Below are 57671 nucleotides of genomic sequence, written 5' to 3'. Positions count from 1 at the left end.
TTCAGCGTCGTCCCTTTCGAATCGAATCACGACAGTGATGTAGACGGAACAGTGATGTAGACGGAGATCGGTTTGCCTGCTTGCAGCACTGGCCGACAGCGCCAGTGACGGACCGCTCGACGCGTGAGCGCGGCAAGCTCAATCGGACCCGCCCGGCAATCGAAACCTGACCCACCGGGGGCGGGGTGGCGCGATCGGGGCTTTTCGTCGGCTTCTTCCTCCGGCGGGCCTCCCCCGGCCGGTAGCTTTGGCCGTTCATTTCCAGGATCTGGACCCGAGGGGTCAGACGATCGAGCAGGGTCAAGTCCCAATTCTGCTGTAAATTTTTTCCGCGGGACCGGTCGCCGGGTTGAGGATCGGCGCCTCTCCACCGGACTTGGCGTGGGCCGTACCCGAGCCGTGGCACAGCTCGCAGCGGGCCGTACCGATGGCGCCCAGGTTGGCCCGCCCGTGGACGGTCTGCGCGAAGCTGTCCTCGTGGTCGCCGTGACACGCAAAGCAGGTGGTCTCTCCGGGGCCTCCCGCGGCGGCGCGCGTGTCCATCACCACGCCCGCCCCGATCCACCCGATCGCACCGAGCGTTGCGAGCAGGCCGAAACGCAGGGGGCTCCTCCTCTTTCCTTCCTCATCCCAGACAACGCCATGTCTTTGGCGCTGACCTGGCCGCTTACGCCCAGCGCTCCCCGGTGGCCTCTCTTCCAGCACCTGCGCGCGCCGGCCGGCGCGCTTTTACTTACCTGATAACCCAATGGGTGTAAACCCTCCCCTTTTCGGGGTTTTCTTGCGTGTTTTTGGCGAACGAATGCCGATGCTTCAGCGGAGCAAGTGGTTCCAATAAGTCCGAAAGGGTCCGCAAACGCCTGGAAGGCAGCAGAGGCGATGCGGACAGGAACGCAAGCTCAGGGGCAGGTGGCGGCCGCCGCCGCGATCCCGGCATCGCGATCCGGCGTGCGAGCGCCGTCATCGGGAGCGTAGGAGCCCGCGCTGGCCCCCACCGACGCCCGCGCCAGGTAGAAGGCGGGCAGCGCCCGATCGCCGACAGCCAACTCCGTGGCAGCCAGGTCGTTGGCCTCGCAGGTGTCGGTGGCGGCGGCGAAGCCCTCGCCCCGGGCCAGAGCCCCCAGGTCGCCGCTGACCACGTCGTAGACCGCGGCCTCCACCGTCTCCCAGGCGAGGGTGGTCTCGTCGACGAAGCGCAGGCGGCGCACCAGGGAGGGTACGCCGGCGGCAGCGCAGTCCAGGGCGCCCGCCCGAACGGCCCAGGCACTCGGCTCCTGCCGACTCCAGGCCAGGCGCACCCGCTGCCCGTCCCAGGAGGCGGCGAGGGAGTCCACGTCCCGGTCATCGCCCACGGGCACGTCGGGCCCCAGGCGCTGGCCGCTGGCCGACAGGCGCACCCGGAAGGGTCGACTGCGGCCTCCATCGCGGAAATCGCGGAACAGCAGCAGGGCCTCGTCGCCGGTCCAGACCAGCGCGGGCTGGTCCGACCGACCACCGGCTTCGGTGACGGCAGCCGGACCGGAGACCACCTGCCCTTCCCCGTCCAGGTGAGCCAGGATGATCTCCCGCCGGCCACCGGGGCCTTCGGGGCCGGACCAGGTCACCAGGTAGCCCGAGGAGGTGGCGACCACGGCAGGGTCGCGGCGACCGGGGGCCGGCGCGGCGACGGGGGTCCGGGGATCGACGGCAGGGTCGCCGCCGGGATGACGGGCCGCGCCGAAGCGGTCCCGCCGCTCGAAGCTCACCCCGAGGCCACCGGCTGCGGGCTCGAGCAGCGCCAGGGCCACGCCACCGTCACCTTCCGGGGCGAGGGCCAGTTCGGGCACTTCGCTGCCCACGCCGGAAGCCAGGATCAGCCCGTCGAGCAGCCGGTTGCCGCTGTCGAGCAGGCGCGTGAAGGCCAGGGAGGCGTCCGCACCTTCCCGCCAGCCGAGGGCCAGGCCCAGGCCGTCCCACGCCAGAACGGGCGCCTCGGTGCCAAACGCGGCCGGGGCCACCGGCTCGTCATAGACCGGCGCGGCGCCCAACCCGTCGCGCAGGGTCACCCGCAGGCGCGGGTCGGCCTCGCGCGCGTCGCGGAAGACCGCGGCGATGCGCGTGCCGGTCCAGGTGGCGGCGGGCTGGGTGCTGATGGCCTCGTCTTCTTCCACGCGCTCGGTACTCCAGGGCGCGTCGCCCCGCTCGACGACGAGCTGCACGCCGGGGGCAGCCGGGTCGGCATGCACCAAGAAGACTTCGTCGCCGCCGGTGGCCAGGGCCACGCCGGAATCCTGCTGGGTGCCGAAGTCTTCCATCGCCGCCACCGGCGCCGCCTCGCAGGAGCGCTCGCAGCCCTCGTCGAGGGAGCCGTCGAGGTCGTTGTCGCGGCCGTCGCAGGCCTCGGTGGCATCGGGAAAGACCGTCGCGTCGCCATCGTCGGCGTCGCCGTCACACCAGCTCACGCCGTCGCCATCGCCATCGGCGCAGCAGCGCAGGCCGCCGATGCGCACGAAGCTCTGCAGCGGGCCGATGTCGCCCACCTGGAAGCGCCAGACGACGCCCAGGTACGAGCCCGTCCAGACGGTGGAGACGCGGGCGAAGTCGTAGATCACGTCTTCCTGGTGCAGGGAGACGGCGCCCTGGGCCACCCCCTGATCGTCCGCCTGCCGCGCGGCGAGCTGCCACTGGTCGCCGAAACCACCGCCGGGCCAGTAGGCCACCCACGTGACCAGGTACTCCTCGCCGGTCCAGACCACCGCCGGATCGATGGCATAGGTCGTCACCCCGTCGTCGAGGCGGCTGGCCGTGTCGAGGGGAGTTCCCGCGGCATTCAGACGCTGAAAACGGATCTCGGTGGAACCCAGGATGCCAGGCCTCTCCGACCAGGCCACGGCCCAGCCGGCAGCAGTGGCCACCAGGCTCGGATCGTCTCCTCCGTTGCCCGACGACAGGTCGACCACCGAACCGAGCAGGCTGCCGTCGAGTGCCGAGCGCGCAAAGCGGATCGTGCCCGTCCCATCGCCCGCGGCCCAGGCATAGCCGATCTCCTCACCGCGCAACGCCAGGCTCACCTCGGCGGCCCCCGCGCTGACCGAGCAAGAAACGCAGGTCTCCGGTACCAGCACACTGCCATCCGGCGCCACCCGGGCCATGTAGACGTGATCGCGTCCCCGAACCCAGGCCACGACGAAGGCGCTGCCGTCCCAGGCGATGGCCGGATCGTCGTCCCGGAAGCCGGCACCGCTGACCACGACGGGGCCCGCGTCGAGGTTCCCCGCCCCATCGACGAAGGCGAAGTGCACCTGCTCGTTGCCCGGCGTGCCCGCGTCCCAGGCCACGCCATAGCCGCCTGGGGACGAGGTCACTGTGGGGCCACTCAGGCCGGAGGCATCCACCAGCGGTGCGACCTCGATCGGCGCTTCCAGCGGCTGGGCCGCGCTGTCGTAGCGCCGCAGGTAAACCGCCGGATCCTGGGCACCGCCGTCGGTGTCGTGTTCCATCCAGACCACCGCCAGACGCGCCCCATCCCAGGCCACCGCGCGGTCACGCCCGAAGCCGGTCAGCGCATTGCTGTTCTGGGTCGCCACCGCGGCCAGCACGGTCATCCGCCGATCCCCGCAGGTGCGCAGGCACCCCTCGTCCAGCGAGCCGTCGGCGTCGTTGTCGCGACCGTCGCAAAGCTCCGGCGGCGAGGCCGCCCAGGCCGACATCCAGAACGGCCCGAGCAGCAGGCCGGCAGCCACGAACGCTGAGAGTCTTCTGAGAGTCGTCGCCTTCATCGGGGGCCTCCCCTGGAATCTACGCCGAAACCCTACGGGCAGTACGTCGCCGCCTGTCGCTCGGAGCCGTCACTCGCCACGCCCAGCGGCCCCCACCCCGCGGCATTGACGCCGCCGACCAGGTAGAACCACGCCTGCGCCGGAGCGGGCTGCTCCTCATCCGTGGCCGCCGGCGCTGTCAGGCCCGTGGCCAGACATACTCCTGCGCCCCCCAGCCCCAGGTCGGCCACGTCACCGCGGTACAGGTCGAATGAATCCGAAGCACTCGGCGCCGCCGCCTCCCACTCCAGGTGGGTCGCATCGGTGAACAGCAGAGGTGTCAGAGATTCCGCCGGCGAAACCTCTGTCGGAGGAAACAGCGTCGCACCGGTGCAGATCTCATCCCGAGACGTTTCCACCTGCACAGCTTGCATTCCGATCATCGTGACGGTCAGGTCCAGCAGTTCCCCTTCTACTCCTGCGTAGGACTCGACGGTCACAGGTTGTTGCTCCGCTATGGCATTGGGAACTCCACCGATCGTGCAGGCGGGGGAAACGCTTGCGTTGTCGTCGGTACGAAGAATAAGGGTGTCGTTCAGGCTGTAAAGCTGGCCACGGCTGTAGGAGCGCGTCAATCCAGCAAAGAGGCAACCTCGGTCCGCCAGGCACACGGATCCATACAAACGCTCAAGCTCGAAATCCCCGTATGACCGCTGCCAGAACACCGACCCGTCGGAGGGATCGAAGGCGAGTAGCCATCCCTCCGAAGCCTGCTCTCCGTAGGGAGTGTAGTCTCCAGAAGCCAAAGCCGTTCCTTCGGGAGTCAGGATCAGATCGTAGAAACTCCCTCCCTCGAGGCTGTCGAACGGCAACTCCTGGTGCCATACGATCTCGCCGTGTGAATCCAGGCGAAGCAGCCAGCCCCGCGGTAGGATGCTGTGAATCGTGTGAGCCTGTCCGGCAATGAGGCAGCCTCCGTCGTCCAGAACCACGACGGCACGAAAAACGTCCGCACCTTGCATGCGAAAAGTCCGCTGCCAAACAATGGCCCCCGACGCGTCAACTCGGACAGCCAACCCGTGATCGCGAGAATCCTCGCCAAAGCTGGTGGAACCCACCAGCAGAAAGCCTCCGTCCGGCATGACGGCCAAGTCCTCGAGGGACTCGAATTCCTCGGCAATACCGTAAGTTCGATGCCAGAGAAGTCTTCCCAGTCGATCTATCTTGAGGACGAGAAAATCGGTTCGGGAAAAGTCGTTCGAGTTTCCGCCAACCACGATCGCGTCCTTGCCGGCCATCCCCATGGCCACCAACGCCTCCTCTTGATCCATGCCGTAGGCCCGTGCCCAGACGACTTTCCCCCGCGCATTTACAACCATGATCAGAGCGTCCGCGTATCCCATGCCGAAAGATCTCGTCGACCCAATCGCCATCACTTGTCCACCATCCAACGCGATCAGATCCCGCAGGACTTCTCGTGAAGAACCACCATAGGCAGCAGACCAGATCACGTCGCCCTGAGCATCGACCGCCACTAGAAGGGCATCGTCCCGATTGCCGTCCTGATTGGCAGCTCCAGCGAGAATCCACCGGCCACCACTGGTGGCCATGACCGCGTCAGCGCTATCGTCCTGCGCCGAGGAACTCAGCGCCGATGCCCACGTTTGGGCCAGGACACAAGGTGTTGCGTCAATGACCAGGTAGAGCGACAGCCATGCGAGTAGCAGCACCTGTCTCCAGAGGAGCCCCACCTCTCGTCCATGAAGAGAACCCCGGCAACCTCTGACAGAACGCAACCAGAGCATCATGGAATATTGTGACGGTTCAACGCAGCATTGATGAGCGCTGAATACTGGCCTGAAAAGAAGCTACTGTCTACTTCTACCAGATCAGATCGAATGGAATCCCAACACGCTGTGTTGTTTTGCAGTGCCAAGAGAAACAGAGCCTTCGTATCTCGCGCTCCATTCGTCGGATTTGCAGCAATGATGTCCTCTCGAAGATGCCAGAAAGCGGCTGCGATAGGCTTGCCCTTCGCGTGAGAATCGGTCCCGTTGACAGGGTACTGAGTTTCGTTATCCAGGTCTCGGAGACATCCCGCAGACAGGAAACCCTCACCAATGCAGCTTGTGCCCAGGGAGAGGGCAGCGAAAGCGTCAGACACCCCCTCATCGAAGCCATAGTAGTCATTCTCATTGCAGGCAGCGGGATTCGTCAAGATCGAGTGGGTTCGCACGAAAAGATGCCCGAACTCGTGGCGCAGGATTGTCGAACTGGCTGTATTCGTCGCGGTCTGACCGTTGCCGCAGTCGCCACCGGCGCCGGTGAGAATTCGGTTGGTGCCGGGACTGTACTTGGCGTTGCAGTTGAGATAGACGCAACCGCCGATGGGGGGCGGGTAGCAGTGCTTCGGCACATTGGTGATCGCGGTCAGATTCGGCTGGTTGCCGTTGGGTATCTCCGGATTCCAGGACGGCAAGACGCTCCGTACCCAATCGATGGCACCATTGACATGCAGGTAAGCGTTTCCAGAAGCAGTCTTGGCGTCCATGCCGTTACCAGCGAGCGTGAAGTCGTACTCCAGGGAAACGTCGGTATCCCATGTCTGAGTGACCCGGTACAAGGAGCCATCTGCCACTCCATCGCCGTCGCAATCCGCATTGAGGGTTCCCGAATCGAGTGCGGCGGAGAAGACTGAAAAGTCGGGGGAAACAAGATCTGCAACGAGAGTCCCTGTCTTGGTCGGTACGTTGACCGAGTATTGCCCAAGAGGGTTCGTGGTCTTGTCAATCGGAGGATCGCTGTCCGACCGGTAGGCGGAAACCAGCACGTTCTGGCCAAGAGCGAGAATCGCCGTGGAGGCCGAGGGCGGTGCGTCGTCGGGAGCAGCCCAGATCCAGACGTTCCCGGTGAGCGGTGCCACCTCGGTAAGCAGCGTCCCATCATTGCCGCTGATCGCCGGCCAGGTCGGCGTCAGGTAGTCGTCATCCACCTCGACACAGGGATCTGGGCCTGTGATCGCCATGACCGGAGGACTAAGAACCGAGACAAGAAGAGCTACGAGAGAGAGAGAGACCTTCGCTTCGCCTTCGTCTGCATCGAACGCCTCCCCACGGGCCGGAGCCGGCCCGTCACACATGGCCCGTCACACATGGAATGTACAGCGAGGGCCAACAGGTACCACAGAATCTCCTTGCCATTCAAGTCCTTCGATTCAGATTCCAGCCAGACCTTGCGGCGAGAAAACCGCTCCCGATTTAAAAAATGGCGCCGCAAAGCCCCTCGGCGTACCCCTCTGGCAAGGTTCGGTCACGCAGCAGCCAGGAGGAGGGGCGATGCGGGTCGGTGTGCTCGATATTCTCGCTTTGCCTGCGCAAACGCGGGGGCAGCGCGCCTACTGTGAAGTGATGACCCGGCAGTACGCCTCCGTCACGCCCCAGGCGATCTCCGTCTGGTGCCGTCAGGCGGGACATACGGCTTTCTATGCCACCTACTACGGCGTGGGTGATCCTTCCTGCAGGTTGCCCGAAGACCTCGATTTTCTCTTCATGGGTTGCCACACCCACGCCAGCCCCCTGGCCTATGCCATCTCACGCTGCTATCAGCGGCGAGGCACGGTGACGGTGATCGGCGGTCCTCACGCGCGCTCGTTCCCCGCCGACTGCTTGCGCGGGTTCGACCTGGCGGTGTGGGATTGCGACCGCCACCTGGTGGCACGGATCCGATCGCCCCGGAGATCGTCAGCGCGCCTGCGGCTTGAGCCCCTTCAGCCCGCCACCTCGGCAGCGGCGCCGGGAATGCGCTCGATCTCGAGCCCGCCCTCCGGGCCCAGGTCGACGCGAATCCGATCGCCGGACAACACCTCGCCGGCGATCAGCTTCTCGGACAAGGGCTCGAGCACCTGCTCGCGGAGCACGCGCCCCAGGGGACGGGCGCCGTAGGCCGGGTCGTAGCCCTGGTCGGCGAGGAAGTCGACGGCCTTCTCGCTCAGCTCCAGCTCCAGCTCCCGCTGGGCCAGCAGCGGGCGCATCCGCTCGAGCTGCACGCTGACGATCTGGCGAATCGCCTCCCGGTCCAGGCGGTCGAAGATCAGCACCGCGTCGATGCGATTGAGGAACTCGGGGCGGAAGGTGGCCTTGAGTTCCTGCTGGCACAGGCGCTCGATCTCGGCCTTGTCCTCCATGTCGAGGATGTACTGGCTGCCCACGTTGGAGGTCATGATCAGGATCGTGTTGCGGAAGTCCACCGTGCGGCCGTGGCCATCGGTCAGGCGCCCGTCGTCGAGCACCTGGAGCAACACGTTGAAGACCTCCGGGTGCGCCTTTTCCACCTCGTCGAGGAGCACCACGCTGTAGGGCCGGCGGCGTACCGCCTCGGTGAGCTGGCCGCCCTCGTCGTAGCCCACGTAGCCCGGAGGGGCGCCGATCAGGCGGCTGACCGCGTGACGCTCCATGTACTCGCTCATGTCGATGCGCACCATCGAGCGCTCGTCGTCGAAGAGGAACTCCGCCAGCGCCTTGGCCAGCTCCGTCTTGCCCACACCGGTGGGCCCGAGGAAGAGGAACGAGCCCAGGGGTCGGTCGGGGTTCTGCAGGCCGGCGCGGGAGAGGCGAATCGCCCTGGCTACCCGCTCGATGGCGTGGTCCTGGCCCACCACCCTCCGGTGCAGGCGCTCTTCCATCTTCAGCAGCCGCTCGCTCTCGCCTTCGAGCATCCGCGAGACGGGAATGCCGGTCCAGCGCGCCACCACCGCGGCGATGTCCTCGGCGGTGACCTCCTCGCGCAGGAAGGAGCCCGCGGCCTGGGCCCGGGCGAGTTCTTCCTGGAGCTGCGCGATGCGCCGGTCGATCTCGGGGATCTTGCCGTAGGACAGCTCCGCCGCCCGCTGCAGGTCGCCGTCCCGCTGGGCACGTTCCACCTCGCCCCGCAGGTCGTCGGCCTGCTGCTTGAGTTCCTTGATCTGCCGCACCAGGTCCCGCTGGATCTGCCAGCGGCTGCGCAGGGCGCGTACATGCTCTTCCTTGGCGGCGACTTCTCCTTCGAGCTGTCCGACCCGCGCCCGCGCCTCGGGGGAATCCTCCATCTTCATCGCCTGCAGCTCCACCTGCAGGCGGGTCAGCTCGCGCTCCACGTCGTCGATCGCGGCGGGCACCGACTCGATTTCCATTTTCAAGCGGCTGGCCGCCTCGTCCACCAGGTCGATGGCCTTGTCGGGCAGGAAGCGGTCGGCGATATAGCGGTGCGACAGGCGGGCGGCGGCCACCAGGGCCGCATCGGAAATGCGAATGCCGTGGTGGACCTCGTACTTCTCCTTCAGGCCGCGGAGAATCGCCAGGGCGTCCTCGACGCTGGGCTCACCGATGAACACGGGCTGGAAGCGCCGCTCGAGGGCCTTGTCCTTCTCCACGTGCTTGCGGTATTCGTCGAGGGTCGTCGCGCCGATGCAGCGAAGCTGGCCGCGGGCCAGGGCCGGCTTGAGCATGTTGGCCGCATCCTGGCCCCCCTCGGCGGCGCCGGCGCCGACCAGGGTGTGCATCTCGTCGATGAAAAGGATGATCCGCCCCTCGGCGGCGGTGACCTCTTCGAGGACGGCCTTGAGCCGATCCTCGAACTCGCCGCGGTACTTGGCTCCGGCCACCAGGGCCCCCAGGTCGAGGGCCAGCACGCTCTTGTGGCGCAGGGAATCGGGCACGTCGCCCGCGGCGATGCGCTGGGCGATGCCCTCGACGATGGCCGTCTTGCCCACGCCGGGAGGACCGATCAGCACCGGGTTGTTCTTCGTGCGGCGGGAGAGCACCTGCATGGTGCGGCGGATCTCCTCGTCGCGACCGATGACAGGGTCGAGCTTGCCCTCCCGGGCCAGGGCGGTCATGTCCGAGCAGTACTTCTCGAGGGCCCGATACTTGTTTTCCGGGTCAGGGCCGGTGACCCGCTGGGTGCCGCGCACCGCTTCCACCGCGGCGGCCAGGCGCCCAGTCTCGGCGCCGTGACGTCCGAGCAGTTCCCCCGCCGCGCCGCCGGCGGCCACCAGGCCCAGCAGCAGGTGCTCGGTGGAGACGTATGCGTCCCCCCTGGCCGCCGAGTCCTTCTCCGCCAGGCGCAGGGCCTGGCTCAGCTCGCGTCCCATGTAGGGCTCGCCACCCTCCACCCGGGGCCGGCCCTGGAGTTCCCGCTCCAGGTCTCCCAGCAAAGCGTCGAGGGGCACGCCCGCTCGTTCGAGGATCGGACGCACCAGGCCGTCGTCCTGGCCGAGCAGAGCCGCGAGCAGGTGCAGACCGGTGATCTCCTGGTGTGTATGCTCCGCCGCGATCTGCTGGGCGGAGACCAGAGCATCCCGCGACTTGGTGGTCAGCTTGTCCGCGTTCATTCGAGTCTCCCTCCCGGCGGGCCTGGTTTCGCCGCGAGGGCGGCCTGCCGGGGTCGCGATCTTTTAAGACCGCGCGACGCCGCTGGCAACCGGGAGACTCGCCACGGTAATCAGGTGAGCTGCAGCAGGGAGATCGTAGTGGAGAAGAAGCGATCCTTGTGGTGCTCGATGGGGATCTGCTCCAATTCGAACTGCACGGAGACCATGCTGATCCCGCGGGTGTAGTAGACGTCGTAGCTGGCTCCGAGCACCAGGGAAGGTACCGAGATGTTTTCGATCTGGTAGTCAGTCCCGGCCAGGGCCGCCTTGATGCCGCCGGCGATGATATTGCCGATTTCCATCACCCCGTCGAAAACCATCTCGTCGGGGGCATCGGGCACTTCCCCGAGCAGCCCTCCCGCCAGGTAAAGCATGCCCCGCTCGGAGAGGTTGATGGTGACACTGCCGTTGGCCTTGCCCACCAGTCCCACGATCACGGCGATCGGTCGTGTGGCAGAGAAAAAACGCGTGGCCCCGACGGGGGTGGGAGTGATCCCCGTCATCTCCAGCCCCCCGAGGGTGCCGGTAATGGCGGCGTTGAGCAGGACCTCGTCGAGTTCCAGTCGTGGCATCACGCTCTCCTTTAACCAAGTCTCTCCCTAGACTTATGGCCCGATCCGGGGACCGTCAACCCCGTACCGCCGAAAAGCTGAAACACGCCGCCCCCGTGGCCGCCCACCCCGCGAAGGGGCCGGGAGCGGCAACAGTCCTGGCAGGCCGCCTGGCTGCGCCGAGAGGTGAACGGTTCTCCTGCCGGCAGGGAGTCCGGCCCCGGGGCAGTTGGCGGGAGCATGGTTCAATCGATCGACCCGGTGGCAGCCTACAGGTGGAAGAACTCCGCGTGGGAAATCGTCCCCTTTCAGATCGACGAGCGTCAATAGCCATTCGACATCACCTCCGATTCCCTCACTCCGGCCAACGGGTGTGCGATTCCACCGGGCACCGCGACGTGGAACGGCTGGACCCGCGTGTCTCGCGACAGCGAGGCGCTTCTCTTCTGGCTCCCGGCAGCCGCAGGGATTCGGTCATCACGCCGTGCAGTACACGACTCTCCTCGACTACCAGGACGGGAACCGCTGGACGGCAAGCTGTTCGGGCGAATGACGCGGCGAATGCTGGTCTTCGATTCTACCGACGTGTGTGCTGTCGATCCGGATGACGAAGCAGCGGACTTTGGGGCACCCGGCGGCTGCAGCCTCCGCGACAGACCTTCCTTGCCGCACGCCCTCGGTGTCCTGGTCGGGTGTCCTCTTCGCGGCGCTGTGGGTCGAGGCGCGAGGCGGGCAGTGGAACGTCTATCACGCGGAAGTCGATGAAGCGGGGACACCGACACGCCTGCCGCGGCTGGTGCAGAGCGCGACGGAACCGGTCTCGGACGTGGATCCGGCCTGGATCGAAGATCGCCAGGGGGCCACGTGGAACCAGTAGAGCGACGGCGTGGCGGAGGTCGTCCTCGTCGAGCTGTCGGCCGGCGGTACGCCGGTCGGTACGCCACAGGTCGTCTCGCTCCGGGACCGGCAGGCTTCCACCGAGCCGTCGCCGAGTTGGGCCGGGGGCGGCGCGAGTCAATCCGCCTCCCGGGACGCCTCCATCGCCGTATCCCCCCGCCTGCCCGTAGCCGCACGATCCAGCGAGCTGTTCAGCCGAGGTGCCGCCCCGCCGGCGTGGCGCCCCGGCCTCAGTCGCATCGGCTCCACGACGCTCGCAGGGGGCCGGTCTCGGCCACCACGGCAGTGAGCACCTCGCCCCGGCGGGTCAGCTCGGCCATGGCGTTGTGGTCCTTGTAGAGGGGGCGGTCCACGTCGAGAAAGTCCACTGCCCGGCGCACGGCCTGACGGGCGGCCTGGGTGCCGCGCCCGGGGTTGAAGTCCCGCAGGTCCAGGGCCTGGGCGGCGGCCATCAACTCGATGCCCAGCACGCCCTGGGCGTTGTGCAGAATCTGCCGGGTCTTGAGAGCGCCGTTCATGCCCATCGAGACGAAGTCTTCCTGGTCGGCGGCGGCGGGAATCGACTGCACGTGGGAAGGCGCGCTGAGAATCCGCTGCTCGACGATCAGCGTATCGGCAGTGTACTGGCTGAGCATCATCCCCGAGAAGATGCCGGCGCCCCGGGTCAGAAAAGCCGGCAGGCCCACCGAGAGGGCCGGGTTGAGCAGGCGGTTGAGGCGCCGCTCGGAGAGCACGGCCACCATGGTCAGACCCGAGCCGATGGTGTCGAGGGGCATACTGACGGGTGTGCCCTGGAAGTTGGCCCCGGTGAGCACCAGGTCGTCCTCGGTGACGAAGAGGGGATTGTCGGCACAGCCGTTGAGTTCGATCTCCACCTGGCGGCGGGCGTAGGCCATCATGTCCCGCAGGGCGCCGATCACCTGGGGGGTCGAACGCATGGAGTAGGCATCCTGCACCTTGACATCGATCTTGCCACTGAGCAGGTCCGAGCCTTCGATCACCTGTCGCAGGTTGGCCGCGGAGGTCACCGCGCCGGGAAAGCCCCGCAGCTCGTGCAGACGGGAATGATAGGGCTTCATGTTGGCCATCAGGGCCTCGAGGCTCATCGCCGCGGCGATCTCCGCCTGGGCGATCCACTGCTCGGCATCGAGCAGCAACAGGCAGGCGATGCCCGTGATCAGGTTCGAGCCGTTGATGGCCGACAGGCCGTCGCGGGCCTGGAGCCCCGGCACGGGAATCCCCGCCTGCTCCATCGCCTTGCCTGTAGGCATCCGCCGACCCTGGTAGAAGCACTCCCCCTCGCCCATCAGGCTCAGGGCGATCTGGCTCATGGGCGCCAGGTCGCCGCAGGCCCCGACGCTGCCCTTCTCGCAGACCACCGGGGTGATCCCCGCGTTGAGCAGGGCCACGTAGGTCAGGGGGATCTCCCGACGACAGCCGGAGTAGCCCTTGGCGTGCACGTTGATCCGGCTGAGCATCGCCGCCCGCACGTGCTCGATGGGCGCCGGCTCGCCGATCCCCGCAGCGTGGTTGTAGATCAGGTACTTCTGGAACTCCCGCACCTGGCCGTCGTCGAGCCGCACCTCGGCCAGTTCGCCGATGCCGGTGTTGATGCCATACATCGTCTCGCCGGCCTCGATCTTGCGCTCGATCATCCGCCGGCAGGCGTCGATGCGGGCCAGGGCGTCGTCGCTCAGGCTCACCTTTTCGCCCCCGCGGGCGACGCGATCCACATCCTCGAGGGTCAGTCCACTTCCACTCATGACGAGAGACATCGTCCGGTAGCTCCTGAGGCTCGGCTTGGAACAAGCCGCGGGGAGAGAGAAGCTGGCATTCTACCCCCGGATCAGCCGGTCGGCCGGACCGGCCCGACCACCAGCGCCGCCGCCGCCAGCGGGTCACCGGGCAATTCGGCGGCGATGGCCCGCACGGTGGCGGCCCAGCCGGGCCGGGAGGTCCAGGCCTCGGGGTCGACGCGATGGACCCGCAGGGGACGGGCGGCCAGCCGCTGCTCCCACTTCGTCCGCCGACGCCCCCTGTGGTCCACCGCCCGCACCACCAGCCGGCCCTCCTCCCGGTAGAAGCCCACCACCGCCAGGCCCGAGTCGTCACCGATCTCGCAGGCCAGCAGGGCCGTCCGGCCCCGGGAGGAGTCCTGCACCTCGGCCAGGATCGCCTCCACCAGGGGGTGGCCGGAGGCGAAGAAGTCGATCATCTCGTCGTCCACCGCCGTCTCCCGGTCGAAGGTGCCGACGAAGCTGAACTCGTCTCCCAGCCCGGGCAGGCTCTCGACCAGGGCCCGTTGGCCCAGGGCCACGGAGTAGACCCCCTCCTGGCGCTGGCTCTCCACCTCGAGACCCAGGCCATCCGCGGCCCCCAGCACCACGTCTTCGGTCAGCGCCTCCAGGTCGTCAGGCAGGCGGGCGAGGATCTCCTCGGCGCAGGCCGGGTCGTACAGACCGGTGAGCAAGTGGCGATAGGCGGCCTGCTGGACCCGGGACCAGGCTCCCTCGACCTCCTGCACCAGCGCCTCGAGGTGCTCGTCTTCCGCCAGGCGACCGGCAGCGGCGGCCTCGTCGAGGAGCTGCTCGACCCGGCGCAGTTCCCGCTGGAGCCCCTCGAGAGGCCGCTCCATCAGCCCGATGCGCTCGTAGAGCCGCACGACGGCGGCGCCGATGCCCGCCGGGGGCCGGAAGTAGACGATGCCCACGTTCATCCGGCGGCCGATACGGTCGAGGCGGCCGATGCGCTGCTCGACCCTTCCGGGAGACCAGGGCAGGTCGTACATCACCAGCCGGTGGCAGAACTCGAAGTTGCGACCCTCGCCGCCGCACTCGGTGGAGATCATCAGCGAGGGCCCTGAGCGGGTACGGAAGCCCGCCACCTCGATGTCGCGACGGGAGGGAGACAGATCCTCGTGGAACACCGCGGTGGCGAGCTGGCAGCGGCGACTGAGTTCGGCGCGCAACATCTCGAGGGTCTCCCGGCAGGAGACGAAGACCAGGGTCTTCTCCCGGCGCCGCTCCCACTCCGGTGCGGCCTGGGCCAGGAAGTCCAGCCGAGGGTCGCTCTCCACCGCCCGGCGGGCGGCGGCCTCGAGGCCGGGGCGGCGGCTTTCGGGCAAGGCCAGCACGGCGGCCCCCGACGAAAGGGCCCGGCGCAGCAGGTCCGCCTTGCGGGCCCGGGCCGGCGGCGTCTCGGCGGGCAGGGCCGCGACCTGTTGCTCGAGGTGGGCGATGGGCGCCCAGGCCTGCTCGTCGATGTCCACGGGCAGGGGTCGTCGGGGAGGCAAGCCGCCGAGATCCTGGCGGCGGGTGACGGAGGTGCAGGCCGGCAGCGCCGCGCCGGAGTCCAGCACCTCGAGCAGCGGACGATCGTCGGGGAAGCGCTCGGGGTGGAGGAGCTGCAGCAGGCGCAGGAAGCCCTCGGCATCGTCTTCCAGGGGCGTGGCGGTCAGCAGCAGGGCGTGGGGCACCTGGCGGATCAGCGGCGCCAGGGTGCGGTAGGCGGGATTGCCCGGATGCCCCTCCCGCCGCCGCAGGTGATGGGCCTCGTCGACGATCACCATCTCCACGCCGGCGGCCTGGGCCTGCTCCACCAGCCGCGGCCGCTCGACCAGCATTTCCAGGCTCGCCACAACCCGGCGATGGACGTCGAAGGGGTTGAAGGACTCGCCGTAGTCCCTGGCCACGTCGCCGAGGCGCTTGTCGTCGAGCAGCACGTAGACCTCGTGGTACTTGCGCCACAGCTCGCCGAGCCACTGCACGGTGAGGGTCGCGGGAGCCACCACCAGCACCCGCTCCACCCTTCCGGTGCGCAGCAGGTGGCTCTGGATCAGGCAGGCCTCGACGGTCTTGCCCAGCCCCACCTCGTCGGCCAGCAGCCAGCGTACCGGGTCGGTCCGGGTCGCCCGCTCGGCCACGTAGAGCTGGTGGGGAAAGAGCTGGATGCGGCCGCCGAGGAAGGACGCCAGCCGGTCCCCTTCCCTCAGGCTCGCCAGGTGGAGGGCATCGAGGCGGTTGGCGAAATCCTCCAGGCGGTCGATCTCACCGGCGGCCAGGCGGTCGAAGAGGGAGGCGGCGTGGGGCAGAGGCCACAGCTCGGCCTCGTCGACCTCCCGCCCGTCGCCCAGGCGGCAGCGGGAGCCGGGGCCCACCTCGACCACCTGTACCTCCTCGCCGCTGCTCTCGAGCATGGCCCGGCAGCCGGCCCTCAGCACCAGGGGCTCGAGGCTGCCGGTGTCGGCGGCGATGGTGAGTTGCTCGCCGACCAGGGGAAACTGGACGCGCAGGTAGCGCCCCTCCACCGCCGTGATGCGGCCGGGCCCCAGGTCGGGATTGAAGCGATGGGCCACCCGGTCCCCCGGGGCCCAGGGTCCCTGCGGCGCGCTGCGCTTGTCGGCAGTGTTCAACTCACCCTCGGCGGCGGGCCATCCCCGCCCGGCGGCAGCATACAACACGGAGACGGCGGCCGATCTCGAGGCCGAGGCTGCAGAGCCGAGTCGTGCGGGGCGGGGCGGGAGGAGAGTCCGGCTGTACCGGAGGAGCTGCGTAGTTTCATGAAATCCGGCGAGAGAAGTGCGAGATTCGCGGCAGTGGCCCCGCCGGAGGGGCATGCTAAACTGTAAGCCAGCCTGAATAATCGACAGCCGCCGCCGGGTCACCCGGCGGGTTTTTACCTTTTCCCACCCGTTTTCGAGCCTGGAGCAGGGGGGTCGGCACCCCCGCCGAGGAGACAGCAAGGTGAGCGGCGAGAGCAAAATCGTGCAGGGCGACTCCATCACCTGGAGCCGGGGGGCAGAAGAACTGGGCCTGAGCGACTCGGGCCCGGTGAACATCGCGGAGATCTGCACCGACCGCAATCTCCGCCTCGGCCGGGGCGGGCGGCCCGCGCTGATCCACCAGGGGCACGCCGGCGAGCCCCGCACCTACACCTTCGAGGACCTCAAGGAGCTGTCCTGCGGCTGGGCGGCCTTCCTGGCGGAGGCGGGCATCCGGCCGCTGGATCGGGTCTGCCTGTTCCTCGACCGGGTCCCGGAACTCTACATCGGTTTCCTCGGCATCCTGCGCCTGGGAGCCGTGGTCCAGCCCCTGTTCTCGGCCTTCGGCGAGGAGGCCCTCTTCCAGCGCATCGACGACAGCCAGGCGTCCTGCGTGATCACCCAGCGGCGGCACCTGGGCAAGCTGCGGCGGATCCGCGAGCGGGTGCCTTCCCTGCACACGGTGGTGGTGATCGACCACGACCCCGCCGGCAAGCCCCTGCGATCGGGCGAGGTGGCCTTCTCGATGGAGCGCGGCCGCCGCAAGGACTTCCCCGTCGCCCGCACCTTCGGCGAGTCCCCCTCGGTGCTGCACTACACCTCGGGCACCACGGGCAAGCCGAAAGGGGCACTCCACGTCCACGGCTCGGTGGTCGCCCAGTACTTGACCTCCAAGGTGGTGCTGGACCTGCGGGAAGACGACGTCTACTGGTGTACCGCCGACCCGGGCTGGGTCACCGGCACCAGCTACGGGATCATCGGCCCCTGGTCGCTGGGAGTGACCCAGTTCGTCCTCGACGCGGGCTTCTCCAGCGAGCGCTGGTACGCCGCCATGGCCCGCCACCGGGTCAGCGTGTGGTACACCGCCCCCACGGCGATCCGGATGCTGATGAAGGACGGCGCGGAGGCCGCGCGGGACCACGACCTGTCGGCCCTGCGGCACATGTGCTCGGTGGGCGAGCCCCTCAACGCCGAGGGGGTGCTCTGGGGCCGTCAGGCCTTCGGCCTGGACTTCCACGACACCTTCTGGCAGACCGAGACCGGTGCGATGATGATCACCAACCGCCCGGGGCTGCCGGTCAAGCCCGGCTCCATGGGCCGACCCTTCCCCGCCGTCACCGCCGCGGTGGTCGACCCCGAGACCGGCGAGGAAGTGCGCGAGCCGGGCCAGGTGGGGATGATCGCCATCAAGCCCCCCTGGCCGAGCATGATGCGCACATACTGGAACAACACCGCCACGTACTACAGCAAGTTCCTGGGGGGATGGTACATTTGCGGCGACCGGGCGAGCGTCGACGAGGACGGCTACTTCTGGTTCTGCGGGCGGGACGACGACGTGATCAACACGGGGGGCCACCTGGTGGGGCCCTTCGAGATCGAAAGCGCCCTGCTCGAGCACGAGGCCGTCGCCGAATCGGCGGCCATCGGTAAGCCGGACCCGGTGAACATGGAGGTGGTCAAGGCCTTCGTGGCCCTCAGGCCCGGCTGGGAGCCGAGCGACGACGTGGAGCTTTCGATCATGAACTTCATCCGCAAGAAGCTCTCGCCCCTGGCCATGCCCCAGGAGATCGAGTTCGTCGACAAGTTGCCCAAGACCCGCAGCGGAAAGATCATGCGCCGCCTGCTCAAGGCCCGGGAAACGGGCGAGCAGATCGGCGACACCAGCACCCTCGAGGATGATTGAACCATCGGTAGCCAACATAAAGGAAGGAGCCCGAGCGATGGCCGAGGACATGAAAGACCTGATCATCGACTACATCCGCAACGAGTACCTCGACGAAGACGACGACGACATGGAACTCGACGAGTCGACGCCCCTGATCACCAGCGGCATCGTCGATAGCTTCTCCATGGTCAGCCTCAAGCGATTCCTGGAGAAGAAGTACGCCATCTCGATTCCCGACGAGGAGGCCACCCCCGACGCGTTCAATTCAGTGGCCAGCATCATGGCGCTGGTGCAGCGCCACCTGGGCTGAGGAGGGCATCATGGCCTACTCGGAAAAGGTGCGCGAGGCCTACCAGGCCGAGCTGAGCGAAATCCGCGACAAGGGGCTGTACAAGGAAGAGCGCCTGATCCACTCGCCCCAGGCGGCGGACATCCGGGTGGAGTACCCGGAAGGCGCCGCCGTGCGAGAGGTGATCAACCTCTGCTCGAACAACTACCTGGGGCTGTCCTCCCACCCGGAGGTGGTCAAGGCCGCCCACGAGGGCCTCGACGCCCGGGGCTACGGCATGTCGAGCGTGCGCTTCATCTGCGGCACCCAGGACATCCACCGCAAGCTCGAGCACGCGCTGAGCGATTTCCTGGGCACCGAAGACACGATCCTCTTCCCGAGCTGCATGGATGCCAACGCAGGGGTCTTCGAAGCGATCCTGGGCCCCGAGGACGTGATGATCTCCGACCGCCTGGTCCACGCCTCGATCATCGACGGCATCCGGCTGTGCAAGGCGATGCACGACACCTACAAGCACGCCAACATGAAGCACCTCGAGCAGAAGCTGGAAGAGCACCAGGACAAGCGCCTGCGGGTGATCATCACCGACGGCGTGTTCAGCATGGACGGCGACCTGGCTCCCCTCGACGAGATCGTCGCCCTGGCGGAGAAGTACGACGCGATGGTCTTCGTCGACGACTCCCACGCCTCGGGCTTCATCGGCAAGACCGGGCGGGGCACGCCGGAGTACTTCGGCGTGATGGGCAAGATCGACATCATCACCACCACCCTGGGCAAGGGCCTGGGTGGCGCCAGCGGCGGCTGCGTCTCAGGGCGCCAGGAAATCGTCGACCTCTGCCGCCAGCGGGCCCGACCCTACCTGTTCAGCAACTCGGTGGCCCCGCCGATCATCTCCGCCTCGCTCAAGGTGCTGGAGATTCTCTCCGCCACCACCGAGCGACGCGATCGACTTGAAGAAAACGCCCGCTTCTGGCGCCAGGCGCTGCGCGAGGCCGGCTTCGTGATCAAGGCGGGCGACAGCCCGATCGTGCCGATCATGCTCTTCAACGCCAAGCTGGCCCAGGACTTCGCCCGGGACCTCTACGAGCAGGGGATCTACGTCACCGGTTTCTTCTTCCCCGTGGTGCCCGCCGGCCAGGCGCGGATTCGCACCCAGCTCTCGGCCGACCACGACATTCCGATGCTCGAGTCGGCCCTGGTCAAGTTCAAGGCGATCGGCGAGAAACACGGGGTCCTCGGCCTGGACAAGAAGGCCATCATCGCCAAGTTCGGGCTGTAGCCCGGCGGCACCACGGAGCGCAGCCCTGATGAAAACCATCATCGAGCCGTTCAAGATCAAGGTCGTCGAGCCGATCCGCATGACCTCCCGCGCCGAGCGGGAGCGCATCATCGCCGAGGCGGGCTACAACCTCTTCCAGGTCAACGCCGACGACGTGCTGATCGACCTGCTCACCGACTCGGGCACCGCGGCGATGAGCGCCGAACAGTGGGCAGGGATCATGCGGGGCGACGAAGCCTACGCCTGCTCGAAGAGCTTCTACCGCTTCCAGGACGCGGTGCGGGGCATCTTCGGCTTCCGCCACGTGATCCCCACCCACCAGGGACGGGCGGCGGAACGGATCCTCTTCTCGGTGATGTGCAAGCAGGGCGACGTGGTGCCCAACAACACTCACTTCGATACCACCCGGGCCAACTGCGAGTACACCGGCGCCGAGGCGGTCGACCTGCCCATCGCCGAAGCCCGGCGACCCGCGGCCCTCCACCCCTTCAAGGGCAACATGGACACCCGGGCCCTGGCGGCGCTGATCGAAAAGGTGGGACCCGAGCGGATCCCCCTGTGCATGATCACCGTGACCAACAACTCGGGCGGCGGCCAGCCGGTCTCGCTGGCCAATATCCGAGAGGTCAAGGCGATCCTCGAGCCCCACGGCATCCCGCTCTACATCGACGCCTGCCGCTTCGCCGAAAACGCCTGGTTCATCAAGCAGCGGGAGGAGGGCCAGGCCGAGCGCTCGATCCGCGAGATCTGCCGCGAGATGTTCGCTTACGCCGACGGCTGCACCATGTCGGCCAAGAAGGACGCCCTGGTCAACATCGGCGGCTTCCTGTGCACCAACGACGACCGCCTGGCCGAGCGGGAGCGGGACCTGCTGATCCTCACCGAGGGCTTTCCCACCTACGGCGGGCTGGCGGGCCGCGACCTCGAAGCGATCGCCATCGGCCTCGAGGAGGTACTGCGGGAGGACTACCTGCAATATCGTATCGCCTCCACCAGCTACCTGGGCCAGGCGATTTCCGACGCGGGCGTGCCGATCATCGAACCCCCGGGAGGGCATGCGATCTACATCGACGCGGCGGCGATGCTGCCCCACATCCCGCCGCTCGAGTTCCCCGCCCAGGCCCTGGCCGTCGAGCTGTACAACGAGGCCGGTATTCGCTCGGTGGAGATCGGTACGCTGATGTTCGGTCGGAAGGACCCACACACCGGCGAGGCGCTGCCCGGTCCGCTGGAACTGGTGCGCCTGGCGATCCCCCGGCGGGTCTACACCCAGAGCCACATCGACTACGTGGCCGAGGCGATCATCGAGGTCTACCAGCGCCGGGAAGCGATCCGCGGCCTGCGCCTGGTCTACGAGGCTCCCTTCCTGCGCCACTTCACCGCGCGCCTCGAGCCGCTGGAATAGCGTGCGCGCGGGCCCGACGGACGGCTAGCCGGCTGAGCGCAACCACGCGACCTGGTAGGGATCGAGGTGGATCCGGCCGTCTGCGGGGCGAGAGGTGAGCATGTCGTCCAGGGGCCGCCCCAGGCCCTGCTCCGCGAGGGGCAGGTCGAGTTCCAGCGGCTCGGGAGTGACGTTGACCAGGCACCATACCCAGCGGGAGCCGTCCCGGCTGATGCGCAGCAGGGAGAAGACGCGATCGTCGATGGGCACCACCCGCTGGGGCGCCGCCGGGTGGAAACAAGGTTCGGCCACTCGTCTTTCGATCATGTCCAGGTACCGGCGGGCGATACGGTATCCGGTACTCTCCGGATTGCTGAGGAAGGCGGCGAAGAGGCGGTCTTCATGAATCCGGGTGCGGTTGATGCTGCGCTTGGAGCCGGTCTCCATCACCGCGTCCAGGTCGTTCTTCGAACCGATCAGGCTCGGCAGGTAGATGCCAGGCACTCCGCGCAGGGCCAGGGCCACCGCCCGGGAGGCGATGAAGCGGTCGATTTGCAGATCCCGGGGCTCGCCGGCATCCTCCGGATTGAGCGCGCTGAACCAGGTGATGTTCAGCTCGTAGGGTGAACTCGAACCGTCGGAGTCGGTGCGCATGGAAACGAAGCCGCCCCGCCCGCGGGTGATCGCGCAGATCGCGTCGATCTCTTCGCTGCTGAGAATCCCTCGTGCGCCCAACAAACCGATGCCGTCGTGGGAGTCGAGGAAGTTGAAGAAGGCCGTCGTCTCGGAAGGCGGTTCGAGTCCCGCCGCCCATCGGCTGAGCACCTCGGCGTTACCGGTCAGAAAGGTGTGCAGCACCAGCGGCGGCAAGGCGAAGTTGTAGACCATCTGGGCCTCGTCGTCGCCCGTCCCGAAATAGGTGATGTTCTCCTTGTGGGGGACGTTGGTCTCGGTGACCAGGGCCACGTCTCTCGCCGCCGCATCGAGCACGTCGCGGAACAGGCGCACCACTTCGTGGGTCTGCTCGAGGTGGGCGCAGCTCGTTCCCAGCTCGGCCCAGATGTAGGTGATCGCATCGAGGCGCACCAGGTCGGCTCCGTGGCGAACGTAGTAGAGCAAGATATCCAGGATGCGCAGCAACACCTTGGGGTTGTGGAAGTTCAGGTCGATCTGGTCGGGTGAAAATGTCGTCCAGACGAAACGCGGGCCGCGCAGGGTTTCGAACCGGGTCAGCAAGCTGGAGGTGCGGGGCCGGAGCACCAGCTTGAGGCGGTCGTCGTCGATGGCCAGCCCGCGGGAGAAGGCGATGAAAGTGTCCCGCTCTTCGGGATTGCCCGCGAGGAATTCCTCGAACCAGCGACTCTGGGACGAGACGTGGTTGAACACCCCGTCGAACATCAGCTTGAACGACTTCTTCAGCGTCGCCACGTCGTCCCAGCTTCCCAGCCGGGGGTCCACCGCCCGGTAGTCGATCACCGAAAAGCCACGGTCGGAGGAGTAGGGATAAAACGGCAACACGTGCAGGGTGGTGATCAGTCCGCGGAAGAAGACCTCGGCGAAATCGGCCAGGGTACGCAGGGGCGGACGCGACTCGGAGAGGATCAGGTCGCCGTAGGTGATCAGGATCACGTCCTTCTCGCTGAACCTCTCCCGCGGGTCGAAGTCCTGCTCCCAGGCCTCCAGCTCGGCACTCTTGTGGGCGTTGTGCACCCGCACCAGGCGGTCGATCTCGTTGGTGATCGCGTCGGCCTCGATCTCGCCGTAGAGGCGGATCACCCGCTCCTGGATCCGCTGCTCGAGCCGTGGCGGCAGGCCGGGCAACAGCTTGGTGTAGTCGGGAGTCAGCAGGTAGAGAGGCGGCGGCGTCCCGGCGCGGCCAGCAGAAGAACCACCCATCATGCCTCCAGGGAAGTCGGCTCGGGACGAGGATGGAGCAGCGAGCGCAACACCGGTATGGCCCCTTCCCCGCCGGCCTCGCCGACAACCGCCTTCCCGTCCCGCAGCATCAGCCAGTGGGCGAAGTCAGGAGCCCGGGGCGGCTGCCCGGCAGGATCGAAGCGACCCGTCCAGCTCACACGGGTATCGAACAGCCCCACCAGGTCGTTGATCAACGCGGTAGCCACGGGAAGCACCCCCGAGCCCTTGCCGATGTGCACCATCTCGCCCAGTTCATCGCCTACCAGCACCACGGCGTTGCCCTCACCCCGCACCGAGCCCAGGTGGCCGTCGGTCGTCACCGCCATGGGACGCACACAGGCCACCGGCCGCCCGCCGCCCCAGTGGCAGAGGCCCACCGCCTTGATGCGGAAGCCCGCGGCGGGAGCGGCACGCACCAGTTGCGGATCGAGGTCTTCGATGCCCATCGTCGGCAGATCGTCGGCCCCGTAACGCCGGCCCAGGGCCCGGGTGATCAACAGGGCCATCTTCTGGGCCGTGTCCCAGCCGCTGAGATCGAGGTGGGGATCTTCCTCGGGCAGTCCCAGGCGCTGGGCCTCGACCAGCGCGCCCTCCAGGTCGTCGCCCTCCTCGATCCGCCCGAGCACCAGGTTGCAGGTGCTCGAGACGATGGCCTTGAGGGTGTGCACGTCCGCCTGGCGGAGCGGCCGTTCCACCGCGTAGAGCAGCGGCCAGCCGGCGGCGATGGAGCTGTGGTAGGCCAGCGGCACCCCGTGCTCGACGGCCAGGGCCTCGAGTCGAGCACCATGATCGTGAATCAACATCTTGTTGGGGGTCACCACCGGGCGGCCGGCGGCCAGGGCCTCGGCCACCACCTGGGCCACGTCGCCGCCCCGGGTCAGCTCCACCAGCACGTCGAAATCCGCGCGCCGCACCAGCGCCTCGGGATCGTGGCTCAGGCGATGGCGCCGTACCGCCGGAGCGAAATCCTTGTCGGCATCCAGGTCGCAGATCTCGACGATCTCGAAATGCAAACCGTGCTCGTCGGCCAGCCACCGGGCCCGCTCTTCGAGCACCCCCAGCAGGCTCTGGGCCACCCGGCCGCCACCGAGCAGGGCCAGCCGCACGTGGCGCACCTCCCGGCCCGGAGTCGCGGGCACGACCACCGGCTGGGGGGGGCGGGCACCGGCCAGGATCCCCTCGAGTTGGGCCGTTTCCAGCAGGAAGGCGTCGTGCCCGTGGGGCGAGCGAATCTCGGCGTACTCCACCCTCTTGCCCAGGTGCCGGAGGATGTCGGCCCCCAGGCGCACCTCGGCGGCCGAGTAGAGGTTGTCGCTGCTGATCCCCACCACCAGGCAGCGGGCCGCCACCCTGTCGAGAGCGCCGAGCAGGCCTTCACGGCCCTCCGCCACGTCATGCAGGTCCATCGCCCGGGAATAGAGCAGCCAGGTGTAGGGGTCGAAGCGCCGGGTGATCTTCTTGCCGTGATGCCGCAGCCACGACTCGACGTTGAACATGCCGCGCTCGGCCAGGGTGCGGCCCGGCTTCTTGAACCAGTCCCGGCCGAACTTCTCCTCCATGCCCACCGGGGAGCGGTAGCTGAGCATGCCGATGCCCCGGGCGACCATCTGCCCCCAGCGGGCGATCACCTCGTCGCCGGAGATGTCCAGCTCGATGCCCCGACGCTGGAGCCAGTTCAGCCCGATCTGGTAGGGGGTGGTGCGCAGGGGGGCGGCGACCACCACCACCTGCCCCACCTCCTCACCCGCCTCGACGGCCCACTCCCAGGCCACCATGCCGCCCATGCTCGGGCCGATGACCATCTCCAGGCGCCGGACGCCGATGGCCTCGAGAAACAGTCGGCTCGAGCGCACCATGTCGAGAGGGGTCAGCAGGGGGAAGTGATCGAGCCAGGGACGGCCCTCGGGATCGTCGGGCCGGGGGAAGCGGGGACCGGTAGTGCCGTAACAGCCGCCGAGCAGGTTGGGACAGACCACGAAATAGCGGTCGGTGTCGAGCACCCGCCCCGGACCGATCAGGGGCTCCCACCAGCCGGGCATCTGTCCCTCGCCGGCGCTGCGCGCATGGCAGTCGGCGGTCATCGGATGGACGATCAACACGGCGTTGTCGCCGGCAGCGCTGAGCCTGCCCCAGCTCTCGAAGCTGAACTGCAATTCAGCGAGGCAGCCGCCGTGGCGGGCCACGAAGGGCAGGTGGCTTTCGATGGCGACCACCTCGGCCAACTCGGTCGTCGGCGAAGGCCACCAGATCTCCCGCCGTTCGTCCATCGGCGTCGATCAGTGGGCGTAATGCCGGCGCTGGCGCAGCAGGTGGACGGTACCCGCGGTCAGCAGGGCGAGCCAGACCAGGAGGAAGACTCCGAGACCGACCCAGGCCGCGGGGGGGACCTCCTGCACGATCAGGTCATAGAAAGTGGCGTCGGGAGCGGCGCGTCCCATGCGCCGGGCCATCTTGAGCCCGAGTTCCATCTCCCGGCGCAGCTGGTCGCCGGGCCAGAGGGCCGCCACGCTGAACAGCAGGCCGCCCCAGCCACAAACCAGAAAAGCCGGTACGGCCCAGCGACGGCGCCGGAGGATCAGCAAGCCCACACCTACCAGCAGCAGGGCCACCACCAGGTGGGTGACCAGCAGGCCGAAATCGTCGAAGCGACGCTTGTGATCGAAGAAAGGGATGAAGGCGAAGGTGCGGACCAGGCGCGTGGAAAAGCGCATCCCGATCCAGAGCAAGGCAAGCAGGCTGCCGCTGACCAGGGAGGCGATGCCCACCACGCGACCCACGAACAGACCCGGGGCGGGCGCGGCGCCCCGGCTCATGCGAACTTTTCCTCCCAGACCCGGTCTTCGAGCCGCTGCAACACCTCGTCGGCGATGGCCTCGGCGTCACGGTCGAGCTGCTCGACCAGCACGTCGGCCTTTTCGTACTCTTCCCGCCGCAGCTCGAACTGGCTGGTGAAACGCTCGTTGGCCTCGTCGTCGGCGCGCAGGACTCCGTTTTCGATGGCCCCCGCCAGGCACTCCTCGAGGCTGGCGTCGATGAACACCGAGACGCCCGCCTGGTGGATCGTCTTGCGGTTGCCCCGGTCGAGGAAGGTGCCGGCGCCGAGGAGGATCACTCCCGGAGGTCCCGTGGCGACCGAAACCAGGGCGCGGCGCTCCCGCTGGCGGAAACCGTTCTCCCCTTCCTTGCGGTAGACCTCCGCCACGGGCATGCGGGCCGACGCTTCGATGACCTTCTCGGTGCTGAACACCGGCCGCTCGAGGCGCTCGGCGAGCACCCGCGCCACCTGGTCGGCCCTGGAGCCCACGTAGCCGAAAACGAAAACGCGATCCGGAATCATCGACTCTCTCCTCCGTGCAGCCCGTACCCCTTTTCTCCGGCTCTGACCGCGATGGGCAAGCGATTTTCGGCGGGCGTGGCCGGGCAGCGATAGATCGTCCGACCGTAGGCACACAAGGGGTTGTAGCTCAGATTGAAGTCGAGAACATACCAGTCATCCCGGACCTTGGCGAGTTCCACGTAGCGCCCGGCGGGGTAGGTCTCCCGTCCCGTGGTGGCGTCCATGAAGGGCAGGAAGAGGGAATTCCAGGCCTCGGCCGGCAAGTCGCGGAGGGTGTAGACGTTGAGGGTATAGGTCTCGCCGTCTCGCTCGAAGCGGATGCGACCGACCTTCACCGCGGGCCGCTCCACCCCGCCCGTAGTGGTGATGACAAAGGGGATCGGGTCGAGGTAGCGGTCGAGGTGGACCAGCATCCGCCACTGGGGATCGTAGGGGTAGTACGAAAGTCCGGCAAAACTTTCCCGCAACTCGGGAGGGATCGGCGACTCCTCGTCCTCCTTGTACGAGCGGTCTTTCTCGGCGCGCATGGCGGCCACTTCTTCAGGACCGGGCGCGGGCGGCAGGGGGGGCGCGCCGGCAGGCAGGGCACCGCCGCCGCCTCCCGAACAGCCCAGCGCCGTGACCAGGGCCGCCACCAGCACCCAGCCGCTCCCCTTCACGAGAGCTTCCCCAGCGCCTCGCCCAGGTCACGGATGATGTCCTGGGCGTCCTCGATGCCGATGGACAGGCGAATGCCGCCCGGATCGATGCCGCCGCCGCACTGCACCTCGGACGGAAGCACCGAATGGGTCATCGCCGAGGGCATTTCGATCAGGGTGCGGAGCTGACCGAGGCTCACCGCCAAGGTCAGGGTGTAGGCGTTGGCCGCGATGTCGTCGACCAGGGCCCGGCCCCGCTCGAAACGCTGGTCGGGATCACCGGCCAGCTCGAAGTAGATCATGATGCCGGGAGCGAACTCGCCGTCGAAGTTGCGCATCTGGCGCTCGGCCACCTCGCGCCAGGGAAAGTCTTCCCGTCCCGGGTAGTGCACCTTGTCCACCAGGGGATGATCGGCGAGGAAAGCAGCCACCTTGCGCGCCGTCTTGGCCTGGCGGCCGAGGCGCAGGTCGAGGGTCGGCAGGCCGTAGACCAGGATCGGCCAGGCGGTCTTGGGAGCCAGGGCGCCGCCGAAGTCCTTGCGGTAGAGAATCAGGTCGGTCTCGTACTTGAGCGAGCCGATCACCACCCCGCCCATGTCGGTGCCGAAGCCGCCGATGTTCTTGGTCAGCGAGGCGACCACCAGGTCGGCACCATATTCGAGGGGGCGCTGCTGGGCCGGGGAGGCGAAGGTGTTGTCCACCACCACGTGGATCTTGTCCGCCTCCTCCCGCCGGGCGTTGTGCTTCTTGACCACCGCGCACACCGCCTGGATGTCGATGATCTCCAGGGTCGGGTTGGTGGGGGTCTCGAAGTAGACGATGCGGGTCCCGGGACGGATCGAGCGGTCCAGGGCCTCGAGGTCGGTCAGGTCGACGTAGCTGCCCTCGATGCCGAAGCGGGGTAGCCAGGAGGTCAGCAGGCTGTAGGTGCAACCGTAGAGGGTCTGGTGGGCGACGAAGTGCTGACCCGCACGGGTGAGCACGCCGAAGGCCGCGGCGATGGCGGCCATGCCGGTGGAAAAGCAGATGGCGATCTCGCCTCCCTCGGCCATGGCCAGGTGGTCTTCGAGCATCGCCCGGGTGGGCTCGTCGAGGCGGTCGTAGATGTAGACCGGTTGCTGACCCGGCTCCCGGTGCTCGTGGGCGGCGAAGCCCTCGAAGCCCATGGCGCCCCGCTCGGCGCTGTCGAGGCGGTAGGTCACCGAGGAACTCAGGGGGGGAATCACGTGGTGGCTGTAGTCCCACTGGCCGGTCTGATGACGACCGTGGACGAGAAACGAGCGCACGTTGTAGAGCCCTTCCCGTACCCGGCGGCGAAAGGCGGGCTGGGGGTCTTTCTGGTCCGTCATGAGATCGACTCCGAATGGCACCGGGTGAGGTGGGGGCGCTCAGAATACCCGATTCTCATCGGAAGCGGTCATAATGCGAGCCGCACCTGCCGCCGGAGAAAGGCCGTGTTCCTTCCCATCGGGGACAGCCCCAACCCCAAATCCACCCCCTGGGTGACCTGGACCCTGATCGCGGTCAACGTGGCGGTGTTCGTCTCGGTCTATCCCCTCTCTTTCATGGGGGCCGACCCGCTGGATCCCTACACCCAGGCCTACGCCCGGGTGCTGGCCGTCGAGCGGGGCGTCGACGCCCGGGCGGCGCTGAGCGCCTACGACATCTTCCTCTTCAAGCACGGCTTCAAGCCCGCCGCGCCCCGGACCCTGGACCTCTTCGTGGCCATGTTCCTCCACGGCGGTTTCCTGCACATCGCCGGGAACATGCTCTTTCTCTGGATCTACGGCGACAACGTGGAGGACCGCCTCGGGCGGCTGGGCTACCTGGTGGCCTACCTGGGCACGGGCCTGGCGGCGGGGCTGGGCGATGGCCTGCTGCGGCCGGGGTCGGGGATCCCCTCGGTGGGGGCCTCCGGGGCGATCTCCGGGGTGCTGGGGATGTACTTCCTCTGGTTTCCCCGCAATCGGGTGCGGGTGTGGGTCTTTCTCTTCCCGCTGATCGCCACGGTGATGGAGTTCCCCGCCCGGCTGGTGCTGGGCATCTTCATCGTGCTCGACAACGTGCTGCCGATGCTCTTTTCCGGCGGCGGCGGCACCGGGGTGGCCTACGGAGCCCACCTGGGCGGCTTCGCCGCGGGGCTGGCGGTGGCCTGGGGCTGGGATCGGCTGCGCCTGGCCCGGCCGGAACCCGCGCTGCGGGCGGCGCCCCGCCCGGCGGCCTCCGCCCCCGCCGCGGCCCTGCTCGACGCCCTCGACCACGACCGGCTCCCCGAGGCCTACGGCCTGCTCGCCGCCCTGCCCCGGGCCCGGGCGCGAAGCGAGGTGGCCCTGGGCGACAAGCTGCGCCTGGCCCGGGCCCTCGAGACCGCCGGCCACCCCCGGGCCGCCCTGGCGGTCTACCAGCGCATTCTCGGCGAGCACTCCGCAGCAGCGGCGCAGGCCACCGCCCACATCGGCGCCGCCAGGGTTCTGGCCGGCGATCTGGAGCTGCCCACCGCCGCCTACCAGCACCTGCTCGCGGCGCTGGAGAGCAGGCCCAGCGCCGCCGACCGACTGGAGGCGCGGCGCATCCTCGAGCTGCTGCGCCGCCGGGCGGCCACCGTGCCGCGCCAGGCGGACACGCTACTGGAGTGAAGGGGGCTCGAGGGGAGCCGGTCGAACTCCTCCAGGCACTCTCCCCTGGCGGGTTTTGGTGTGTTGGCGTCACCGTCGAAACGGCGGCTTGGACGCCGTGGCGTCGGTTGGGCACGAAACGCGCCACCTGAAACAACACCCCACCGCGCGATACGCGTGTAGGGGTCGGTGGTGAGCGCAGCGAACCCCGCCCAGCGCGAACCGACGTTGGAACGCGCGGGTGGGAGCCGTTGGCAGCTACTGGGAACCGTGAGCTATGCGAACCGGTGGGAGGGGTTCGCAAGCTCACCGCCTCTTGTATGTTGGCTTCGATGGAACTCAGGACTCCAGGAGGGAAGAAGAGCAGCGGCAGGCCTGCACGTTTTGGGCATCCATTGGTGGTTTTTGGGGTGCGTCGGCGTGGTCGTGGTGCGCCGGCGTCAGCATCGTAGTGGCGGCTTGGGCACCTGCCACGGGCTGATCCATGCGGGCCTGCTCGAGGTACGCGGACGCTACGGCGAGGTCGAGTGGCGGCGTCCGGCCGACCGGCTCGATCGCGCCCTTCGCCGCAGCTCTCGCCCGGCCGCCGATGCTCTGCCGATGTTCCGTGTCGAGTCCACGGCGGTGGACTCGGCGAGGAGCCGGGCCACCGTCTCCGAAAGCCGGTTGTCCACGGGGCCGAGACTCGAGCCGATGATCTGACAGTCTCCTGCAATGGTCACGACCCAGGGGTAGCCTCTGACGCCGAAGGCCCTCGCCACGGACTGGTTCGTGTCGAGCAGCACGGGAAAGGTGACACGAGTCGTCTGCACCAAACGCGCTACCAACTCCGGATCGCTGCCGACTTCCACGGCAAGCACACTCACCCCCTGGTCCCGATAGCGCTTGTAGAGGGCCTCCACCATCGGCAATTCGTGGATGCACGGCCCACACCAGGTCGTCCAGAACGACAGCACCACCACCGAAGAATCCCGGCAGGCATCTTCCAGCGAAACCCTCTCTCCCTCGATCGTCTGCAAGACGAAGGGCTGCGCAGGCAGGCCGTACTCGACCGGAACCCTCCCCGGCTCGGCCGGTCCGCCACAAGCCAGCAGGCAGACAGCCAGAGGGAGCCACAGGCCACCTCCCCAGCATCTACTGCTCACCGGCGACGATCTCCCACCGGCCATCGAGCACGTCCCACTCTTCCTCCTCGCCGCCAGCCTCCAGAACCCTTCCCGCCAACCGACCCGCCCCGGTGGCCTGACCCTCGAGGAGTATCTCCTTGTTGTACTCCCGTCCCGACAAGCGCACGCGGCCCCCGGACAGCTTGCCGCGCAACACCGTGGTGTCGCAGACGATCTTGGCTTCGCTCCCGCGGTACTCCGCCACACACGGAATGACCAGTTGCGTGTCCTCGCCACCGCGGAAATCGATCACCGCACGAACGGTGCAGGGCCCAGAGATCAGCTCCCCCAGGTAAGGCTCTCCCGCCGGCAAGTCGATGACGACCTCACCGTCACCACGGATCGCCCCCAGGCGCTCCTCCAAAGCCGCCACGCCAGCCACCACGTTCTCGTCCGGCACCAGCGGAGCGGGGACGGAATTTCCCGCCCCCGCAGACGAGCCCGAGCAACCAAGCGGCATGCACAGAATCACGAAGCCGAAACTGGACCAAAGACGACCGACCACGCACACACCCTCAGGAAGCTCACACACATAAACGAAAACGCGTCAATAGACTTCGGAACGCGTGTTGTTGATGAAGTCTGCATCGACAGTGCCGACATCAGGAGTGATAGTAGTGCCGACATCAGGAGTGACATCAGGAGTGATAGTCGCTTTCACAGAATCGCCCACCTGCAAGTCTGCAGAGCCTACGATGGACACCATTCCCATGCAATAGCGGAAGTAGCGGCAATCATTCGGTCCGCCTGGGTAACAACATCCGGATGCTTCGCAGGATCCATGATAGCCACCCCATATCGACGATCCGATCATGCAAGTCCCCGCGCATATCGTCTGGCCCTCTGGACATGATTCAATCCCACCGCAACCGGAGGCGGAGTCAGTGTACTGACCTTCTTTGATGGTTCCAATCTTTTGCCCGTCTCGATAATGTTCCACAGTCAGGTGAAAGCCGTAGGTTCCGAGCTGTTTGATGGTGATGTCGACCTGTACCGCCACCGTTCCGTCGCCCTGAGGAAGAAACACGAGATCGGTAACACCAATGTCGCGATTGTCATCGGCATGAGCGGGCAAACATGAAAAGACCATGGCCGCACACAGAGCGATGGACACGAACAGAGAACTGATCGTCTTTTTCATGACGACTCCCCTTTCTCAAGATCGTCCCGGGGACCATTCACCGGGCACGGCAAGAACTCTAGAGCAGGGGGGGGCTGTCAACAGGAGAAGGTCCTATTCAGGGCCTCCGCCTCGGCCGGGGCAACTCCTGGGCGATGCGGCGCAGGGCTCGGCATGCTTCGGAAACATCGGTTCGAGTGTTCATCGAGAACGACTCCATCACAATAACCATGCCAGCTTTCAGCCCAAGAGGAACTTGGGGAATGTGCGCACCCCTCTCCCGGAAAATGGTCGGTCAGTTACAAGGGGCCAGGAGTCTGAGGCGGAGCCCCCGGGTCCTCTTACCACCCCACCGGCACCCGGCCCAGGTGACCGTCGCGGCTGCGGCAGAGGAGATAGCCGTGGTGGCGGCCGTAGGCCCAGAGGGCGGCGGTGAGGGCCACGTCGGCGCGGCAGTATTTTTCGATCAGGTCGTAGCGGCCTTGCTTGACCCATTCGAGAGATTGCAGGCCGTCGGCGGTCTTGCTCGCACCGAGGGTCTGTTCGGCCAGGTGGGCCAGGCTGAAGCGACGACCGACCCGCTGCTTGATCTCCGCCAGCAGGTCGAGGCTGCGCACCCCGCGCACCCGGGAGCCCTCGTAACCCTCGAGCACCGTCAGGTCGAAACGCTCGCTGTTGAAGCCCACCACCCGGTCGGCGGCGAGCAGCTCGTCCACCAGGCGCGATACGTCGCTCTCGAAGTAGCTCCGCAGCTCGCCACTGCGGGCGTCGAGGCACACCGCCAGGGCGCAGCCCATGCGGTCGATCTTGCCCCAGCCCCCCACGTCCTTCGCCGAGCGTAGGGTCTCGATGTCGAAGAACAGCCAGCGACCCTCGCTGGGGTCGAGCAGTTCGCCGAGGGCCGGCACCCCGTCCGGCCAGGGATAGTCCTCGAGGCGGCCCCCACCGTCGGGCGCAGCCTCCGCGGGGGGCACGGGCGGCTCGCCGGCCTCTGCCGCGCAACTCTCCACCTCCAGCGCTCCGCCACCCCGCACCCCCCCATGCACCACCCGCCGGTGGGCGGCCAGCGCGGCAGTGGGATCGGCCACCCGCGAAGGGTCGATCACCGAGCGCCCCAGCATCACGTCGAGCACCTCCACCGCCCCCTGCTTGTCCAGCGGGTGATTGCCCGAGCCGCACTTGGGGGAGTACACGCAGGCCGGGCAACCTCCCTCGCACTCGCACTCGGCGACCAGCGTGCGGGTCCGCTCGAACAATTCCTGGGCGCAGCGGAAACCCGCCCGGGCCAGTCCCACCCCCCCCGGCCAGGCGTCGTAGACGAACACCGCCGGGGCGCCCACCTGGGGATGCCGGGCGTAGGAGATGCCGCCGAGATCCCAGCGATCACACAAGGTCAGCAAGGGGAACAGTCCGATGGCGGCGTGCTCGACGGCGTGCAGGGCGCCGACGGGGTGGAAGTCCCGCCCGACCAGGTGGCCGGCCAGGTTTTCCGGCGCCTCGAACCAGAAACCCACCGTCTCCATCACCTGGGGCGGCGCCTCCAGGGCGTGGCGGGAGATCTCCTCCTGGCCGAAGATCCGCCGCCGGGAATAGCCCTCCACCTGGGTCGTCACCTTCAGCCGGCCCCAGGCCAGCTTGCCCGGCCCCAGGGGACGCTCCTCGCCCCGCTCGAGGATCTCGGTTTCCTTGCGGGCAAAGACCTGGGTGAAGTAGTCCACGCTGGCAGACTCCAGGTGGATCTCCCGTTTCTCTTCGTCGAAGTCGATCACCCGCCAGGCCTGCCCGCCGTGGAGGTAGATCGCCCCGGGGTGCCCCTCGTGCCAGGCCCGCCCCGGCTCCAGCGTGCCCAGCAGGCGCCCGTCGCCGGCCCGCAGCAGGCGGTAGGTCTGCCCCGCCGAGCGCAGGTGAATCTCCCGCTGGGGCCGGCGGCGCAGGGAGAACCAGCGCTCCTCCTCGTGGGCCCGGATCAGCTTGCCCTCCCGCTCGAGACGCAGCACCCGCCCCGGCCCGGCCTCGCCGCCCAGGGTGCGCGCCGCCGCCAGGTCCAGGCTGCGCTCGGAGGCCGCCGCCTGGAAGTGGGCATCGGCGATCGTGTCGTTCCGGGGATCGAGCACCACCCGCTCGAACTCTCCCGAGAAGAAATGCTCCGGGTGACGCACCACGAACTGGTCGAGGGCATCGGGCAAGGCCACCAACACCGCCAGCGAGCGGCGCGCTCCCCGGCCGGCCCGGCCGATGCGCTGCCAGGCGGTGGCCAGCGAACCCGGGTAGCCCACCAGTACGCAGACGTCGAGGCCCCCCACGTCGATCCCCGCCTCGAGGGCCGAGGTGGAGATCACGCCGCCGAGCTGACCCGAAAACAACCGCTGCTCGATGCGCCGCCGCTCTTCGGGCAGGTAGCCCGAGCGGTAGCTGGCCACCCGCCGGGCCACCCGGGGAAAGCCCTCCGCCAGCCAGCGCTGCATCAGCTCGGTGATCCGCCGCGCCTTGGTGAAGGCGATGGTGCGATGCCCGGCCTCCACCGCCCGGGCCACCACCCGGGTGGCCACGGTGTAGGGCGAGACCGCGTCGGGCCGCAGGAACAACACGTGCCGTGCCGCCGCGGCGGCGCCCGACTCGCGCACCACCCGGCAGGGCTCACCGGTCAGGGTCTCGATGAACGCCTCCGGCTCGCCGATGGTGGCCGACCCCGCCACGATCCGCGGATCGGCGCCGTAATCCCGCGCCAGCCGCAGCAGGCGCCGCAGCACGTGGTGCACGTGGGCGCCGAACACCCCGCGGTAGACGTGGGCCTCGTCCACGGCGATCCAGGCCAGCCTGGCGAGGAAACCCGCCCAGGCGTCGTGGGAGGGGATGATCCCCAGGTGCAGCATGTCGGGGTTGGTCACCAGCACCGCCGGGGGTGTCCGGCGGATGCGCCGGCGCTGACTCTGGGGGGTGTCACCGTCGTAGACCTCCGCCGCCGGCTCGGCCGCCAGCCCCTCGGCCGCCTCGAAAAAACGCCGGATGGTGGCGAGCTGGTCCCGCGCCAGCGCCTTGAGAGGATAGAGAAACAGCCCCCGGGCCTCGGGGTCCGCCCGGCGGGCGCAGTCGAGGGCGAGCAGAAACGCCAGGGTCTTGCCCGAGGCGGTGGGGGTGGCGAGCAGCAAGTTCTCACCGGCGGCAGCCAGTTCCACGGCCTTGGCCTGGTGGGAGTAGAGCCGTTCGACCCCCAACGCCGTCATGCCCGCCTGGGCGCTGGAGGACAAGCCTGCGCCGGGCATGGCGTAGACCGCCTGCCGGGCCGGTTCGAGGCCCTGGTAGACGGCGTGCTCACCGATGCGCGGATCGGCCAGGAGAGATTCGAGCAGGCGCTTCACGTGGGCCATGGTAGCGCCGAAGGCCATCCCCGCGAGCGGCGGCGCGGCGGCGTGATGCGGAAGCGCAACGCTTCTGTTAGCGTTCGCCGCATGCAGCTCCCTTACCTGGAAGGAGAACCCCGGCGGCGCTTCGACGACTGGCAGGCCGAGACCCTGGCCCGCTTCCGCGAGGAACTGACCTTCGCCGAGATCCGCAAGGGGGCCCAGGCCGTCGCGCGCCTGGTGGCCGAACCCGGTCCGGAAGGCGTCGACCTGGCGCGCCTGAGCCAGGGGCGGGGCAAGCGTGCCGCCCTGGCCACCTATCGCGCCGCGCTCCGCTTTCTCACCACTTACCACGCCGCCCAGATGCTCTTCGACACGGCGACGCCGGTGGCGCGGATCACCGAGGTCGGTTGCCTGACCGGAGCGGCCTCGGCGGGGCTGGCCCTGGCCCTCGACCACCCGCCCCGGTTGATCGGCCTCGAGCCCTCGCCCTGGTGCGTCGCTGAAACCCGCCTGGCCTGGCGCGCCCTGGGCCTCGACGGCCAGGTGCGCCGGGAGTCCATCACCGGACGCCTGCCCGCCGGCGGCGCCGGCGACCTCTACTGCCTGGCCTGGCTCGCCGGCCTGGTGGGCGACGCCACCCGCCGCACCCTGCTGGGAAGCCTGCTGGCCCGCCGCCGCCGGGGTGCCGGGCTGCTGATCCTCGAACCCCGCACGTCCCAGCCCGAGGGCTGGTGGCGCCAGTGGAGCGCCGAACTGGGAGCCTGGGACGTGCGGGAAGAAACCGTGCGGGTGGCCATCGACCGCCCGCACCTGGTGCGGGACATGGACAAGGCCGCCCGGGAAGATCACCAGGTGATCGGCGCCCGGGTGTTGAGTGCCCCGCCGGGAGGCCCCCGGTGAGGCGGGTGGCGCTGGCCGTCAGCCTGCTGACCCTGCTGCTGGCCGCCGCCGGCGTGGTCCACGCCCTGCTCGCCTCCCCCTTTCGCATTCCCGGACTGGTCGCCGCCGTGCTGCTCTGCCTGGCCTTCGGCGCCCTGGCCTGGCTCGCCGGACGCCAGCGGGAGCGGATCCACGACATCGAACGGGCTCTCGACCGTTCCCGGCTGCGGGCCCAGGCGGTGATCGACGCCAGTCCCGACGGCGTGGTGCTGGTGCGGGAGGGCCGCATCCACCAGGCCAACCCGGCCTTCCGCACCCTGCTCGCCCTACCCCCCGACGAGGAGATCGTCGGACGCTCTTTCCTCTCGCTGGTGGCCGACGAGGACCGCCCCGCCGTCGAGCAGTGGCTCCGGCGGCGCAGCGAGGGCGCCGTGGAGCCGGGTCAGCTCACCTTCTCGGCCCTGCGGCGCAGCGGCGCGCGGGTCGAACTGGAGGCCTCCTGCGCCCTGGTGCCCTCCCGTCACGGCAAGCAGCTCGCCCTCTTCCTGCGGGACCTGGGCGAGCGCCGCACCCTGGAACTCAGGCTGCGCAACGTCGCCCGCCTCGAGGCCCTGGCCGATGTGGCCGAGTCCCTCGCCCGGGCCTTCGAGAAGGTCTTCCGGGAGATCCGCTCGATTGCCCGGGAGGACCGGGAGGACATCCCCGAAACCCAGCGCCTCGAACGCATCGATCGCCTGGCCACCCGGGGCAGCGCCCTGGCCCGGCGGGTGCTCCAGCTCGCCCCCGCCGGCCTCGAGGGCCCGCCGCCGCCGCCCCTCGACGCGGGCCGGCTGGTGCGGGAGGTCTGCGCCGACTTCGTGCGTACCCTGCCGCCGGAGCTGACCCTCGAGCTGGAGGTGCAGATCGACGAGCCGGTGGTGGTGCGGGGCGATGCCAGTCACCTGCGCCAGGCCTTCTGGCACCTGCTGCAGAACGCCGCGGAAGCCCAGCAAGAAGGCGAGATCCGCGTGCGCCTGCGGCGCCTCGACCTGGATTCCGCCGGGGCGGCCATCCGCCCGGGCAGCGAGGGCCGCCCCTACCTGCTGATCGAGGTGCGGGACACCGGCTGCGGAATGAACGAGCGGGTCCGCGCCCGGGCCTTCTCGCCCTTCTTCACCACCAAGGGCAAGCGCGCCTCGGGGCTGGGGCTGACCGTGGTCTACGGGGCGGCCCGAGCCCACGGGGGCTTCGTGGAACTCGACTCCAAGCCCGGCCGGGGCACCATCGCGCGGCTGGCGCTGCCCCTGTCCGACGCCCCCCTGCCGGAGAGCGCGGAGGCCCCCGACGACGCCACCCGCTGGCGCGGGCGCGAGACGCTGCTGGTGGTGGACGACGATCCCAGCGCGCTGGAGGAATGCCGCCGCCTGCTCGAACCTTTCGGCTACCTGGTCGAAGGCGTGGCGACTCCCCGGGAGGCCCTCAACCGCCTGCGCCATCGCCCCCGGGTGGACCTGGTGCTGCTGGACATGGTGCTGCCGGGCTGGAACGGCCCCGACGTGCTGCGCCGGATCCTCGCCCACTGGCCGGGACAGCGGGTGCTGATGCTCTGCCCCTATCCTCTACCGGACCAGGAGGAGACAGCCCTCCGGGAGGGGGCCGTGGGCATCTACCTCAAGCCCCTGGCCTCCGAGGCCCTGGCCCGCAGCGTGCGCCAGGCCCTCGATGCCCCGCCCCCGGCCTCGATGCTCACCGGCCCGGCGTGAGGGGAATCCGGCCCCGGCCCGGCTTTCGCAGTATGCTCATGGCGTCACACGCCCCACACGTAAGGAGATCGCCCGGATGGACGATCGGCGACAACCCCCTCCTCCCCCGAAACCCGACCTCGGCAACCGCGAACAAGTGCGGAGGCTGCGGCGCGGGATGGAGCGCTCCGCCACCGAGGTGCTACGCTGCCAGCAGTGCGGTCATCAGCAGATGGGCGAGGCCGCCTTCGTCGGCCCCCAGTCCGCCTGCGACCGCTGCGGGACGGCCCTGCACTCCTGCCGCCACTGCCGCTTCTTCGATTCGGGCGCCCGCTTCCAGTGCCGCAAGCCGCTGAAAACGGGCATCGACGACAAGTGGGCCGCCAACCGCTGCCCCGGCTACGAGCCGCGCCTGGTCCTCGACTCCACCGGCAAGCGCCACGCCGGCAGGACCGCGAAGAATTCCAAGTCGCTGTTCGACTCGCTGTTCAAGGACTGATCCGGGCGATCGGTCCGTGACGACCCGCGCGGCGTTTCGGACCGTGCCCTCAAGCCCGCTCCCCCGACACCTTTTCCCGGAACCGGAAACCGATCAGCGATCCCGCGCCTTCGGATTGAGGACGCTGGCGGGCAGCGGCTTGTCTTCCTCGCCCAGGCGGCGCAGGCGCTCGAGCTCCACGGCCCAGTCCTTGGCCGCCAGGTAGGAGGCGAGGTTGTCGAGAATGATGCGGTTGTCGTCCTCGTCGTAGACCCCGGGGTCGAGGATGCGAGCCGTGGCTTCCGCGTCCACGGCCGCGGCGGGCGCCTGGTGCCAGGCGTTCTGCGGCGGTTCGTAGCTGTTGAGCACGGGAATCGTCTCGTAGACGAAGGCGCCCAGGGAGTTGCGGGCCACCAGGGTCAGCGGTCCCGACTCGCGAATCTTGATCGTCCCGTTGCCGCTGAGCAGGCCATCGGCGGGGTGGCCGGCCACCAGGCGCGGCTCCTTTTCGTTCTCGCTGAGCAGCCAGGCCAGGTGGGCGCCCTCCACGGTGAAGCGGAACTGCACCTCGCCCATGCCGTGGAGAATGCGCGGGCGCACGTCCCACTTGGCGATGCGCAGGGTGCTCCGACCCGGGGTGGTGGTGCGCAGCCGGGTGACGAGCTGATCGTTGGAGGGGTCGCCGTCCCAGGCGGCGTATCCCGGCAGCGAGCGGTCGAGGCGCGCGGCGATCTCTTCGCCCTCGGCCAGCAGGTCGGCCTGCAGCCAGATGTCGCAGATCGCCACCTGCCCCCGGGGGAGCAGCTCGCCCCGGCAGCTTCCGACGGCGGCACTCCCGGGGCGCGGCTTGCGCTTGAAGATCCCGCGCCCGCCGGCGGCGGGAGTCGCTTCCGCCCGGCCGATCAGCACCCGGAAGGGAGACTCCAGGTCGAGGGGGGACTGGTTTTCCACCAGCACCCGAGCCAGCATCTGGTGCCGCACGCCGGCGACACCCACCTCGTAGAGCTTGAACGAGATGACGGCCAGGTTGCCCGGAGGGCCGTCATGGCGCTCGCGCTCGGACCAGCGGCGGCCTGCAAAACCCGGGGGGAGCAGCAGGAAAATGACCATGGCCGCCACGGCGAGCGTGGCGAACCGCCGAAAACCGGATCGTGGGAACGGCATAGGGGACGCCCTCTCCTTCCGGGTCAAAATATAGGGCCGCGCGGCCCTCCGTCCACCGCGCCGGCGCCGAAGTTCCCGGGCTTTGCGGCGATCGACGAAAGCGAAGCGATAACCGAGAAGGATTTCAAGGCTTCGTCACATCTCCCGCCGGGCGCGGCGTCTAGAATGAGCCGGAGATGAAAGCCTACCGCATCGAAGCTCACGGTGGTCCCGAGACCCTGACCCTCGGCGAGCACCCGTTGCCGGAACCCGGTCCCGGCGAGCTGCGGGTGCGCCTGGTGGCCATGGCTCTCAATCACCTGGACCTGTGGGTCCGGCGGGGCATCGAGGGCGTGCGCTTCCCCCTGCCCCTGGTGGGAGGATCGGACGGGGCCGGGGTGGTGGAGGCCCTGGGACCGGGAGTCGCCGGCCCGCCTCCGGGCACGGCCGTCTTCGTACTGCCGGGGGTCTCCTGCGGCGCCTGCCGCGCCTGCCTGGCCGGCCGGGACAATCTCTGCCCGGAGTACGGCATCCTCGGCGAGTCCCGTGACGGCACCGCGGCGGAGTTCATCGTTCTGCCTCACACCAACGTGGCGCCGATTCCGGCGGGCCTGGATTTCACCCGGGCCGCCTCCTTCCCGCTGACCTTCATGACCGCCTGGCACATGCTGGTGCACAAGGCGCGACTGGCCCCCGGCGAGCGGATCCTGTTCCACGCCGGGGCGTCTGGGGTCTCCTCCGCGGGCATCCAGATCGCCCGGTACCAGGGGGCCCTGATCGCGGCCACCGCGGGCTCCGCGGAAAAACGGGACTTCGCCCGCGGCCTGGGGGCGGACCTGGTGCTGGACTCACGGGACGAACAATGGCCCCGGGAGGCACGTCGGTGGGCCGGCCCCTCCGGCCTGGACGTGGTCTTCGATCACGTCGGCGAGCAGACCTTCGAAGCCTCCATGCGCCTGCTGGGCAAGGGTGGGCGCTACGTTTTCTGCGGCGCCACCTCGGGCTTCGCCCTGGAAACCGACTTCCGCCCGGTCTTCTTCAAAAACCAGGAGATTCTCGGCTCTACCATGGGCCGCCGGGCGGACCTGCTGGCGGTGGCGGAACTGATGGCCGCGGGGCGCCTGCGGCCCACCGTGGCCCGGGTCTTTCCCTTCGAGCGGATGGCCGAAGCCCACGCCTTCCTCGAGCAGCGACGGGCGCTGGGCAAGGTCGTGGTGGAGATCGGCCACGCGCCGGATCGGGCCGCATGATGGATCCCGCAATCCGCATCGCCGTGGTCGAAGACGAGACCGATATCGCCGAGATCCTGGATTACAACCTGCGGCGGGAGGGTTTCCAGCCCGAAATCTACCACCGGGGAGACACGGCCCTGGCGGCCATCGAGGCCGACCCTCCCCAGCTCGTGATCCTCGACCTGATGCTGCCCGGCCTCGACGGCCTGGAAATCTGTCGCCACCTCAAGCGCAATCCCCAGACCGCTCCCATCCCCCTGGTGATGCTCACCGCCCGCGGCGAGGACACCGACCGCATCGTGGGCCTCGAGCTGGGGGCCGACGACTACGTGGCCAAGCCCTTCAACACCCGGGAACTGATGCTCAGGGTCAAGGCGGTGCTGCGCCGGGCCCGCAAGCGCGATCCGGCGGACAGCGGACCGCTGGCGGCGGGCTCCCTGCGGCTGTTTCCCGACGCCCACCGGGTCGAGGTGGGGGGCCGCGAGATCAGCCTGACCGCCACCGAATTCCGACTGCTGCAACACCTGATGCAGCGCGGGGGAAGGGTTCAGGGTCGCGAAACCCTGCTGCGGGAGGTGTGGGGCTACTCGAGCGGTGTGGACAGCCGCACCGTCGACACCCACGTCCGCCGCCTGCGCAAGAAGCTGGGCCCCGAGTCCCGGCGCATCGAAACGGTCATCGGCGTGGGCTACCGTTTCCACACCTGAAGCCGGCGACAGCCCCCCGCAGCGGATCGGCACCGTCTCTTGGCTGAACGGCCCGCCCCGTACTCCTCGAGCAGGGTAGACTCGTCCCCATGGAAACCCTGAGCTGGTTGATCTCGGAGTGGGGTTCGGTGGGCTGGGTCCAGTCCCTGGCGATCCTGCTCGGCGCCCTGCTGCTGGCCAAGGTGGTGGAGTGGATCCTCTGCTCGGTGGTCGGGCGCCTGGCCCGCCGCACCCGGACCCGCGTCGACGACCAGGCGGTCCAGATCCTGCGGCGCCCGGTGTTCGCCTCCGTGCTGATCACGGGCCTGATCCTCGCCCTGCCCCCGCTGGCCCTCCCCCCCGGGCCGGTGAGCGGCGCCACCCGGCTGCTGGAGACCCTGCTGCTCGTGATCTGGCTGGGCACGGGGATGAGACTGAGCAGCGCCGTCCTCCGCGCCCTTTCCTCGGGCCCCCTGGCCACGCGCCGGGTCCACGCCAGCGCCGTTCCCCTGCTGGACAACACGGTGCGGGTGGTGCTCGTGGGCGGGGCGGCCTACTTCGCCTTCCTGATCTGGCACATCGACCTGACCGCCTGGCTGGCCTCGGCCGGGATCATCGGCATCGCCGTGGGTTTCGCGGCCAAGGACACCCTGGGCAACCTCTTCGCCGGCGTCTTCATCCTCATCGACGCGCCCTACAAGGTCGGCGACTACGTGGTGCTCGACGGGGAGGACCGGGGCCAGGTGACCCACATCGGCCTGCGCTCGACCCGCCTGCTGACCCGCGACGACGTGGAGATCATCATCCCCAACTCGGTGATCGGAGGAGCCAAGATCATCAACGAAAGCGGCGGCCCGTGGCCCAAGTACCGCATTCGCATCCGGGTGGGGGTGGCCTACGGCTCGGACGTGGACCATGTCCGGAGGGTTCTCGAAGAGGTCGCCGCCTCCACCGGGGAAGTCTGCACCGACCCCGCCCCACGGGTGCGCTTCCGGGCCTTCGGGGACAGCAGCCTGGACTTCGAGTTGCTGTGCTGGATCGACGAACCCGGGGCCCGGGGGCTGGTCAGTGACCTGCTGCATACCGACGTCTACAAGCGCTTCGCCGCGGAGGGGATCGTGATCCCCTTCCCCCAGCGGGACCTCCACTTCAAGCTCGAGGAGGCTTGTCACACGATCGACACATCATCTTCCCCATCCCGTCACCCCGGACGGCCAAGCTCGCCTCCGCAATGACACCAGACAACGACAGATCAGGAGAGTGAGCATGAAGACGTGGATCGTGGGCAGCATGATTTTTCTCACCACCGCGGCGAGCTTCGGCCAGGCCGTCAAGGTCGACCCTGCCATCGGCAAGTACGAGAAGACCAGCGGCGTTTCCGGCAACCTCAATTCCATCGGCTCGGACACGCTGAACAACCTGATGACTCTCTGGGCCGAGGCTTTCCGGACCCGCTACCCCAACGTGAAGATCCAGATCGAGGGCAAGGGCTCGTCCACCGCCCCGCCGGCCCTGATCGGCGGCACGGCGCAGATCGGCCCCATGAGCCGCCTGATGAAGCCCACCGAGGTCGACGACTTCGAAAAGGCCTTCGGCTACAAGCCGACGCCGGTCCGGGTCGCCATCGACGCCCTGGCCGTCTACGTCAACAAGGACAACCCGATCGAGAAGCTGACCCTGGCCCAGGTGGACGCGATTTTTTCCAAGACCCGTAAGTGCGGCGCTCCCGCGGAAATCCGCACCTGGGGCGAGCTGGGTCTCGGTGGCGGCTTCGCCGACCGCCCGATCAGCATCTACGGCCGCAACAGCGCCTCGGGCACCTACGGCTACTTCAAGAAGAAGGCCCTGTGCAAGGGTGACTACAAGGACACCGTCAAGGAGCAGCCGGGGTCGGCCTCGGTGGTGCAGGGCGTCGCCGAAGACCTCTACGGTATCGGCTACAGCGGCATCGGCTACCGGACGTCGGCGGTCAAGACCGTCGCCCTGTCGAAGAAGGGCGGGAAGTTCTACGGCACGGGCACCCAGGACGTGCTCAGCGGCAAGTACCCCCTCTCCCGCTTCCTCTACCTCTACATCAACAAGGCTCCCAACCGGCCGGTGGACCCCCTGGTGCGGGAGTTCATTCGCTTCGTGCTCTCCCGGGAGGGCCAGCAGATCGTGGTCAAGGACGGCTACCTGCCCCTGAACCACAAGCTGGTGACCACCGAACGCAAGCTGGTCGACTGACCCCCGCCCGCCACCCATGTCCAGACCCGTCTCCCCCGCCTCCACCACCTCGCGCCGGCGCGCTCTGATCGATCGTTTCGGCCGCTGGGCCGTGATGGCGGGGGGGATGACCATCATCGGCGCGATCCTCTGCATCCTGCTCTTCATCCTGGCGGAGGTCGCGCCCCTGTTCGCCGGCGCCCGGGTCGAACAGCTGCCGCCCCTGGCGGCGGCGGGAGAGTCCACGCTGGCCCTGGCGCAGGACGAGTACCGCACCACCGCCCTGCTCCTCGAGGCGGACGGGGGAGTCCGGGGTCTCTCCCTGGCCGACGGCGCCGAACTCGGCCGCTGGCAACTGCCCCTGCCCGAAGGAGTCGGCATCGACCGGGCCCGCACCGAGCCCGGCGCGTCCCTCTTCGCCGCCCTCGACCGGCGAGGCCGGGTCTGGATCGTTCCCTATGCTTTCGACGTGCATTTCGAGGGCGACCGGCGCTCGATCCGTCCCGTCGTCGGCCAGGCCGTGGCCGTCGACCCCTGGCCCGACGCGGAGCCCGACGCGGAAGCAGTGCGCGCCTTCGTCGCTGGGCGCAGCCCGGAAGGGCTCGAAACCGTCGCGGCCCTGCGCGACGGCCGGGTGAGCGTGGTGCGCCGGGAGGCCTCCGAGAACTTCCTGACCGGCGAGCTGGAATGGGAGGAAAGTCGCTACCTGCTGCCCGCCCCGGCGGGGCTCGACACGCTGGCCCTGGGTCCCGATCACCGACGCCTCTTCGGTGGATGCGCGACCGGCGCCGTGGTCGCCTGGAATCTTGACGACGGCCCTTCGGCGCCGGCGACCGGGCCGGCGGGGGGCGCCCCCATCACCGCCCTCGAGGTGCTGATCGGCGGTGGCACCCTGGTGGCCGGCAGGGCCGACGGCACCCTGGAGACATGGTTTCCCCTGCGCGGCGAAGACGGCCTGCGCCTGGTGCGGGCCTACAAGTTCGGCGGCCGGCGGGGAGCCATTCGCTCGATCCTGGCCTCGCGCCGCAACAAGGGTTTCATCGCGCTCGACGCCGATGGCGGAGCCGGGCTCTACTACGCCACCTCGCGCCGAACCCTGTGGACCGGGAAGGTGCTCGACGGCGCGCCGCGGGCCGCGTTCTTCTCGCCGAAAGCGGACGGAGCCCTGCTGCTGGACGGAGCGGCGCTGCACCCGCTGGCGATCGACAACCCCCACCCGGAGGTCAGCCTGCGGGCCCTGTTCGGCAAGGTGTGGTACGAAGGCTACCCGGAGCCTTCCTACACCTGGCAGTCCAGCGGCGGCAGCGACGACTTCGAGCCCAAGCTGAGCCTCGTCCCCCTGCTGATCGGCACCCTCAAGGGCACCTTCTACTCGCTGATCCTGGCCATTCCCCTGGGAGTGTTCGGGGCGATGTACACATCCCAGTTCCTCCACCCCTCGCTGAAGCGCATCATCAAACCCGTGGTGGAGATCATGGCCGCCCTGCCCAGCGTGGTGCTGGGCTTTCTCGCCGGCCTGTGGCTGGCCCCCCGCATCGAGCGCTCGTTCACCGGGCTGCTGCTGGCCCTGCTGATCCTTCCGCTGGCGGTGGCCGGCGCGGGGCTGGCCTGGGAGCGGCTGCCCCGCTCTCTGCGCGCCCGGCTGCGGCCCGGCACGGAGGTGCTGTTCTTCGCGGTGGTGATCGTGCTGGCCGCCGGCGCGGCGGCGCTGCTGGCCGGCCCCACCGAACGGTTGCTCTTCGGCGGTTCCTTCACCCAGTGGCTGGTCAACACCTCGGGCATCCCCTTCGACCAGCGCAACGCGATCATCGTCGGACTGGCCATGGGCTTCGCCGTGATTCCGATCATCTTCAGCGTCTCGGAAGACGCCTTCTCGAATGTTCCCCGCAACCTGGTCTCGGGCTCGCTGGCCCTGGGCGCCAACCGCTGGCAGACGGTCACCCGGATCGTGCTGCCCACCGCCAGTCCAGGAATCTTCTCCGCCATCATGATCGGCTTCGGCCGGGCGGTGGGGGAGACGATGATCGTGCTGATGGCCACCGGCAACACGCCGATCATGGACTGGAACCCCTTCAACGGGTTCCGCACCCTGTCGGCCAACATCGCCGTGGAGATTCCCGAGGCGCCCTTCGGGGGCACCCTCTACCGCACGCTCTTTCTCTCGGCCCTGCTGCTGTTTCTGCTGACCTTCGTCGTCAACACCGCGGCGGAAGTGGTGCGGAGCCGCCTGCGGCGTCGTTACGCCAACCTCTAGAGGAGTCCATGACCCGCGGCAAGCGTTCATTCAGCGAGCTGGTCGGCATCACCTCCACCGCCCTCTGCGGCGGTGCGTTGGCGTTGTGCCTGCTGTTGGTGGCGGGCCTGCTGGGCCTGTTGCTCTACCACGGCATGGGCTATTTCTGGCAGAGCCCGGTGGTGCAGTTGACCCTCACCGACGAAAGCGTGGTGGCCGGTGAAATCGTCGAGCGTGAGGTGATTCCCGCCGAGGACGACAGCGCCGCTCTCCGGCACCGCATCCGCCTGATGGTGGGCAACCGGGACCTGACGGGACACGACTTCGTCTGGATCGACGAAAGCCGCATCGCCCGGATGGAGTACCCCGCCGACCTGCTGCTGGTCGAGCGGTTGGAGTGGGGCAAGTTCTACGGCCGACTGCTGGCGATCTCCGCCGGCGAGCAGACACTCGCGGGCACGCCCCAGGCGGCGCGCGCGGCCTGGCCGCGGCTGCACGCCCGCAAGAAGGTCGAACTGGAGAAGATCCATCGGCTCGAAAAGCGGAAGATCGGTGAGGTCAACCGGGAGATCGAAAACTTCCGCCTCGAGTTGCGCCGGCTCGACATGGAAGGCGCGGCACCGGACGATCCCCGTCGGGCGGACATCCAGCGCAACCTGCTGGCCCGGCGCAGCCACTACGAGGAACTGGCCGACCGACTGGCCGAACTGCGTCGGAATTTCCTGCGGGAAGAACTGGTGATGGAGGCCGCCGACGGCACGCTCAAGCCCATCCCCGCCGGCCACGTGGTGCGCATGGTGCGGGCCAACACCCTTTCGGCATGGGGCCGGCTCAAGCTCTACGTCTCGCGCAGCGCCGAGTTTCTGCTGGGCGAGCCGCGGGAATCCAATACCGAGGGGGGCGTCTTCCCCGCCATCTTCGGCACGGTGATGATGGTCTTCCTGATGTCCTTCGCGGTTTCTCCCCTGGGCGTGCTGGCGGCGATCTATCTGCGGGAATACGCCCGGGAGGGCCTGCTGGTCAAGATCGTACGCATCGCGGTCAACAACCTGGCCGGCGTACCCTCGATCGTCTTCGGCGTCTTCGGCCTGGGCTTTTTCGTCTACACCCTGGGGGGATCCATCGACCAGCTGTTTTTCGCCGAGGCCCTGCCCACCCCCACGTTCGGCACGGGCGGCATTCTCTGGGCCAGTCTGACCCTGGCCCTGCTCACGGTGCCGGTGGTGATCGTGGCCGCGGAAGAAGGCCTGGCCGCCGTACCGCGAATCGTGCGGGAGGGCTCGCTGGCCCTTGGCGCGACCCGTTTCGAGACGATCTGGAAGGTGGTCGTGCCCGCCGCCGCACCCGGCATTCTGACGGGGATGATCCTGGCCATGGCCCGAGCGGCGGGAGAGGTCGCTCCGCTGATGATCGTCGGCGTGGTCAAGTTGGCCCCGGCGCTGCCCCTCGACGGCCACTTTCCCTACGTTCACCTCGAACGCAAGTTCATGCACCTGGGCTTCCATATCTACGACCTGGGCTTTCAGAGCCCCAACGTGGAAGCCACCCGTCCCCTGGTCTTCGCCACTTCCCTGTTGTTGGTGGGGGTGGTGGTGGCCATGAACCTGCTCGCCATCTGGATCCGCAACCACCTGCGCCGCAAGTACGCGGGGTCCGCGGTATGATCGCCTCGTTTCACCCCGTGACAGAAAGGCAGTCGATGAGCGTCCAGCCGAATCCCAGCGACATCGTGCTCGAGATCGAGCGGCTATCGCTGTGGTATGGGTCGACCCAGGCCCTGTTCGACATCTCCCTGACGGTGCCCAAGAATCGCATCACGGCCTTCATCGGCCCCTCGGGATGCGGCAAGTCGACCCTGCTGCGCAGCATCAACCGCCTCAACGACCTGATTGACTCGGTGCGCATCGAGGGCGACATTCGCTTCGAGGGACAGTCGGTTTTCGATCCGGAAATCGACGTCAACTCTCTCAGGCGGCGGGTGGGCATGGTCTTTCAGAAGTCGAATCCTTTCCCCAAATCGATCTACGAGAACATCGCCTACGGGCCGAGGATCCACGGCATACGGGAAACAGCCCAGCTCGACGCGATCGTCGAACGCTCGCTCAGAAGCGCAGCCTTGTGGGACGAGGTCAAGGATCGCCTGCGGGAATCGGCCCTGGGCCTGTCGGGAGGCCAGCAGCAGCGCCTGTGCATCGCCCGGGCCATCGCCATCGAACCGGAAGTGATCCTCCTCGACGAGCCCTGTTCGGCCCTCGACCCCATCGCCACCGCCCGCATCGAAGAGCTGATGCAGGAACTGAAGAAGGACTACACCCTGGTCATCGTGACCCACAACATGCAGCAAGCCTCCCGTGCGTCGGACTACACGGCTTTTCTCTACCTCGGCAAGCTGATCGAATTCGGTAAAACCGACGAACTCTTCCTCAATCCGCGGCAGAAGCAGACCGAGGATTACATCACCGGCCGTTTCGGCTGATCGGGGAGACGGCACCATGGAACGCAAATTCGAGCTGGAGCTCGAGGAACTTGCCGCCACGATTCAGCGCATGGGCGGGCTGGTCGAGCAGGCCATCGAACGCTCGGTGGAAGCCCTCGTCCGCCGCGACGACGACCTCGCCCGCCAAGTGATCACCGAGGACCTGCGTATCGACGCCCTGGAGCTGGAGGCCGACAAGCTGGCGATGCAGATCCTCGCCCGCTACCAGCTCGCCGGCCGAGACCTGCGCTTCGTCACCACGGCGATGAAGATTCTCCCCGAACTCGAGCGCATGGCCGACCAGGCGGTGAACACCGCCGAGCGGGCCATCGAGCTGGGAGCCGAGCCCCCCGTCAAACCCCTCATCGACCTGCCGAAGATGGCCCACCGGGCCCGGGAGATGGTGCGTGGGTCGCTGGACGCCTTCGTCCGGCGGGACGCCGAGCAGGCGCGGGAAGTCATCGCTCTCGATGACGAACTCGATCACCGCACGGAGGCCATCTTCCGCGAACTGGTCTCGTACATGATGGAAGACCCCGCCACCATCACGCGCTCGATCCGGCTGACCTTCGTCGCCAAGTACTTCGAGCGTATCGGCGACCAGGCGACCAACGTGGCCGAGCAGGTGATCTACATGGTGGAGGGCACCGTGGTCCGCCACCCCCGCCTGTCCAAAGAAGGCTCGTAGCTCCGTGAAGCTCAGGCACCGGCTGCTGCTCTCCCTGCTGGGCGTCGCCGCCATCGGCTCGCTGGTGGCGGGGGCCGGCGCCTTCTGGGTGGTGGGTAACGCGGTCAAGACCCGCTACACCGCCCGGCTCCACGACGAGGCGGCCCTCCTTGCCGACCGCCTGGAGGCATTACGGCGCGAGGGCCTGGTATCGAGTGAGGAGCTGCAACCGATCGTCGAGGGCTGGGGAGCCCGGCTCGAGGCGCGGGTGACCCTGATCGACGAGCGGGGCGTGGTGCTGGCCGACTCCCGCATGGGTCTCGAAGGCCTGTCCCTGCTCGAAAACCACGCGGACCGGCCCGAGGTGATCGCGGCCCGGACCACCGGCTGGGGAGAGGCCCACCGGCTGTCGGCAAGCACCGGGGAGAGCTACTACTACCTGGCCCGCCTCGTCACCGAGCCCACGCCGCCGGTGATCCTGCGCCTCGCCCTGCCCGAACGGGAAGTGACCCTCGCCCGCTTTGAATACCTGGGCTCGGCGGTGGGGCTGTTTTTCGCTTCCCTGGTGCTCTTCACCCTGCTGGCCTACCTGGGCATTCGCAGGATCTCGCGCCCGGTCGAGAAACTCGCCGACGCCGCCGACCGCATCGCCCGGGGCGAACAGGGCACGCCCCTGCCCGCCGCCACGCCGGACGAGTTGGGCCGCCTCACCGCCGCCCTGCGGCGGCTGCGGGACGCGCTGGCGGCACGGCGCAGCGAGATGCGCCGCCGCCAGGATCTCTTCGACTCGGTGATCGGCGGAGTGCGGGAGGGCGTGCTGGTGATCGACGCCCGGCGCCGGGTGCGCCTGGTCAACGCCACCGCCCAGACCATCTGCACCGTCGGCGAGGAGCCCACCGGGCGCCTGGTCACCGAGGTGGTGCGCCACCCGGAACTGGTGGAAATGATCGACCAGGCCCTGGACCGGGGCGAAGAGTCGCGCCGCAGCCTGCGCTCGCTGGGAGCCACCGCCTCCTGCTACGAGGTCACCACTCTGCCCCTGCGGCGCAGCGGCTCGCGCAAAGCCATCGGTGTGGTGGCGCTGCTCTTCGATACGACCCGCATCGAAGCCCTGGAAGCCACTCGGCAGCGTTTCATCGGCGACCTTTCCCACGAGCTGAAGACGCCCCTGACCTCGATCCGGGCCGCCGCCGCGACCCTGCTCGAGGGAGCCCTGGACGACCCCCAGGCCGCCCGGCGTTTTCTCGAGACCATCGAGCGCCATGTCGAGCGCATGACCGACCTGGTCTCGGATCTGAGCGATCTCTCGCGCATCGAAACGGGCGCGATCACCCTCGACCTGGAAACCGTCGATGCGGCCGAACTGGCCACGCAGGCCGCCCACAGCCTGCTGCCCCGCTACCGGGACAAGGCGCTCGTCTTGCAGGTGGACTTCGACGGTCCTCTCGAGGTGCGGGCCGACCGCAGGCGCCTCGAGCAGGTGCTGGTCAATCTGCTGGACAACGCCATGAAATTCAACCGGCCAGGCGGTCACGTGCGCATCAGCGGCCAGCGGCGGGACGGACGCGCAACGATCACCATCGAAGACACCGGGGTGGGCATCGCCGCCGAGGATCTCGGACGCGTCTTCCAGCGCTTCTTCCGCGCCGACCCCTCCCGCTCACAAGAACGGGGCAGCACCGGCCTGGGCCTGGCCATCGTCCGCCACCTGATCAAGCTCCACGGCGGCTCGGTGGAAGTCGAGTCCGAACTCGGTCAGGGCTCGAAATTCACTGTAATCCTGTAGGGGCGGCGGCGAGCACAGCGAACCCCACCCGGGGGGTCGTGCGCAGCACGACGGTCCACCTGGAGGGAAGCGGCGGACCGTCGTTGAATTCATGTCTCTTCAAGGACAAGCATCGGGAAAGGTCTTCTCCCCCGCACAGCCGCAACCGGTGCAAGTCTTGGGATTGTCGCTGGGAGTGCAGTCGCTCGGGCAGTGGCCGTCAGGAAGTGCCTTCTTCCCACAAAAATAGGACTTTTCGGATCCAGTCATAGCGGAAAGGAGATGGGTAGCGATATCCTGAGTTGGTGTGCTCGAATATGCGCCCATCTTCTCCCGAATCCACCCCAACGCATCGCCCGCCTCGGTGGCCTGACTCACCTCGAGCTGGTCGCGGAGTTCACCCAGCAATCTCGTCGGAACGTAGGAAATGCTCCCCGTGGTGTCATAGCCCACGGGCAGCCTCCCCTCCCAGCCGTTGACGACCGCGATGTCCGCCTCGCTGATCGTACCGTGGACGATCGCCGCAGAACTCATGGTCACCGGGTCGTACCCCAGCTCGAAGTAGAACGAGCCGCAGTCCGCGGTCACAGGCGAGACGACACCGGCCACGGCCATCGACAAAAGCGTACAGCACAACGCATGGGCAGCTTTTCGACGATTCATGAGTCTGCGCATGAATAACTCCTTCATCAGTTATGCTACGCCTCGACTCACCCCCAGATGAGCACTCGCTCAGTATACGCCCCCCCCCTCCCCCAAGTGTCAAGCCTGTCGTACCGTGCTTGCCGTACGACGCCTTGTGCCTATTCGGGGCGTCGGCGCCGGCGCAGCACGGACACGGCCAGGTAGGTCAGGCCGGCGAGCAGCACGATCACCGCGCCGGCGGGCAGGTCGGGGCGGTAGGACAGGGCCAGGCCCGAGGTGGTGAACAGCGCCCCCAGCGCGGTGGCCACGACCATCATCCGGCGCACGGTCCCCACGAGCTGCCCGGCGATGGCGGCGGGCAGGGTGAGCAGGGCGATGACCAGAATCAGACCCACCACCCGCACCAGCAGCACCACCGTCAGCGCCACCAGGCAAAGCAGGAAGAGGTAGACCAGCCGCACTCGCACCCCCCGCACCAGGGCGAACTGCTCGTCGAAACAGACCGCGAGAAACAGCCGCGCGAAGAGCAGGGTGGCGACGAGGATCACCGCGTCGAGCACCGCCATCAGCACCAGGTCCGACGAAGAGATCATCAGGATGTTGCCGAAGAGGTAGCTCATCAGGTCCACGTTGTAGCCGGGGGTCCGGGAGATGAAGAGGATGCCCAGGGCCATGCCGCTGGCCCACAGGGCGCCGATGATCGCGTCCCGCTCCTCTTCTCGGCCGAGGCTGGCCCAGCCCACCAGCAAGGCCGCCACCAGGGCGGCCACCAGGGCGCCCAGGGTCGGCGCAGCGCCGAAGAAGTAGGCCACACCCATGCCGCCGAGCACCGCGTGGGCGATGCCCCCGGCCAGGTAGCCGATACGCTTGACCACCACGTAGGTGCCCATCACCCCGCAGCCCACGGAGGCCAGCAGGCCACCGAGCAGGGCGTACTGGAGGAAGGTGTGCTGGGCCAGGGCGCTCAAGAACTCCATCGCGGGAGGGGCTCCTAGTGGTGACCGTGTCGATGACCGTGCTGGATCAGGCGCACCGGGGTGTCGTACATCTGCTGGATCACCTCACCGGTCAGCTCGGCGGTGGGATGGCAGACCAGCCGGCGATTGACGCAGGCCACCTGGCGGGCATAGCTGGTGATGAAGCCCACGTCGTGGGAGACGACCACGATGGTGGTCTCCCCTTGCAGCCGGCGCAGCAGCTCGAAGACATCTTCCTCGGCCCGGGCGTCCACGTTGGCGGTGGGCTCGTCGAGCAGCAGAATGCGGGAGTCGCCCGCCAGGGCCCGGGCGATCAGCACCCGCTGAAGCTGGCCGCCGGAGAGGGTGCCGAGCCGGCGGCGGGCTAGGTCGGCCACCTCCACCCGCTCCATGGCCTGCCCGGCCACGGCCCGGTCCTCGCGGGAAAAACCGCCCAGGTCGGAGCCCGTGCCCAGGCGACCGAGGAGCACGGTTTCCTCGACGGTGATCGGGAAGCCCTGGTGGAAAGTGCGCGACTGGGGCACGTAGCCCACCAGGCGTCGCGCCTGCTCCGGCGGCAGCCCCCAGACCCGAATCCGCCCCTTCCGGGGTCGCAGCAACCCGAGCACCAGTTTGAGCAGGGTGGTCTTGCCGCCACCATTGGGCCCCACCACCGCCAGAAAACTGCCGGCCTCGAGGATCAGATCGACGTCTTCCAGCACGTCATCGGCACCGTAACCGAAGGACACACCCTCCAGTTCCAACGCCGGCCGCAGCGATGTGGACTCCAGGCTCAAGCTCAACGACTCCTCGCACCCCGTTCTATCGTACACACACTGCCCGCCAGAGGGCACCTCGTCCGGTCGGGCCCGGTGGCCATGCCGATCCGGCGGGAGACCGGCCGCCCGAAAGAGAACCTGCGCAAGGCCAACCCCGGGATCGACGGACATGGAAAAGTCTCGCGGCTGCCGGGGAGCGAAGTCGTCAAAGGGAAGAGCACTGGAAGCGGGCTACCGATCCGACGCGGGAAATCGGGGCCCTCCCGGCTTGCCGTGCCCTCGGTGTTTCCCGCACCCCCTTCTGCCCTCGCCGTCCATCCGCGCCGGAAAACCGGCAACCGCGTCCCACCCCTTCCCCGGCGGTGACGACCAGAGAACGGCAGGATCTCCGGCATCATCGGCCCCGAGAGCCTTGTCGACGGCTCTCCCGCAGAGATCTTCGCCACCCTGCCCGACGATGTTTTCCGCGCCCACCCAGAACGCTTCGTTCACGGCAGGCAGGGAAGGCCCGGCGGTCTGCCCGCCCTGAGTGCACCCGCCCGTACGGCGAACGGTGACGGATCGGGCGGGCTGGATTGTCGCCCCGCAGCCCCTGTGATAGAAACGTCGGGTGAACGCCCACTCCCGCAAGAGCCTCTACGAGAGTTTCTCCACCCTGCTCGCCCGCGTGGCCGAGGGGCTGCAGTTGCGCCTGGAACTGCTGGGGGTGGAGCTGCAGGAGGAAAAGCAGCGGCTGGCGGCCACGCTGCTGCTGGCGGTGGGAGCCGCCGGGGTCGGAGTGTCGGCCTGGCTGACGGTGCACCTGCTGGTGGTCCTGGTGTTCTGGGAGCAGCGGGTGATCGCCTGCGCGGCGATGCTGGGCGCCGACCTGCTGCTGGCCGCCGGCCTGGCCCTGGCCCTGCGCCGCCGCCTGAAGGGCGCGGCGCCCCCCTTCTCCGCCAGCGTCGCCGAGCTGCGCCGGGACCGGCAGCGCCTGGACCGGAGGGCGAACGATGCGTGAGACCGTCCACCGCCGGGAGCTGCTGCGGGAAAAGATCGAAGCCAACCGGGTCGCCGTCGAGGCGGAACTGCACGACCTGGGCGACCGGGTCCGGCAAGCCGGCAGGATCTTCAACGTGGGACGCCAGGCCGGATCGGTGGCCACGATGCTGCTCACCGGCCGCCGGAAGGGCGTGCTCGGTGGCCTGGTCGCCGGAGGCTCACTGATCTCCGCGGGCCTCGCCCTCTACCGGCTCCTGCGCCGGCGCCACGACTGAGCCACCATTCCGGAAAAGGCCGTGTACTGCGCGGCAAACATGCCGCCCAGCATCAGGGAGCAACCGATCCATCCCCGCGTTCCCAGGCGCTCGTCGAGGAAGACCCATCCCGCGAGGGCGGCGAACACCGCCTCCAGGCTGAGGATCACCGCCGCGTGGGAAGGCCTCGCCTTGCGCTGGGCGACGACCTGCAGGGTGTAGGCCACACCCACCGAGAAGGCGCCCGCCCAGACCAGGGAAACCCATCCCTCGGCCAGGTGGCCCCAGCGGGGCTGCTCGAAGAGCAGGGCGCCGACGAGACTGAACGTGGAGCAAACGAGAAACTGAATCATGGCCAGGGGGATACCGGGGTAGCGCCCCGCGAAGCGTCCCACCAGCAGCACGTGGCCGGCCCAGAAGAAGGCGGCCACCAGCACCACCCCGTCACCGGGTTCGATCTGCCATGAACCGGTGACCGAGAGCAGGTAAAGGCCCCAGGCGGCCAGGGCCGCCCCCACCGCCGCCCCCGCCCGGGGACGGCGACCGAAGACCATGCCGAGCAGCGGGACGATCACCACGTACAGGCCGGTGATGAATCCCGCCTTGCCCGCGGTGGTCTCCACCAGGCCGATCTGCTGCAGGGTGGCCCCGGCGAAAAGCACGCTGCCGAGCGCCACGCCCGCGGCGAGCAGCCCCCGGCGCCCCCCGGGGGGAATCGACCGGGAACGCCGCCGCAGGACCAGGGGCAGGACCACCAGGGCGCCGAGGCCGAAGCGCACCCCGTTGAACAACAGGGGCCCCATCACCTCCATTCCCGCGCGCTGGGCGACGAAAGCCGTACCCCAAATCAGGGCCGCGAGCAGCAGCAGCAGGTCCGACAGGATATTCCCGCGCAGCATCGTCACCGGGTCGCGGCAGGCGTGACCTCGGGCCCCGGTCCCCCGCACAGGCGGCGGTGCTCCTGCAGGGCGAAGCGGTCGGTCATCCCGGCGATGTAGTCGCAGGCCACCCGGTAGGTCGAGTCTCCCTCCCGGCGGGCGGCGAAGCTCTCGGGCACCTCGGCGCCCCCGCTGGTGTAGACCTCGAAAAGATCCCGAAGCACGCCCTCGAAGAAGAGCCGGGTCTGCTCGATACGCGGATGGCGATAGAGTCTTTCCGCCAGGTGCCTCTTCAGGCGGCGGTTCTCGGCGGCCACCGCCGGGGACAGGGCGACCAGCCAGTCTCGTCGTTCGCGCACCTGGTCCACAGAGACGAGGGCGAGAGCCTCGAGCCGGCCGCGAGTGTGCTGAATCAGGTCGCTGACCAGGCCGTCGATCATGCGGCGCAGGGCGATCTTGATCCACATCCACCGGTCGTGGTCCGGGCTCTGCCTGCGAGCGCGTTCGAAGGCGTCACCGAACAGGGGCACCTCGCGGCAAAGGACGTCCAGATCGAGCAGGCCGGATTCGAGGCCATCGTCCACGTCGTGGTGGTTGTAGGCGATCTCGTCGACCAGGTCGATCATCTGGGCCTCGAGAGGCGGAGCCAGCGCGGGGTCGTACTCGGCCAACTCCGCGCCACCCCGCGCCACCTGGGGCCCCGAGTGCTTGGCGATGCCTTCGCGGACCTCCCAACTCAGGTTGAGGCCGGGAAAATCCGGGTAGCGGTTTTCGAGGACTTCCACGATGCGCAAGGACTGCCGGTTGTGATCGAAGCCCCCGTGATCGGTCATCAACGGACCGAGCACTTCCTCCCCCAAGTGGCCGAAGGGGGTATGACCCAGGTCGTGGGACAGGGCCAGGGATTCCACCAGGTCGGCGTTGAGCCCCAGGGCCCGGGCCACGGTGCGCGCGATCTGGGCCACCTCGATGGAGTGGGTCAACCGGGTGCGGTAGTGATCACCCTCGTGGTTGACGAAGACCTGGGTCTTGTACTCCAGCCGCCGGAAAGCGCGACAATGGATGATGCGGTCGCGATCCCGCGCGTAGAGCGGGCGGTAGGGGTGCTCGGCTTCCGGGTAGCGCCGACCCCGGCTCTGGTCTTCGCGCTGGGCCCAGGCCGCAAGAATCCTGTCGGGCATCACTCCCCCGCTCTTCCCCCGGGGGCCACCGGGCTCAGGCGTACCAGTCGGCGTTGATCTTCGTGTATGCCTTCCACTGGTCGGGGACGTAGTCTTCCTCGAAGATCGCCTCCACCGGGCACTCCGGCTCGCAGGCCCCGCAATCGATGCAGGTCTCGGGGTCGATGTAGAGCATGTCCTCCGACTCGAATTTGGGCTCGTCCGCGGTGGGATGGATGCACTCCACCGGGCAGACAGCCACACAGGCCGTGTCCTTGGTGTTCTTGCACGGCTCGCAAATGACGTAGGTCATGAAAATCCTCCGCTTTCCCGGTGCCGATTTCACCCGGGGCAGGCCTCATCTTGCCCCGTCCCCGGCCCCGCATCAAGCCAGGGGAGCCAGCCGCAGGTAGACCTCGTCGCCGTGGCAAGCCATGCCCAACAGGCGCAGGCGGTGTCTGTCGGCCAGCGCGCGGGCGGGCCCCGGGTAGAGGGAAGGGGCCGCCGCGCCGCCGAGGAGCGTGGGGCAGACGGTCAGGCGCAGTTCGTCGATGCACCCCGCGTCGAGGAAGGCGGCCAGCAGGGTGCCGCCACCTTCCACCAGCACCCGGCGCAGGCCCCGGGCCTCGAGCGCCTCGATCAGCAGCGGCGGTTCGACCGACTCGCGCCCCAGCCGCTGGAGTCGCAGGCGTCCCGCGGCCGTCACCGGGGCCAGGGCCTCGATGGCGTCTTCCGCGAGCCCGTCGGGAACCGCAAGCCAGCGCTCGGGAGCGTCTTCCTGGAGGAAACGGGCGTCGGCCGGCAGCGCACCGCTGCGAGAGACCACCACCACCAACGGGGTCTCGGGCCTTCCCGCCTGCCGCCGGGCCCGGCGCCGGAGAGGGTTGCGCACGGCGAGCGGAGGATCCTCGTCACGGATCGTCCCCGCTCCCACCACCAGCGCATCGGCCTCCGCGCGGAAGGCATCGAGGCGATCCCGGTCCGCCCGGGACCCCAGCGCCCCCTTCTCGCGGAAAGCCGAGGCGATGCGCCCGTCGAGACTGACGGCGAGGGAGGCGATCACGTAGGCCTGGCGCGTGGTGGACATGGGGGAATTCTACAGTCTGGCCCCTGGCGGCCGAAGAGATCTGCGAGAGCACCCTTCTGGGTGGGAGACGATCTCGGGGAAGACGGGCTGGAAGGGGGAACGGACCCCGGGACCGGTGAGCGACCCGGTGGACCGACCTGAGGGCGCCCCAACGGGGCGCCCTCAAACTTTCCACCGTGGAGCGGAGAATGTACCCCGTCGCCCCGGGGGCCGGGGGGGGGGCGCAAGCCGCCGGGGGTGTCCGGACCCTGTCCGCGGCACCTGTCCGCATGCGGACGCCTCGTCCCCAAACTCCGCGCCCGAGCGCGGGTTCAAACTGGCCCCGCTCTTGCTCTCCCACG

General features: G+C 68.5%; 46 protein-coding genes and 1 pseudogene (1 of these 47 running past the window's edge). 21 read left to right on the top strand and 26 right to left on the bottom strand.

Going from position 1 to position 57671, the window contains the following annotated elements:
* Positions 1-43, top strand: partial view of a sulfotransferase gene (locus Q9Q40_03890; protein MDQ7006350.1) — the final stretch only. The gene continues 722 nt to the left of window position 1, outside the view; 43 of the gene's 765 nt are visible here — the last part of the coding sequence; the start codon falls outside the window, past its left edge; it ends in the stop codon at positions 41-43.
* Between the two features lie 257 nt (positions 44-300).
* Here the strand turns inward: Q9Q40_03890 and Q9Q40_03885 are convergent, their stop codons facing one another.
* The 6 genes from Q9Q40_03885 to Q9Q40_03860 all read right to left on the bottom strand — a co-directional run bounded on the left by Q9Q40_03885 (position 301) and on the right by Q9Q40_03860 (position 10715).
* Complete coding sequence (locus Q9Q40_03885; GenBank protein MDQ7006349.1) at positions 301-546, bottom strand: hypothetical protein; 246 nt, start codon at positions 544-546, stop codon at positions 301-303.
* 353 nt (positions 547-899) lie between these two features.
* Positions 900-3758, bottom strand: coding sequence for a putative metal-binding motif-containing protein (locus tag Q9Q40_03880; GenBank protein MDQ7006348.1), 2859 nt, complete (start codon positions 3756-3758; stop codon positions 900-902).
* A 32-nt stretch (positions 3759-3790) separates the two neighbouring features.
* Positions 3791-5467 (bottom strand): PQQ-binding-like beta-propeller repeat protein, encoded by a 1677-nt coding sequence (locus Q9Q40_03875; GenBank protein MDQ7006347.1) that lies wholly within the window; start codon positions 5465-5467, stop codon positions 3791-3793.
* Between the two features lie 74 nt (positions 5468-5541).
* Positions 5542-6729, bottom strand: a complete 1188-nt coding sequence (locus Q9Q40_03870) for a hypothetical protein (protein MDQ7006346.1) — start codon at positions 6727-6729, stop codon at positions 5542-5544.
* Positions 6730-7503: 774 nt separating this feature from the next.
* Positions 7504-10104 carry an ATP-dependent chaperone ClpB gene (gene clpB / locus Q9Q40_03865; GenBank protein ID MDQ7006345.1) on the bottom strand — a complete coding sequence of 867 codons (2601 nt, stop codon included), beginning with the start codon at positions 10102-10104 and terminating at the stop codon, positions 7504-7506.
* Positions 10105-10214: 110 nt separating this feature from the next.
* Positions 10215-10715 (bottom strand): chemotaxis protein CheX, encoded by a 501-nt coding sequence (locus tag Q9Q40_03860; GenBank protein ID MDQ7006344.1) that lies wholly within the window; start codon positions 10713-10715, stop codon positions 10215-10217.
* 658 nt (positions 10716-11373) lie between these two features.
* Here Q9Q40_03860 and Q9Q40_03855 point away from each other — a divergent pair.
* The gene (locus tag Q9Q40_03855; GenBank protein MDQ7006343.1) at positions 11374-11571 is read left to right on the top strand and encodes a hypothetical protein; all 198 of its coding nucleotides are present in this window, start codon (positions 11374-11376) and stop codon (positions 11569-11571) included.
* Between the two features lie 250 nt (positions 11572-11821).
* Here Q9Q40_03855 and Q9Q40_03850 read toward each other — a convergent pair whose 3' ends face one another.
* Positions 11822-13366, bottom strand: coding sequence for an aromatic amino acid ammonia-lyase (locus Q9Q40_03850; GenBank protein MDQ7006342.1), 1545 nt, complete (start codon positions 13364-13366; stop codon positions 11822-11824).
* A 71-nt stretch (positions 13367-13437) separates the two neighbouring features.
* Positions 13438-16002, bottom strand: coding sequence for an SNF2-related protein (locus Q9Q40_03845; protein MDQ7006341.1), 2565 nt, complete (start codon positions 16000-16002; stop codon positions 13438-13440).
* A gap of 331 nt (positions 16003-16333) precedes the next feature.
* On the opposite strand from Q9Q40_03845, the gene acsA reads away from it, so the two are divergent.
* The 4 genes from acsA to Q9Q40_03825 are packed head-to-tail and all read left to right on the top strand — an operon-like array spanning position 16334 to position 20989.
* Positions 16334-18034, top strand: coding sequence for an acetate--CoA ligase (gene acsA / locus Q9Q40_03840; GenBank protein ID MDQ7006340.1), 1701 nt, complete (start codon positions 16334-16336; stop codon positions 18032-18034).
* 37 nt (positions 18035-18071) lie between these two features.
* Positions 18072-18326: an acyl carrier protein gene (locus Q9Q40_03835; GenBank protein MDQ7006339.1), complete on the top strand. Its 255-nt coding sequence runs from the start codon at positions 18072-18074 to the stop codon at positions 18324-18326.
* Positions 18327-18336: 10 nt separating this feature from the next.
* Entirely contained in the window at positions 18337-19584 is a 1248-nt protein-coding gene (kbl, locus tag Q9Q40_03830; protein MDQ7006338.1) for a glycine C-acetyltransferase, read from the top strand.
* A 28-nt stretch (positions 19585-19612) separates the two neighbouring features.
* Positions 19613-20989 carry a tryptophanase gene (locus tag Q9Q40_03825; GenBank protein ID MDQ7006337.1) on the top strand — a complete coding sequence of 459 codons (1377 nt, stop codon included), beginning with the start codon at positions 19613-19615 and terminating at the stop codon, positions 20987-20989.
* Between the two features lie 24 nt (positions 20990-21013).
* Here the strand turns inward: Q9Q40_03825 and Q9Q40_03820 are convergent, their stop codons facing one another.
* From Q9Q40_03820 to Q9Q40_03795, 6 genes are read right to left on the bottom strand one after another with little or no spacing between them, the layout of a single operon-like run.
* Entirely contained in the window at positions 21014-22864 is a 1851-nt protein-coding gene (locus Q9Q40_03820) for a sugar phosphorylase (protein ID MDQ7006336.1), read from the bottom strand.
* Complete coding sequence (metX, locus tag Q9Q40_03815) at positions 22864-25152, bottom strand: homoserine O-acetyltransferase (protein MDQ7006335.1); 2289 nt, start codon at positions 25150-25152, stop codon at positions 22864-22866. Before metX ends, Q9Q40_03820 begins: the two co-directional genes overlap by 1 nt.
* Positions 25153-25161: 9 nt before the next feature.
* Positions 25162-25698 (bottom strand): hypothetical protein, encoded by a 537-nt coding sequence (locus Q9Q40_03810; GenBank protein ID MDQ7006334.1) that lies wholly within the window; start codon positions 25696-25698, stop codon positions 25162-25164.
* On the bottom strand, positions 25695-26222 hold the full coding sequence (locus Q9Q40_03805; protein MDQ7006333.1) for a shikimate kinase: 528 nt from the start codon (positions 26220-26222) through the stop codon (positions 25695-25697). The genes Q9Q40_03810 and Q9Q40_03805 overlap by 4 nt, the downstream gene beginning before the upstream one ends.
* Positions 26219-26881, bottom strand: coding sequence for a DUF1684 domain-containing protein (locus Q9Q40_03800; GenBank protein ID MDQ7006332.1), 663 nt, complete (start codon positions 26879-26881; stop codon positions 26219-26221). Before Q9Q40_03800 ends, Q9Q40_03805 begins: the two co-directional genes overlap by 4 nt.
* Positions 26878-28209, bottom strand: coding sequence for an aminotransferase class I/II-fold pyridoxal phosphate-dependent enzyme (locus tag Q9Q40_03795; protein ID MDQ7006331.1), 1332 nt, complete (start codon positions 28207-28209; stop codon positions 26878-26880). Before Q9Q40_03795 ends, Q9Q40_03800 begins: the two co-directional genes overlap by 4 nt.
* A 105-nt stretch (positions 28210-28314) precedes the next feature.
* Between Q9Q40_03795 and Q9Q40_03790 the strand changes: the two genes are divergently transcribed.
* A complete protein-coding gene (locus Q9Q40_03790) occupies positions 28315-29496 on the top strand; it encodes a rhomboid family intramembrane serine protease (GenBank protein MDQ7006330.1) in 1182 nt (393 codons plus the stop codon).
* A 491-nt stretch (positions 29497-29987) separates the two neighbouring features.
* Here the strand turns inward: Q9Q40_03790 and Q9Q40_03785 are convergent, their stop codons facing one another.
* The 4 genes from Q9Q40_03785 to Q9Q40_03770 all read right to left on the bottom strand — a co-directional run bounded on the left by Q9Q40_03785 (position 29988) and on the right by Q9Q40_03770 (position 35129).
* A complete protein-coding gene (locus Q9Q40_03785; protein MDQ7006329.1) occupies positions 29988-30620 on the bottom strand; it encodes a TlpA disulfide reductase family protein in 633 nt (210 codons plus the stop codon).
* The gene (locus Q9Q40_03780; GenBank protein ID MDQ7006328.1) at positions 30610-31023 is read right to left on the bottom strand and encodes a hypothetical protein; all 414 of its coding nucleotides are present in this window, start codon (positions 31021-31023) and stop codon (positions 30610-30612) included. Before Q9Q40_03780 ends, Q9Q40_03785 begins: the two co-directional genes overlap by 11 nt.
* Before the next feature lie 165 nt (positions 31024-31188).
* A complete protein-coding gene (locus tag Q9Q40_03775) occupies positions 31189-31782 on the bottom strand; it encodes a hypothetical protein (GenBank protein MDQ7006327.1) in 594 nt (197 codons plus the stop codon).
* Between the two features lie 320 nt (positions 31783-32102).
* Positions 32103-35129, bottom strand: coding sequence for a DEAD/DEAH box helicase (locus Q9Q40_03770; protein MDQ7006326.1), 3027 nt, complete (start codon positions 35127-35129; stop codon positions 32103-32105).
* Here Q9Q40_03770 and Q9Q40_03765 point away from each other — a divergent pair.
* The 3 genes from Q9Q40_03765 (at position 35070) to Q9Q40_03755 (ending at position 38204) form a co-directional block, all read left to right on the top strand.
* Entirely contained in the window at positions 35070-36005 is a 936-nt protein-coding gene (locus tag Q9Q40_03765) for a hypothetical protein (protein MDQ7006325.1), read from the top strand. The genes Q9Q40_03770 and Q9Q40_03765 overlap by 60 nt on opposite strands.
* On the top strand, positions 36002-37726 hold the full coding sequence (locus Q9Q40_03760) for an ATP-binding protein (protein MDQ7006324.1): 1725 nt from the start codon (positions 36002-36004) through the stop codon (positions 37724-37726). The genes Q9Q40_03765 and Q9Q40_03760 overlap by 4 nt, the downstream gene beginning before the upstream one ends.
* A gap of 76 nt (positions 37727-37802) precedes the next feature.
* Entirely contained in the window at positions 37803-38204 is a 402-nt protein-coding gene (locus tag Q9Q40_03755) for a hypothetical protein (protein MDQ7006323.1), read from the top strand.
* A 93-nt stretch (positions 38205-38297) separates the two neighbouring features.
* On the opposite strand, the gene Q9Q40_03750 is transcribed toward Q9Q40_03755, so the two are convergent.
* Entirely contained in the window at positions 38298-39347 is a 1050-nt protein-coding gene (locus Q9Q40_03750) for a hypothetical protein (protein MDQ7006322.1), read from the bottom strand.
* Between the two features lie 176 nt (positions 39348-39523).
* Here Q9Q40_03750 and Q9Q40_03745 point away from each other — a divergent pair, with 176 nt between their 5' ends.
* The 9 genes and pseudogenes from Q9Q40_03745 (at position 39524) to Q9Q40_03705 (ending at position 50611) form a co-directional block, all read left to right on the top strand.
* Positions 39524-40576 (top strand): zinc-binding dehydrogenase, encoded by a 1053-nt coding sequence (locus Q9Q40_03745; GenBank protein ID MDQ7006321.1) that lies wholly within the window; start codon positions 39524-39526, stop codon positions 40574-40576.
* Positions 40573-41265, top strand: a complete 693-nt coding sequence (locus tag Q9Q40_03740; GenBank protein MDQ7006320.1) for a winged helix-turn-helix domain-containing protein — start codon at positions 40573-40575, stop codon at positions 41263-41265. Before Q9Q40_03745 ends, Q9Q40_03740 begins: the two co-directional genes overlap by 4 nt.
* An 89-nt stretch (positions 41266-41354) precedes the next feature.
* Entirely contained in the window at positions 41355-42479 is a 1125-nt protein-coding gene (locus tag Q9Q40_03735; protein MDQ7006319.1) for a mechanosensitive ion channel family protein, read from the top strand.
* Positions 42480-42510: 31 nt separating this feature from the next.
* Positions 42511-43470, top strand: coding sequence for a phosphate ABC transporter substrate-binding protein (locus Q9Q40_03730; GenBank protein MDQ7006318.1), 960 nt, complete (start codon positions 42511-42513; stop codon positions 43468-43470).
* A gap of 16 nt (positions 43471-43486) precedes the next feature.
* Positions 43487-45703, top strand: a complete 2217-nt coding sequence (locus Q9Q40_03725; protein ID MDQ7006317.1) for an ABC transporter permease subunit — start codon at positions 43487-43489, stop codon at positions 45701-45703.
* An 8-nt stretch (positions 45704-45711) separates the two neighbouring features.
* Positions 45712-47346 carry a phosphate ABC transporter permease PstA gene (gene pstA, locus Q9Q40_03720; GenBank protein MDQ7006316.1) on the top strand — a complete coding sequence of 545 codons (1635 nt, stop codon included), beginning with the start codon at positions 45712-45714 and terminating at the stop codon, positions 47344-47346.
* A 59-nt stretch (positions 47347-47405) separates the two neighbouring features.
* Positions 47406-48158 (top strand): annotated as a pseudogene (gene pstB / locus Q9Q40_03715) (phosphate ABC transporter ATP-binding protein PstB).
* A 16-nt stretch (positions 48159-48174) separates the two neighbouring features.
* Entirely contained in the window at positions 48175-48846 is a 672-nt protein-coding gene (gene phoU / locus Q9Q40_03710; GenBank protein MDQ7006315.1) for a phosphate signaling complex protein PhoU, read from the top strand.
* A 4-nt stretch (positions 48847-48850) separates the two neighbouring features.
* Positions 48851-50611 (top strand): ATP-binding protein, encoded by a 1761-nt coding sequence (locus tag Q9Q40_03705; GenBank protein ID MDQ7006314.1) that lies wholly within the window; start codon positions 48851-48853, stop codon positions 50609-50611.
* A 99-nt stretch (positions 50612-50710) separates the two neighbouring features.
* On the opposite strand, the gene Q9Q40_03700 is transcribed toward Q9Q40_03705, so the two are convergent.
* The 3 genes from Q9Q40_03700 to Q9Q40_03690 form a co-directional block, all read right to left on the bottom strand.
* On the bottom strand, positions 50711-51265 hold the full coding sequence (locus Q9Q40_03700) for a hypothetical protein (protein MDQ7006313.1): 555 nt from the start codon (positions 51263-51265) through the stop codon (positions 50711-50713).
* A 128-nt stretch (positions 51266-51393) separates the two neighbouring features.
* Entirely contained in the window at positions 51394-52212 is an 819-nt protein-coding gene (locus Q9Q40_03695; GenBank protein MDQ7006312.1) for a metal ABC transporter permease, read from the bottom strand.
* Between the two features lie 14 nt (positions 52213-52226).
* Positions 52227-52988, bottom strand: a complete 762-nt coding sequence (locus tag Q9Q40_03690) for an ABC transporter ATP-binding protein (GenBank protein ID MDQ7006311.1) — start codon at positions 52986-52988, stop codon at positions 52227-52229.
* 592 nt (positions 52989-53580) lie between these two features.
* Here Q9Q40_03690 and Q9Q40_03685 point away from each other — a divergent pair.
* Both Q9Q40_03685 and Q9Q40_03680 read left to right on the top strand, forming a co-directional pair.
* Entirely contained in the window at positions 53581-53970 is a 390-nt protein-coding gene (locus Q9Q40_03685) for a phage holin family protein (GenBank protein MDQ7006310.1), read from the top strand.
* Positions 53963-54226, top strand: coding sequence for a hypothetical protein (locus Q9Q40_03680; protein ID MDQ7006309.1), 264 nt, complete (start codon positions 53963-53965; stop codon positions 54224-54226). The genes Q9Q40_03685 and Q9Q40_03680 overlap by 8 nt, the downstream gene beginning before the upstream one ends.
* Here the strand turns inward: Q9Q40_03680 and Q9Q40_03675 are convergent.
* The 4 genes from Q9Q40_03675 to Q9Q40_03660 form a co-directional block, all read right to left on the bottom strand.
* A complete protein-coding gene (locus Q9Q40_03675; protein MDQ7006308.1) occupies positions 54196-55104 on the bottom strand; it encodes a DMT family transporter in 909 nt (302 codons plus the stop codon). The two genes, Q9Q40_03680 and Q9Q40_03675, sit on opposite strands and share 31 nt — an antisense overlap.
* A gap of 2 nt (positions 55105-55106) precedes the next feature.
* Entirely contained in the window at positions 55107-56264 is a 1158-nt protein-coding gene (locus Q9Q40_03670; protein ID MDQ7006307.1) for a deoxyguanosinetriphosphate triphosphohydrolase, read from the bottom strand.
* A gap of 34 nt (positions 56265-56298) precedes the next feature.
* Positions 56299-56556, bottom strand: coding sequence for a ferredoxin family protein (locus Q9Q40_03665; GenBank protein MDQ7006306.1), 258 nt, complete (start codon positions 56554-56556; stop codon positions 56299-56301).
* A gap of 72 nt (positions 56557-56628) precedes the next feature.
* Positions 56629-57330, bottom strand: coding sequence for a RibD family protein (locus tag Q9Q40_03660; protein ID MDQ7006305.1), 702 nt, complete (start codon positions 57328-57330; stop codon positions 56629-56631).
* Positions 57331-57671 lie beyond the last annotated feature (341 nt).

It is taken from the genome of Acidobacteriota bacterium (assembly GCA_030949985.1).
In the GTDB taxonomy this organism is placed as follows: domain Bacteria; phylum Acidobacteriota; class Polarisedimenticolia; order J045; family J045; genus JALTMS01.
The sequence above is the reverse complement of the archived record's forward strand: the minus strand, read 5'-3'. Positions and strand labels throughout refer to the sequence as shown.

What these genes read in the sequence shown, in the direction of transcription:
- Q9Q40_03695 (MDQ7006312.1), bottom strand. Translation starts at nt 52,212, where the DNA reads ATGGAGTTCTTGAGCGCCCTGGCCCAGCACACCTTCCTCCAGTACGCC.
- Q9Q40_03755 (MDQ7006323.1), top strand. Translation starts at nt 37,803, where the DNA reads ATGGACGATCGGCGACAACCCCCTCCTCCCCCGAAACCCGACCTCGGC.
- Q9Q40_03665 (MDQ7006306.1), bottom strand. Translation starts at nt 56,556, where the DNA reads ATGACCTACGTCATTTGCGAGCCGTGCAAGAACACCAAGGACACGGCC.
- kbl (MDQ7006338.1), top strand. Translation starts at nt 18,337, where the DNA reads ATGGCCTACTCGGAAAAGGTGCGCGAGGCCTACCAGGCCGAGCTGAGC.
- Q9Q40_03675 (MDQ7006308.1), bottom strand. Translation starts at nt 55,104, where the DNA reads ATGCTGCGCGGGAATATCCTGTCGGACCTGCTGCTGCTGCTCGCGGCC.
- Q9Q40_03880 (MDQ7006348.1), bottom strand. Translation starts at nt 3,758, where the DNA reads ATGAAGGCGACGACTCTCAGAAGACTCTCAGCGTTCGTGGCTGCCGGC.
- Q9Q40_03680 (MDQ7006309.1), top strand. Translation starts at nt 53,963, where the DNA reads ATGCGTGAGACCGTCCACCGCCGGGAGCTGCTGCGGGAAAAGATCGAA.
- Q9Q40_03805 (MDQ7006333.1), bottom strand. Translation starts at nt 26,222, where the DNA reads ATGATTCCGGATCGCGTTTTCGTTTTCGGCTACGTGGGCTCCAGGGCC.
- Q9Q40_03860 (MDQ7006344.1), bottom strand. Translation starts at nt 10,715, where the DNA reads ATGCCACGACTGGAACTCGACGAGGTCCTGCTCAACGCCGCCATTACC.
- metX (MDQ7006335.1), bottom strand. Translation starts at nt 25,152, where the DNA reads ATGGACGAACGGCGGGAGATCTGGTGGCCTTCGCCGACGACCGAGTTG.
- phoU (MDQ7006315.1), top strand. Translation starts at nt 48,175, where the DNA reads ATGGAACGCAAATTCGAGCTGGAGCTCGAGGAACTTGCCGCCACGATT.
- Q9Q40_03825 (MDQ7006337.1), top strand. Translation starts at nt 19,613, where the DNA reads ATGAAAACCATCATCGAGCCGTTCAAGATCAAGGTCGTCGAGCCGATC.
- Q9Q40_03740 (MDQ7006320.1), top strand. Translation starts at nt 40,573, where the DNA reads ATGATGGATCCCGCAATCCGCATCGCCGTGGTCGAAGACGAGACCGAT.
- Q9Q40_03750 (MDQ7006322.1), bottom strand. Translation starts at nt 39,347, where the DNA reads ATGCCGTTCCCACGATCCGGTTTTCGGCGGTTCGCCACGCTCGCCGTG.
- Q9Q40_03850 (MDQ7006342.1), bottom strand. Translation starts at nt 13,366, where the DNA reads ATGTCTCTCGTCATGAGTGGAAGTGGACTGACCCTCGAGGATGTGGAT.
- Q9Q40_03730 (MDQ7006318.1), top strand. Translation starts at nt 42,511, where the DNA reads ATGAAGACGTGGATCGTGGGCAGCATGATTTTTCTCACCACCGCGGCG.
- Q9Q40_03820 (MDQ7006336.1), bottom strand. Translation starts at nt 22,864, where the DNA reads ATGGGTGGTTCTTCTGCTGGCCGCGCCGGGACGCCGCCGCCTCTCTAC.
- Q9Q40_03775 (MDQ7006327.1), bottom strand. Translation starts at nt 31,782, where the DNA reads ATGAAAAAGACGATCAGTTCTCTGTTCGTGTCCATCGCTCTGTGTGCG.
- Q9Q40_03835 (MDQ7006339.1), top strand. Translation starts at nt 18,072, where the DNA reads ATGGCCGAGGACATGAAAGACCTGATCATCGACTACATCCGCAACGAG.
- Q9Q40_03795 (MDQ7006331.1), bottom strand. Translation starts at nt 28,209, where the DNA reads ATGACGGACCAGAAAGACCCCCAGCCCGCCTTTCGCCGCCGGGTACGG.
- Q9Q40_03670 (MDQ7006307.1), bottom strand. Translation starts at nt 56,264, where the DNA reads ATGCCCGACAGGATTCTTGCGGCCTGGGCCCAGCGCGAAGACCAGAGC.
- Q9Q40_03735 (MDQ7006319.1), top strand. Translation starts at nt 41,355, where the DNA reads ATGGAAACCCTGAGCTGGTTGATCTCGGAGTGGGGTTCGGTGGGCTGG.
- Q9Q40_03770 (MDQ7006326.1), bottom strand. Translation starts at nt 35,129, where the DNA reads ATGGCCCACGTGAAGCGCCTGCTCGAATCTCTCCTGGCCGATCCGCGC.
- pstA (MDQ7006316.1), top strand. Translation starts at nt 45,712, where the DNA reads ATGACCCGCGGCAAGCGTTCATTCAGCGAGCTGGTCGGCATCACCTCC.
- Q9Q40_03810 (MDQ7006334.1), bottom strand. Translation starts at nt 25,698, where the DNA reads ATGAGCCGGGGCGCCGCGCCCGCCCCGGGTCTGTTCGTGGGTCGCGTG.
- clpB (MDQ7006345.1), bottom strand. Translation starts at nt 10,104, where the DNA reads ATGAACGCGGACAAGCTGACCACCAAGTCGCGGGATGCTCTGGTCTCC.
- Q9Q40_03660 (MDQ7006305.1), bottom strand. Translation starts at nt 57,330, where the DNA reads ATGTCCACCACGCGCCAGGCCTACGTGATCGCCTCCCTCGCCGTCAGT.
- Q9Q40_03745 (MDQ7006321.1), top strand. Translation starts at nt 39,524, where the DNA reads ATGAAAGCCTACCGCATCGAAGCTCACGGTGGTCCCGAGACCCTGACC.
- Q9Q40_03725 (MDQ7006317.1), top strand. Translation starts at nt 43,487, where the DNA reads ATGTCCAGACCCGTCTCCCCCGCCTCCACCACCTCGCGCCGGCGCGCT.
- Q9Q40_03700 (MDQ7006313.1), bottom strand. Translation starts at nt 51,265, where the DNA reads ATGCGCAGACTCATGAATCGTCGAAAAGCTGCCCATGCGTTGTGCTGT.